Annotated in this window: 40 protein-coding genes and 3 pseudogenes; 18 read left to right on the top strand and 25 right to left on the bottom strand. The window is 58.1% G+C overall.

The genetic code is table 11. The annotated features are described in order from the left end of the window. From LDH66_RS22820 to LDH66_RS22775, 10 genes are all read right to left on the bottom strand, one after another. On the bottom strand, positions 1-521 hold a 521-nt coding region (locus tag LDH66_RS22820; RefSeq protein WP_226483374.1), incomplete at its 3' end, for an aldehyde dehydrogenase family protein. An 18-nt stretch (positions 522-539) separates the two neighbouring features. Next, positions 540-1,394 carry a class 1 fructose-bisphosphatase gene (locus LDH66_RS22815; protein ID WP_226483373.1) on the bottom strand — a complete coding sequence of 285 codons (855 nt, stop codon included), beginning with the start codon at positions 1,392-1,394 and terminating at the stop codon, positions 540-542. A gap of 58 nt (positions 1,395-1,452) precedes the next feature. Continuing rightward, the gene (locus tag LDH66_RS22810) at positions 1,453-1,926 is read right to left on the bottom strand and encodes a PTS fructose transporter subunit IIB (protein ID WP_226483372.1); all 474 of its coding nucleotides are present in this window, start codon (positions 1,924-1,926) and stop codon (positions 1,453-1,455) included. Between the two features lie 4 nt (positions 1,927-1,930). Continuing rightward, positions 1,931-3,625, bottom strand: a complete 1,695-nt coding sequence (gene ptsP / locus LDH66_RS22805; RefSeq protein WP_226483371.1) for a phosphoenolpyruvate--protein phosphotransferase — start codon at positions 3,623-3,625, stop codon at positions 1,931-1,933. A gap of 12 nt (positions 3,626-3,637) precedes the next feature. Then, positions 3,638-3,928, bottom strand: coding sequence for an HPr family phosphocarrier protein (locus LDH66_RS22800; RefSeq protein WP_226483370.1), 291 nt, complete (start codon positions 3,926-3,928; stop codon positions 3,638-3,640). Further along, entirely contained in the window at positions 3,925-4,401 is a 477-nt protein-coding gene (locus LDH66_RS22795) for a PTS sugar transporter subunit IIA (protein ID WP_226483369.1), read from the bottom strand. Before LDH66_RS22795 ends, LDH66_RS22800 begins: the two co-directional genes overlap by 4 nt. 55 nt (positions 4,402-4,456) lie before the next feature. After that, positions 4,457-5,632: a PTS fructose transporter subunit IIC gene (locus tag LDH66_RS22790; protein ID WP_226483368.1), complete on the bottom strand. Its 1,176-nt coding sequence runs from the start codon at positions 5,630-5,632 to the stop codon at positions 4,457-4,459. Between the two features lie 242 nt (positions 5,633-5,874). Continuing rightward, entirely contained in the window at positions 5,875-6,783 is a 909-nt protein-coding gene (pfkB, locus tag LDH66_RS22785) for a 1-phosphofructokinase (protein WP_226483367.1), read from the bottom strand. A gap of 2 nt (positions 6,784-6,785) precedes the next feature. Beyond that, on the bottom strand, positions 6,786-7,547 hold the full coding sequence (gene glpR / locus LDH66_RS22780) for an HTH-type transcriptional regulator GlpR (protein WP_226483375.1): 762 nt from the start codon (positions 7,545-7,547) through the stop codon (positions 6,786-6,788). A 172-nt stretch (positions 7,548-7,719) separates the two neighbouring features. Next, the gene (locus tag LDH66_RS22775) at positions 7,720-8,508 is read right to left on the bottom strand and encodes a class I fructose-bisphosphate aldolase (protein WP_226483366.1); all 789 of its coding nucleotides are present in this window, start codon (positions 8,506-8,508) and stop codon (positions 7,720-7,722) included. Positions 8,509-8,896: 388 nt separating this feature from the next. On the opposite strand from LDH66_RS22775, the pseudogene LDH66_RS23170 reads away from it, so the two are divergent. Continuing rightward, positions 8,897-9,252: pseudogene (locus tag LDH66_RS23170) on the top strand (DUF234 domain-containing protein); the annotation flags it as partial. 53 nt (positions 9,253-9,305) lie between these two features. On the opposite strand, the gene LDH66_RS22765 reads toward LDH66_RS23170, so the two are convergent. Together LDH66_RS22765 and LDH66_RS22760 are read right to left on the bottom strand one after the other, a co-directional pair. Further along, positions 9,306-10,493, bottom strand: coding sequence for a right-handed parallel beta-helix repeat-containing protein (locus LDH66_RS22765; RefSeq protein WP_226483364.1), 1,188 nt, complete (start codon positions 10,491-10,493; stop codon positions 9,306-9,308). A gap of 65 nt (positions 10,494-10,558) precedes the next feature. Then, entirely contained in the window at positions 10,559-10,924 is a 366-nt protein-coding gene (locus tag LDH66_RS22760; RefSeq protein ID WP_226483363.1) for a hypothetical protein, read from the bottom strand. 730 nt (positions 10,925-11,654) lie between these two features. On the opposite strand from LDH66_RS22760, the pseudogene LDH66_RS22755 reads away from it, so the two are divergent. Further along, a pseudogene (locus LDH66_RS22755) lies at positions 11,655-12,053 on the top strand (transposase); the annotation flags it as partial. A 357-nt stretch (positions 12,054-12,410) separates the two neighbouring features. On the opposite strand, the gene LDH66_RS22750 reads toward LDH66_RS22755, so the two are convergent. The 4 genes and pseudogenes from LDH66_RS22750 to LDH66_RS22735 all read right to left on the bottom strand — a co-directional run bounded on the left by LDH66_RS22750 (position 12,411) and on the right by LDH66_RS22735 (position 16,712). Then, on the bottom strand, positions 12,411-13,418 hold the full coding sequence (locus tag LDH66_RS22750) for a DMT family transporter (protein ID WP_226483362.1): 1,008 nt from the start codon (positions 13,416-13,418) through the stop codon (positions 12,411-12,413). 542 nt (positions 13,419-13,960) lie between these two features. Beyond that, positions 13,961-15,208, bottom strand: a complete 1,248-nt coding sequence (locus LDH66_RS22745) for an alpha/beta fold hydrolase (RefSeq protein WP_226483361.1) — start codon at positions 15,206-15,208, stop codon at positions 13,961-13,963. Positions 15,209-15,639: 431 nt separating this feature from the next. Next, positions 15,640-15,837 (bottom strand): annotated as a pseudogene (locus LDH66_RS22740) (RNA-guided endonuclease TnpB family protein); the annotation flags it as partial. 128 nt (positions 15,838-15,965) lie between these two features. Then, a complete protein-coding gene (locus tag LDH66_RS22735; RefSeq protein WP_226483360.1) occupies positions 15,966-16,712 on the bottom strand; it encodes a DUF8170 family protein in 747 nt (248 codons plus the stop codon). 100 nt (positions 16,713-16,812) lie between these two features. On the opposite strand from LDH66_RS22735, the gene LDH66_RS22730 reads away from it, so the two are divergent. Further along, positions 16,813-17,286, top strand: a complete 474-nt coding sequence (locus tag LDH66_RS22730; protein ID WP_226483359.1) for an ArsR family transcriptional regulator — start codon at positions 16,813-16,815, stop codon at positions 17,284-17,286. A 355-nt stretch (positions 17,287-17,641) separates the two neighbouring features. Here the strand turns inward: LDH66_RS22730 and LDH66_RS22725 are convergent, their stop codons facing one another. Together LDH66_RS22725 and LDH66_RS22720 are read right to left on the bottom strand one after the other, a co-directional pair. Further along, positions 17,642-18,223, bottom strand: a complete 582-nt coding sequence (locus tag LDH66_RS22725; RefSeq protein ID WP_226483358.1) for an ArsR family transcriptional regulator — start codon at positions 18,221-18,223, stop codon at positions 17,642-17,644. Beyond that, the gene (locus LDH66_RS22720; RefSeq protein WP_226483357.1) at positions 18,211-18,531 is read right to left on the bottom strand and encodes a hypothetical protein; all 321 of its coding nucleotides are present in this window, start codon (positions 18,529-18,531) and stop codon (positions 18,211-18,213) included. The genes LDH66_RS22725 and LDH66_RS22720 overlap by 13 nt, the downstream gene beginning before the upstream one ends. A 277-nt stretch (positions 18,532-18,808) precedes the next feature. Here LDH66_RS22720 and LDH66_RS22715 point away from each other — a divergent pair, with 277 nt between their 5' ends. The 10 genes from LDH66_RS22715 (at position 18,809) to LDH66_RS22670 (ending at position 29,536) form a co-directional block, all read left to right on the top strand. Continuing rightward, positions 18,809-19,162: a four-helix bundle copper-binding protein gene (locus LDH66_RS22715; protein WP_226483356.1), complete on the top strand. Its 354-nt coding sequence runs from the start codon at positions 18,809-18,811 to the stop codon at positions 19,160-19,162. Between the two features lie 72 nt (positions 19,163-19,234). Beyond that, complete coding sequence (locus LDH66_RS22710) at positions 19,235-19,600, top strand: SPW repeat domain-containing protein (protein ID WP_226483355.1); 366 nt, start codon at positions 19,235-19,237, stop codon at positions 19,598-19,600. Between the two features lie 102 nt (positions 19,601-19,702). Further along, positions 19,703-21,604 carry a glycoside hydrolase family 15 protein gene (locus tag LDH66_RS22705; protein ID WP_226483354.1) on the top strand — a complete coding sequence of 634 codons (1,902 nt, stop codon included), beginning with the start codon at positions 19,703-19,705 and terminating at the stop codon, positions 21,602-21,604. Positions 21,605-21,614: 10 nt separating this feature from the next. Then, positions 21,615-23,120, top strand: coding sequence for a vitamin K epoxide reductase family protein (locus tag LDH66_RS22700; RefSeq protein WP_226483353.1), 1,506 nt, complete (start codon positions 21,615-21,617; stop codon positions 23,118-23,120). A 2-nt stretch (positions 23,121-23,122) separates the two neighbouring features. Continuing rightward, on the top strand, positions 23,123-24,142 hold the full coding sequence (locus LDH66_RS22695) for an SDR family oxidoreductase (RefSeq protein WP_226483352.1): 1,020 nt from the start codon (positions 23,123-23,125) through the stop codon (positions 24,140-24,142). A gap of 1,059 nt (positions 24,143-25,201) precedes the next feature. Next, positions 25,202-25,789, top strand: a complete 588-nt coding sequence (locus LDH66_RS22690) for a hypothetical protein (protein WP_226483351.1) — start codon at positions 25,202-25,204, stop codon at positions 25,787-25,789. Next, on the top strand, positions 25,786-26,403 hold the full coding sequence (locus tag LDH66_RS22685) for a DUF2238 domain-containing protein (RefSeq protein ID WP_226483350.1): 618 nt from the start codon (positions 25,786-25,788) through the stop codon (positions 26,401-26,403). Before LDH66_RS22690 ends, LDH66_RS22685 begins: the two co-directional genes overlap by 4 nt. 214 nt (positions 26,404-26,617) lie before the next feature. Next, on the top strand, positions 26,618-27,334 hold the full coding sequence (locus tag LDH66_RS22680; RefSeq protein ID WP_226483349.1) for a hypothetical protein: 717 nt from the start codon (positions 26,618-26,620) through the stop codon (positions 27,332-27,334). Positions 27,335-27,733: 399 nt separating this feature from the next. Beyond that, the gene (locus tag LDH66_RS22675) at positions 27,734-28,513 is read left to right on the top strand and encodes a formate/nitrite transporter family protein (protein ID WP_226483348.1); all 780 of its coding nucleotides are present in this window, start codon (positions 27,734-27,736) and stop codon (positions 28,511-28,513) included. A 72-nt stretch (positions 28,514-28,585) separates the two neighbouring features. After that, a complete protein-coding gene (locus LDH66_RS22670) occupies positions 28,586-29,536 on the top strand; it encodes a diacylglycerol/lipid kinase family protein (protein ID WP_226483347.1) in 951 nt (316 codons plus the stop codon). A 96-nt stretch (positions 29,537-29,632) separates the two neighbouring features. Here LDH66_RS22670 and LDH66_RS22665 read toward each other — a convergent pair whose 3' ends face one another. Beyond that, a complete protein-coding gene (locus LDH66_RS22665; protein ID WP_226483346.1) occupies positions 29,633-30,487 on the bottom strand; it encodes a universal stress protein in 855 nt (284 codons plus the stop codon). Positions 30,488-31,254: 767 nt separating this feature from the next. Next, positions 31,255-31,959: a hypothetical protein gene (locus tag LDH66_RS22660; protein ID WP_226483345.1), complete on the bottom strand. Its 705-nt coding sequence runs from the start codon at positions 31,957-31,959 to the stop codon at positions 31,255-31,257. Between the two features lie 401 nt (positions 31,960-32,360). Between LDH66_RS22660 and LDH66_RS22655 the strand changes: the two genes are divergently transcribed. Together LDH66_RS22655 and LDH66_RS22650 are read left to right on the top strand one after the other, a co-directional pair. Further along, entirely contained in the window at positions 32,361-33,182 is an 822-nt protein-coding gene (locus LDH66_RS22655) for a helix-turn-helix transcriptional regulator (protein ID WP_226483344.1), read from the top strand. A gap of 639 nt (positions 33,183-33,821) precedes the next feature. Continuing rightward, positions 33,822-35,468 carry an MBL fold metallo-hydrolase gene (locus LDH66_RS22650; RefSeq protein WP_226483343.1) on the top strand — a complete coding sequence of 549 codons (1,647 nt, stop codon included), beginning with the start codon at positions 33,822-33,824 and terminating at the stop codon, positions 35,466-35,468. On the opposite strand, the gene LDH66_RS22645 is transcribed toward LDH66_RS22650, so the two are convergent. Then, positions 35,465-35,752 carry a hypothetical protein gene (locus LDH66_RS22645; RefSeq protein WP_319004381.1) on the bottom strand — a complete coding sequence of 96 codons (288 nt, stop codon included), beginning with the start codon at positions 35,750-35,752 and terminating at the stop codon, positions 35,465-35,467. The genes LDH66_RS22650 and LDH66_RS22645 overlap by 4 nt on opposite strands. Positions 35,753-35,836: 84 nt before the next feature. On the opposite strand from LDH66_RS22645, the gene LDH66_RS22640 reads away from it, so the two are divergent. Then, a complete protein-coding gene (locus tag LDH66_RS22640) occupies positions 35,837-36,274 on the top strand; it encodes a hypothetical protein (RefSeq protein WP_226483342.1) in 438 nt (145 codons plus the stop codon). 129 nt (positions 36,275-36,403) lie between these two features. On the opposite strand, the gene LDH66_RS22635 is transcribed toward LDH66_RS22640, so the two are convergent. Both LDH66_RS22635 and LDH66_RS22630 read right to left on the bottom strand, forming a co-directional pair. Then, the gene (locus LDH66_RS22635) at positions 36,404-36,628 is read right to left on the bottom strand and encodes a hypothetical protein (RefSeq protein WP_226483341.1); all 225 of its coding nucleotides are present in this window, start codon (positions 36,626-36,628) and stop codon (positions 36,404-36,406) included. A gap of 58 nt (positions 36,629-36,686) precedes the next feature. After that, positions 36,687-37,202, bottom strand: coding sequence for a hypothetical protein (locus LDH66_RS22630; protein WP_226483340.1), 516 nt, complete (start codon positions 37,200-37,202; stop codon positions 36,687-36,689). A 321-nt stretch (positions 37,203-37,523) separates the two neighbouring features. Here LDH66_RS22630 and LDH66_RS22625 point away from each other — a divergent pair, with 321 nt between their 5' ends. Beyond that, a complete protein-coding gene (locus LDH66_RS22625; RefSeq protein WP_226483339.1) occupies positions 37,524-38,273 on the top strand; it encodes a proteasome assembly chaperone family protein in 750 nt (249 codons plus the stop codon). Positions 38,274-39,400: 1,127 nt separating this feature from the next. On the opposite strand, the gene LDH66_RS22620 is transcribed toward LDH66_RS22625, so the two are convergent. Together LDH66_RS22620 and LDH66_RS22615 are read right to left on the bottom strand one after the other, a co-directional pair. Continuing rightward, the gene (locus LDH66_RS22620; protein WP_226483338.1) at positions 39,401-39,793 is read right to left on the bottom strand and encodes a toxin-antitoxin system TumE family protein; all 393 of its coding nucleotides are present in this window, start codon (positions 39,791-39,793) and stop codon (positions 39,401-39,403) included. Between the two features lie 83 nt (positions 39,794-39,876). Continuing rightward, entirely contained in the window at positions 39,877-40,401 is a 525-nt protein-coding gene (locus LDH66_RS22615; protein ID WP_226483337.1) for a winged helix-turn-helix domain-containing protein, read from the bottom strand. Positions 40,402-40,548: 147 nt separating this feature from the next. On the opposite strand from LDH66_RS22615, the gene LDH66_RS22610 reads away from it, so the two are divergent. After that, positions 40,549-41,184, top strand: coding sequence for an IS6 family transposase (locus tag LDH66_RS22610; protein WP_226483336.1), 636 nt, complete (start codon positions 40,549-40,551; stop codon positions 41,182-41,184). The last annotated feature ends 8 nt before the right edge of the window (positions 41,185-41,192 follow it).

Below are 41,192 nucleotides of genomic sequence, written 5' to 3'. Positions count from 1 at the left end.
GCGGGCGCGACCTGCAGCGCCGTCGTGGCAAGCGGGTAGTTGTACGGCGTGATACACAGTACCGCGCCGATCGGCTCGTGTTTGACGATCGCCTGCCACCCCTCGTGGCCGGCCGTCGATCCCTCGCAGTACTCGCCCTTGCTGACGATATTGCGCGCCTCCTCGGCCGCTCGATCGAAGCGCTCGGCCGCCTGACCGATCTCGCCGCGGGCCGACGAGATCGGTTTGCCGGCCTCCCGGACGATGACCTCCGCGATCTCCTCTTCGCGGTCGCGGAGTCGGTCAGCGATCGTTTCACACCACTCGGCGCGCTCGACGACTGTCGTCTCGCGCAGTTCCGGTTTGATTTCGTGGGCAGCACGCAGTGCAGTTCTGGCCTCCTCCGGTCCCGCTACAGCTATCTCACCGACGGCACCACCGTCTGCGAGATCGTCGACTCGAAGCGTCTGACTTGTATTGATCCACTCTCCGGCGACGTAGATCTGTCTGGTAGCTAATTCCGATCTTGTTTCGATATTCATAATCATCGTATTATGTTTCTATTCAGGTGTCTGTTCTATGACGTCCTCGAGCCTACCGATTAGGTCAGTGCTTCCGAAATAGGCGGGGACGTGCTGATGGAGTTCCTCAGGGTCGACGTCGAGGGACGACCCTAAGCCAGTCGTGGAGCGGCCGCCGGCGGTCTCGACGAGGTGTGCCATCGGATTCGCCTCGTATTGGAGCCGAAGATTACCGTTCGGACTGGACTCCCGCTCGGGATATCCGAGTAGTCCACCCTCGACGAGAAGGTGGTCGATATCGCCGACCATCGCGCCAGTGTACCGGAGTTTATACTCGTAGTTCAGGTTTCCCCAGAACTCCCTTATGAGGTTCGGCCACTCGCTTGTCGCCCCTGCGAATCCGCAAATTCCGTCCTCGTCGGGAAAGACCACAGGGGTGGTGTCGACTATTTCACCGCCATCGATCGTGTATCGAGTTACTTCGCCGTCTACGGCGGCTGTCATCGTTGTCAGCGGTCCGTACAGGAGGAAGGCGCTGGCGATCAGGTCGCGGCCGCTAGCCGGGAGCGAGGCATCGTATACTCCAACTACCGTTCCGACGATGTTGTTCGATCGTAGATTCGACGACCCGTCGAGCGGGTCGATAGCAACACTGAACCCTTCGCCGACGTCTTCGACGGTTTCACGCTCCTCGCTGGCGAACGCACCGACAGCGTCGAGTGAGGTCAGTCGGTCATGAAACCGACGATCAATCACTACGTCGGCGGCCGATTGGGCGTCGCCGCTGGGGTTCTCCGTTTCGGTCTCTCCCTCCCTGGAGGCCGTTCGCAGCTCCTCGCGGACGGTTGGCGTCACCTCTACGAGGGCGTCTAAGATGGGACGTACGTCGGTCATCGATCCCACCCGCTCTCCGATTCGGCTCCAGTTTTCGTCCTGAATCGGTCCACCTGTGTCATGATAGCAACCTCTTCAAACGGGCGAAGAGGCCCTTCGATGGATCTCCGCCGAGCTGCTCAGTCGGCTCTTCGTTTCCCGAGTCCGTAGTAGCCTCGGCTTCCTTTGCGTCCGCAGTCTCGGTTTCGGTGTCAGTGCCGCCGATCTCGACGACGCCGGTTTCGCCGGCTTCGGCGCGTTGCACTGCTCGATCGATAAGCCCTTCCGGGTCATTGACAGCGTCTTTCACAGTTCCTTTAACGAGCGGCTTGTCCTCGAAGCGATCGCGGCTGACCGATGTATCTGCGGCGATGATAACGGCGTCAGCGGCCGCGATCTCGTTGTCCGTTAATTCGTTCTCGGCACCCATCGCGCCTTGGACCTCGACCTTGATGTCGTGGCCTCGTTCTTCGGCTGTCGTCTCGAGGTTCTCTGCTGCCATCTGGCTGTGTGCGATACCGGTCGGACATGACGTGACTGCAACGAGTTTCATTGTTCTATGAGTCGTTGTTCTGAATTCGTTCGAGTACCTGGTCTCTGGTGGCCGCTTCGAGCGCTCGAGTGGCCTGCTCGGCCGCCTCGTCGGTGTCGACCGACTCGACGGTCGCTTTCACCTCTGGCACGGTGACTGCGCTCATACTCAGTTCGTCGAGCCCCAGGCCGACGAGCAGCTCGGTCAGCTCGGGATCGCCAGCCATCTCTCCGCACATACCGATCCACGTGTCGTTCTCGTGGGCTGCCTCGACGGCCTGTGCGACGGCCCGTAACACGCTGGGCTGGCATGGGTCCCTGATGTCGGCAACATTTTCATTTTCGCGCGCTGCGGCCATAATATACTGAGTGAGGTCGTTGGTGCCCACACTGAAGAAATCCACCCGCTCGGCGAGTTCCGGAGCAGCGAACACGGCAGCGGGCGTCTCGATCATCACGCCGAGCTCGGGAACGGCGTAGTCGATGCCCTCCTCGTCGAGGGCAGCCGCGACCGCATCGACGGTTTCGAGCGCGGCGTCGAGTTCCTCGACCGTTGCGACGAGCGGGAACATGACGGACAGCCGACCGTCACTGTCGGCGGCGGCCCGGAGCAACGCACGGAGCTGCGCCTCGAAGAGGTCCGTGTCCGGACCGAGCGATCGGCGGATTCCCCGCTCGCCCAAGAACGGATTCTCCTCATCGGGCAGGTCGAGGTAGGGGATCGGCTTATCGCCGCCGACGTCGAGCGTCCGAACGACGATGCGACCGTCCGGGAACATATCGAGCGCCTCTACGTACGTCTCGTACTGCTCGTCCTCGTCCGGCGGTGCCTCGCGATCGAGGAACAGAAACTCCGTACGATAGAGACCGATACCGTCGGCCCCCTGCGCCTTGGCACCCTCGAGTTCGACGGGTTGACCGACGTTCGCGGCGATCTCGATCTCAGTACCATCGGCGGTTGCTACCGGCTCCTCTCGAATCTCCACCTCGTGGGTAGCCGACGCTGCCTCACGGCGTTCATCGGTGGGGTCGACGGCAATTTCTCCGTTTTCGCCGTCGACGACGACGGTCGCACCCTCGTCGATGTCGTGTAGTTCGTCACCGACACCGACCACGGCTGGGAGCGCCAGCGACCGAGCGAAGATCGCAGCGTGCGACGTGCGTCCGCCGGTGACGGTGGCAAATCCCGCGACGCGATCGGGGTCGAGTTGGGCAGTGTCACTCGGCGTGAGCCGCTCGGCGAGGACCACTGCCCCCTCAGGAAGGTCGCCGAGGTCGACTCGCTCGCCGCCGGCGATCAGTCGAATCAGACGGTCGCGGACGTCGCGAAGGTCGTCCGCTCGCTCGGCCATCCGTCCCTCCATGCCCTCGAATTGCTCGATCGGATCGGCGAACGCCTGCTGGACGGCGTATTCGGCGGGAAGACCGTCCTCGATCGCGCTCTCGACGCCGTCTTCGATCTGGGGATCGTCGAGGAACTGCAGGTGAGCGTCGAATATTTCGGCCTCCTGTTCCCCGACGCGCTCGGCGGTCCGCTCGCGTTCGGACTCTAACTCCGAGCGGGCGGCCTCGCGAGCGTCTTCGAAGCGATCGCGCTCGGTCGCCGGGTCGACATCTACGTTGTCGGGGTCAGGAAGGTCGACGTCCGGACTGTACCAGACGACCGTCCCGATGTTCGAGCGGGGTGTGGCGCCGGTGCCGGTGAGAGTTCGTCGGGACATCTGATCAGGTGTTTAGGTGTTTGCGTCGGCGAGTTCGTCCTCAGGGGTTGTCAGAACCCGTTCGAGAGCGTCCAACGTTGCCTCTTCGTCGGGACCGTCTACAACGATTCGGATATCCTCGCCGCTCTCAACGCCGAGGCTCGTAACGGCGATCATGCTACCTGCAGGGGTGAGATCGTCCTCGTCGACGCGACCGATCTCCACGTCCGATTGATGATCGTTAACCGCCTCGACGAACTTGGCGGCCGGACGGGCGTGGAGGCCGGCCTCGGGGACGACCGTGACGGTGCGTTCGGTACTCATGCTACCGCCTCCTTCAGAACGTCTTGTACCTCCTCGGGCGTTTCCGCGTCGTAGAGATCCTCGCGGACCTCGTCGTGCATGAGTGCCCGCGAGAGAGTGCTCAGGATGGCGAGGTGATCGTCCGCCCCTGATTCGGGGACGAGTATCATGAAGATTAGCTGTGCGGGCTCGTCGTCCATCGCCCCGAAGTCGACGCCCTCGTCCGAACGAGTGAACGCCACCGACGGTTGCGTGACGGCGTCCGTTTGGGCGTGAGGAATCCCGATTCCCATACCGACGCCGGTCGTCGTTTCCTCCTCACGAGCGAGTAGTGCCTCTAAGGCAGCCTCCCGATTCTCAACCCGCCCTGCATCGACGAGTAGGTCTAGCAGGTACTCGATGCAAGCCTGCTTGTCGGCGGGCGGCGGGTCGAGCGTGATGTGTTCGGTCGGGGCGAGCGTATCGATTCGGTCTTGTGAGAGTGTATCTGCCATGATAAACGTATGATCTGTGGGCTTAATAGTTACGGGGAAGTTAGCTTGCGATGTCTCAGTCGTCGGTTTGTGTTGCTGCCTGGGCACTCGTCCCTGCTTCGGTGTCGACATCGGCGACCGTCTTCTCGAAGTCGGGCTTGATGACCGTTGCAACTGCTGCGGTCACGCCCGTTCCGAGTACGATACAACCGAGGAAGGCCAGCGGGCTGTTCGACAGCAGGAACACGAAGATACCTCCGTGGGGCGCCGGCATGGTAACACCGATCCACATCGCGGTGGCGGCAGCGGTCGCGCTGCCGATCATGATGCTGGGAATTACCCTTAGCGGGTCGGCCGCTGCATAGGGGATCGCACCTTCAGTGATGAACGACAGGCCCAGTGGCACTGCTGCCTTCGCGTTTTCGTACATCTCGGCCGAGTACTTCTGGGGTGCGATGAAATTCGAAAGTGCCAGCCCGAGCGGCGGGGTCATACCGGCGATCATCACCGCTGCCATCGGCCCATAGATCTGATCTCCCACGAGCGCGACGGCGAAGACGTAGGCGACCTTATTGACTGGGCCACCCATGTCGAACGCCATCATCGCGCCGAGGATCGCGCCAAGCAGGAGGGCATTTGCGCCCTCCATGTTCTCGAGGAACGTCGTCAACGCGTCGTCGGCGATCGCAATCGGAACTCCCAGTCCAACGATCACGAGCGGGGCCAGCAGTGCTGTCGTAACCACAGGGATGATCAGCACCGGCATCATCGGCTCGATGAAGGATGGGACTGTCCACCCTTTCATCCAGCGGGCGACATAGCCGGCGAGGAGACCGGCCACCAGTGCGCCGAGGAAGCCGGCGACGGCACCGTCGGCCTGGAAGCCGACGATCTCACCGGCGGCTTCGATGATGTTCTCTTGCTGAATCGCCCACGAGAGGATGAACCCCGGCGCGAGTCCGGGCCTATCTGCGATGGCGTAGGCGATGTACGCCCCCAGGATAGGGATCATGATCGTCAGACCGAGGACGCCGATCTCGGCCATGTACCACGCGAGCGATCCGGTTTCTTCGAAAACCGTCTCGGTGGTACCAGCGGTGAACGGCAGCTCGGCGACCATGAACGCCACCGCTAAGAAGATACCCCCGATGGTGACGAACGGAATCATGAACGACACGCCAGTCATCACGTCCTCTTTGACGGAGGTGACGTGGGACCGAAGCGCGCGTTCTGCTCTGTCTTGCCTTGCCATACTTCGGATAGGAATCCCACCCATTGTTCAAAAGAATTTTCGAATCCGATTGTTTCTGACCGAATATTATCGAATTAATTCCTGCGCGTTCAGAGGGTATCTGCGTATTTAAGCACTATCGACCGTCGATTGCCACTAAAACCGCCGTTCATAGAATGGACAAAATACACATCAGTTGTGAAAACTAGGGGCGGGTAATCGAGAGAACGATCACAACCAAACACCCGGAAAGGAGATGTGACTTATCGGGTCGATACGGACACGCGATCGATCGCTTCTGCCACGTTGTCGAGCGGTGGGACATCTGTACCCGGTACGGAGACGACACGCGATGCGACGGCCACGCCCGTCCGGAGTGCCTCCTCGTCCGTCGCGCCCCGATTACGTGCAGAGAGAATGCCCGCAAGCATCGAGTCGCCGGCACCGACCGTGTCGACGATATCGGCATCCAGCGCTGCCGCATGCAGGCACTCGTCCGGCGTCGCCATGATGGCACCGTCGGCGCCCAACGATGCAATAACCCGATCGTAGCCACTCTGGCGGAGCTGTTCGATCGCTTTCTGACACTCCTCTAGCGAACTGACCGACTGTCCCGTCGCTGTGGCGAGCTCTTCGCGGTTGGGTTTGCAGAGCGCGTAGGACGCGTCTAAATCGTTGAGTACATCTCCGCCAACGTCAACGACGGTTTGCCAGTCGCCCGCTCGGGCGATCTGGTCGATGGCCTCGGGACCGAGACCCGGCGGGAGACTACCACCGACGACGACTGTATCGGGGTCGTAGCGCTCGATAATCTCGAGGAGATCGTCGATCGCGCTCGTGTCGACCGTCGGTCCATTGTGGTTGATCTTGTACTCGGCATCGTCGGTCAGAATCGTGGTGTTGAGTCGCGTCCGACCTTCGATCTCGACAAAGTCGCCGGTGATCCCCTCGTCGACCAAGCTGTCGCGAACGAATTGGCCCAAGAAGTCACCGACGACACCGGTCGCGACCGTTTCCGTATCGAGTTCAACGAGATACTTCGAGACGTTGATCCCCTTTCCGCCGGGGTCGACGCGCGCGCTATCGGTCCGTGCGACCGCAGAGGGTTCGGGGAGATCCTCAACCTTGAGCGTGTGATCGACTGCAGGGTTGAGCGTGACTGTCAAAATCACTGTTAAGTTCCCTCAATGAGATCCACGTTGGCGGTTTTCAACGGTTCACGCTGCTCGTCCGAGAGCGTCGTATCGGTAATAAATGCGTCCAAGTCTTCGAAGTCGGCGAATTTCACGAAACTTTGTTTACCCAGCTTGGATCCGTCGGAGACGAGTACGATACGTCCCGAGTTCTCGATCATGAGCGATTTCAGCCGGGCTTCGTCCTCGTTCGGAGTCATCAGTCCCTCCGACGGTTCAATCGCGTTTGTGCCGAGAAACAGGAGATCGAAGTTGGTCCGCTCCATGAATCGCTCCGCACTCGGTCCGGTGAGCGCGCGAGTCTCATGACGGAGCGATCCGCCAGTGAGTTTCACTTCGTCGTTCCGGTTGCCCAGCTCCATCGCTAGAACCGGCGAGTTAGTGACGGCGAGGAACGAACGATCCTTCGGGATGTTTTTGGCGACCTGCATTGTCGTCGATCCCGAGTCGAAAAACACGACCTGATTATCAGTGATCTCCTCGACTGCTCGCTCGGCGATCGCCATCTTGCCGTCGAGGTTCTGTACCTCCTTCTGGCCGTAGGTCTGTTCCTCCCCAACGGTCGTTGCCGGCACTGCACCGCCGTGAGATCGCTCGATCAACTGCCTCTCTTCGAGATCGTTGAGATCGCGACGGATCGTCGCCTTCGAACAGTCCATCTCTTCGGCGAGTTCGGCGACGGAACACTCGCCTCGCTCGGAGACCAGCTCGACGATCTCGCGTTTTCGCATTGCCGGTAACATAGGTGTTTGCTTACGAACGGATAACACGGTGGCGTTCATATTCCTATCTGATTGTGATCGCTTTTGATTGCCTACTGTCCAACAGCCGTCAGAGACGGCTTCGGCGATGACGCGGCCGACATGATCCTTCGACCAATCCCGCTGTTCACCAATCCCGTCCACTGACGTGGTCTCAACCGTCAAGTACCTCGTCCGCAGCCGCACCCTCGAAGACGATTGCTTCGAGGGCGTCGAGGATCTGCTCAGGATCATCACGCTGCCAGACATTACGACCGACCGCTAAACCACTAGCGCCAGCGTTCATCGCCGTCTCAACCAATGACAGGAATTCGCTATCGTCGGTCTTGGAGCCGCCACTCAGGACGACGTTCACGTCACCTGCTGCGTCCACTGCGTTAGCCATTGCTTCGCCGCTTCGCGGGTACTTTACCTTCGCAATATCCGCACCAAGCTCGAGCGCGATCCGAGTCGCATAGGAAATTATTTCGGGCTTGCGGTGCTCTTTTACAGCCTGCCCACGCGGGTACGACCACATCGCCACTGGAGTATCGTGCTCGCGGGCCGATTCCTGTATCTTCTGGAACTCCTCGAACATCTCCGGCTCGCGATTGGTCCCTGGATATACCGTATATCCCACGGCGTCAGCGCCGAGTTCCAGCGCGTACTCCACCGAGCACGTCTGCGGCGAATACGGTTCGCCCATCCAGAGACTACTGGTGCCGTTGAGTTTCGCCAGCAGGTTCACATCGTCATTGTAGGAGGGGTAATACGTCTCTGCAAGCCCCTTCTGGACTGCGAACCCAGTCACTGCATCGTGAGTTGCCATTTCGAAGACCGTCTCCGGATCAAGCCGCTCAGGGACATCCGCGAAGGCAGCCGGCCCGTGTTCTAGTCCGTGATCGTGGGCGAGGATGATTGACTTCCCGTCCTGTACAATCGGAGTATTATCAAGTGATCGCATCCAATCTCAATCAGAACCGAACACGTGTAGGGACTAAATACTACTGTGTATGATTTATCTCTACCAAAATTGTGTGGAACATATGTTAGCCAAACAGTGGTATGTGGATTGGACGAGAAACATCCGGTACTAATTCGCTCAAACACGATCGGAGTCTCGAGGTTGACCACCATGATCAGAAGGGAAAAGGGTATTCAAAAATAACTTAGATATATGACAATTCCATATGCCTAAACTGAGTGAAGTTTCCTCCATATTGCGTTGGCTACCGGGTCATTCTGCCTCCGCTAATTCGCTACGAACAACAGACCGGATCCGGTTCTCTAGGTCGCCACTCTCCTCAATATCTAGTTTTGGAAGTAGACAGCCGGCAACGGCTGGGGAAGTGTTCACCGAGGACAGAGGGACAATGTTCGAAGAGAGCTGTCAGAATGCACTTCCATCACTGGTCCCCGAGACGGACAAGAGGATTGGCTACTGGTGGCACCACTATCACGAACTCAACGTCGTTGATCTCGCAAGTGATGGAACGATCGTCGCTGGCGAATGGAAGTATACGTTCAGTCAGATGACGAAGGTGACCTCATCGATCTCGAGTGCAGTGCTGCACAGAGACAGTGGACGCCACCGGATGGGTCCGAACTCGAGTATCACTACTGCTGTTTCCGTCGATCGGGGTTTTCCGACGACTTACAGGAGATAGCCACGGACCGCGACGATATATCGTTCATTTTTCATGACGATCCCGCTCTCTCGGTGCTTCTCTTGCTCAACGGCTGCGATAGAACGGTGACCGTTCACTGTCCCCATGAGATGGATTTGCTGGCGGGCCGAGGTGGCGCTTCCGGATCACGCATTGTCGGCTGATCTCGTGGTTCAGGCTGGTCGCGCCAGTTGCCCGACGGATAGTTCTCGTCCTCGGCGCGGCGCTGCTGTTCCTGGAAGACCTCGGTGACGTGATCGTCGCCCTCGCTCGCATCGTCTTGGATGGCCGACGGCAGGCTGGTACGAAACTCATTTGCTTCAAATTGGTTGTCCTCGCCGGCAGGCGCGCCCAGCGCTAGGTCTGCCCGTCCTGATCCTCGGACGATGTTCTCTCGGATCACGTTCTCCGATGGCTCGTCAACGGTAGGATAGGCTGCAATCCCAAAATTTGGGTGACTATCGACGATGTTGTCCTCGACGAGATTATCGTTTCCACCCCAGAGGAGGATGCCAGTGCCAAACATCGGATACGTGTGTTGCTCAGTGGGGGCGTTCTCGTTGCCATTGTCGTAGACGACGTTGTTCACGATGTGTGAGGAATGCTGGGGTGGGTCAATCGTATCTAACGTGTTCGGAACGATACCGGCCATGTTATGCCGCCAGATCGAATCTTTGATCGTTAGATCCTCACCCGTGCTGGTCCCCGAGTACCCCAGACCGTTATACTCAGCGACAACGTCGGAGATCACCGCCTCAAACGGTTGGTTACGGCCGAGATAGAACCCAGCATCGGGATGACTCGACGCGTAGCTGTACTCAAATCGGCCGTCACGTGAGCGATAGGCGTAAATCCCGTAGTAGCCGTTGTTGTACGCTGTCAGGAAACTCCCCCGGAATCCGTCGACGTCGTTCCAGTAGACGGCGTTATTTCGAAAGTGCCGTACAGTAAGGTTCTCGACAGCGACCTCATCGGCTTCGACGAGTATCCCGTCTTCTTGCTCGAACCCACCGTCGAGGATAACCCTGTTTCGGTTGTGACCGCGCAGTGTTATCCTGGGTGTCCCGATCTCGATTGCCTCCTCGTATGTGTCTTCTTCGAGAAGTACGAGGTCGCTCTCCTCGGCAACATCGACGGCGTCCTGTATGGTAGGTTCGTCGGTAGGGACCCGAATCGTGTCGTGGTCGTCCGCGCTGTTCCCGTCGGTCTGTCCGGCGACTTTCTCGGGTATTCCGGCTAGTCCGACCAGACCTGCCGTTCGAACGAACTCTCTGCGATTCATATCTCGACGTTCGCGGTCTGAACGTTTCGTGCTTGGGGGCTATTTGATTGGGACTAGAGTCGGCGCTAGTTGCGAAATAACTGCCCAATCTGACATATGCCGCACTCACAACCTTCAGGAGAGAATGAAGAGGATGCCGGTGAGAGCATTGCGAAAAAGCGGGATATCTCGTTGATCTCCTCGAGACCCTCATCAGTCGGCAGCCCGTCACCGGAAATGAAAAACCTGCACAGGAAACCATCGCCTCTCCGTTGGAATCCTCCGGACTTGCCGTAGAAATAGGGGAATCTAACGCAGATGAGCTTCGGGACCAGCCGGGTAGTTGGCATCGACTTTCGCCTGAATTTCCATTTCGACTGCGCTTTGACCGTCGGTGTCTCGTTGACGACGTCTCTGTTCTCGTCCTGTGCTCTCTCCTGTTCGTTGTTCATCGACCGTAACGACCTTACCGCTAGCGTTGCTACCTGCTATTGGTATCACTAGGATCGTGATACCTCGAAGGCGCTCATTCAGCGTCTTCTTCCGACACTAAAATTCCTCCAGCCGCAGCTGTACACACCCAAATGTTCGCCGTGAATATCACCTGGAATCCATATCAAACATACATTATCTATATCAAATTTCACCTGCCAGCGAGAAGGCTGGCAGTGTCTCGGGTACGGAAACGAGTAAGGAGCTATCCTATTTATCTATCTATACAACTATTCCCGATATTATACTAACATATTTATTACCTTATCTGAGGGAGGGATGTGTGGTGCTAGACCAAGGAAGGAGAACGACTTCCGGGTAGCACCAAGCGGTAAGGGGGACAAGAATGTCAAACGTAACAGAGTTACTGATCCGTCATCAGCGCATCGTACTCGCTTTGGTAGCGCTTGCGGTGCTAGCAGTCATCGCCACGGGAGGCGTAGCCGCCGAGGGATTGGAGACAGGTATTGGAGCAGCGTGCGAGAACGCTGGAGATCACGCTGCACAGCACGACCGTGCGGCTGATCCGGCACACTCGCCTTGGGATGCTTGTCCCGAACCCTAACAACTGACTTTCCCAATCTTTCTAATTTATATAGAATGATAATCTGACTTGTTCCAGTTACTGAATCGAAACCGAAGTCAGAGATAGAGCGTCGAATAGCTCAATAGTGGATCCGGGTTCACTTCCGCCTTCACTCGTGGGCGTTCGCTCGACTACAAGGGCGCATCGAGGACAAGGCGACCGAGGAAGCCATCCTTGTCGAGTACGTGAATCCAGCGTACACCAGTCAGACGTGCCACTCGTGCCACCGTATCGGTCGGCGAGATTCCCAAGCCGAGTTCCAGTGTCCGAACGGCAACTGCCACGTATCGACGTTTCAGGCCGATATCAACGCTTCCGCGAACATCGCACGACGGGTTGACCCGTGGGGAGAGAGCGTCCCGCTTGACAAGGCAGAACGCAATGACTCGTCACGAGATGGGAGCGGTAGTGACACCGCCACGACTCACCGTGAGACGAGCGCACCAGCGCAGATGACGCTCACGGCGTTCCAAGAGTCGGAACCCTCTACCAGTGACGACTGACTGGTATTCCCCATGCGAGGGAAGCCTTGCCATTTACGGCGAGGAGGATGTCACTCCAGTAGTAGCCACCACTATCAGAACATTTGCCGCCTCAAAACCAATCTGCCACATTGTCTAGCCGTCGACGTCTAGCTGCCCAAGATCTGGATCTGGCGTGGTGATTGACTCGTCGATCACAGCTTGCTCATCGATATCGATCTCCCGTCTTTTCAGAGAATAGTATTCACAGGCGGTCAAGGCAAATGCTCCGGGGTCGTTCGGAAGACCGTTGGTCTTCCGTAATGACGAGACACCGAAGGCGTCTCGAACCACTTGACCCCGAGGCGATTCATCAGCACGACGACCAGCGAGGGGCAGTTAATCACTTGGCTGCAGGTAGTTCTGTGAATCGGTCTTTGTAGTGTAGACGTTACCTTGGATGCGGACTTCATCGCGTTCAAGCACCTGATCACTGACGCCCACGTTCCTGATGGACCGGGTAAGCCGCCAGAGCGGCCGGATATTGCAAAGCACGAATCCGACAACGATGAGCGCAAATCCGGCGATGGTCGCTATGGTGATTTGCTCACCGAGGAGGGTTGCACCGAAGATCGTCGCTACAACGGGTGATGCGTAGTTGATGAGGCTGACGTTCGTTGCACCGATTCGATTCAGCAAGGTGAAGTAGAGGAGGAACCCGCCTGCTGTTGCGAAGATGCCGAGGTACGTGAGGGCGGCTGCTGCTGACGGCGTCCACGTCACGGTCCGGAACGATGCACCTGAATAGGTGTAGGCAGTGACATGGAGGAATACCGCGCCAGTAATCATCGACCACGCGTGGAGGGACAGTGCTGGGAGAATCGCTGTCCAGCGTTCCGTCAGTACGGAGCCAAGCGCGAAGACGATTGCGGATGCCAAGAGAAGTCCAACACCGAGGAGTTGTCCATCAAAGGACCCACCAGCAGTTGCGATAGCGACCACACCGACAAGCCCGGTACAGAGACCGAGGACGTCTGTGCTGTAGATGCGTTCTGCTGGGAGGATTCGGATAGCGATGACGGGTGTGATGATCGGTGTGAAACTGAGGACGATCGCAGCGACTCCACTTGTGACGTAGCTCTGGCCGATGAAGGAGAACGCAAAGTGCGCTCCGATGACGAGAATTCCGTTCGAGAGGATGAGAGCGATGTCTGCTTTAGTGCGGGGAAGCCATTGAATCCGGCTGAGTAGGACCGCTCCCACGAAGATGAACGCAGCGATATCTAATCGGGCCGCTGCGAAGAGGAGTGGAGGAATGGTTTCTAGCCCGATTTCGATCGCGGTGAAGGCTGTTCCCCAGACGAATGCGAGCGCGCCAAACAACAACACGTCTTCTGCCTTTGTCATGTTATCATTGTGTAATATGTGGCTGGTTCAAAGTCAGTGTCTTGTCTATACGGGGCTCAACTAAACGGTTTACGGGAACCCTGATAACACGACCCAATAGCTATATGTCCATGTGAGTCATTCCTCAAACATAGGCGACCAGGCAAGAGTGACAGACAGGTGATATCATCCCCGCCGTAAACAGCGAGGCTTCCCCTACGAGGGGAATCCAATCTGGCAGCGCCCATAGATTTCCGGTGGAATAATCGCAAGACAGCGATGGGATTATCAATCGAACGACCGGGGAGGGGTGCTTTCGTTCGATAATCGAACGTCAGGTGGTCCATCGGTGAGATTCATGTACAACTAAACTGGTGGCGATTAAGAAAATCAATCGCCAATTGATACGACCCCTTTATGTTCTGTGAGGATACGCGTGCTGAATATGGAGGGTGCATACAGCACAAGGGGTGGGTTGTTTGGAACGTCAGTTCTGAACCGACTACTCCGTGATCGTCAATAGCCAATGCCACCTAATTGAGTGACAATTGATTGCCGGTCAGTCAGGACGATTCCTCGATGAACGTGATCACCTCGGTGATGAACCGGTCCGGTGCGGTGTGCATCGCCATGTGTTGTTCTCCCTCGAAAACGGCGATCCGGCTGTTGGGAAGCGATTCGTTGACCGCTTTCGTCGCGTCTTTGTATAGTGGGGGGCTCTCGCTGCCGGACAACAGCAACGTCGGTATAATCATATCTGCGAACCGGGCTGGCTCGAACTCATACTCGCTAATCGCCTCTAACTCACGGGGGAGTGTATGAGCCGCGGCGACCATCTCCTGCCAGACCGGTGCCGAACGAAGCGCGTCAATCTTGTCCGGCGGAAGACCTGCGATGTCATGCATGAACTGGACGAGCGCTTGCTCACTCTCATCGCGCTCCACCAGCGCTCTCATTTCAGTGAGCTCCTCGGCGATGTCGAGTTCGTTGTCGACGACCTGAATCGGTGGTTCGTACAAGAGGAGGGAACGGAGGTTGTCGGTTCGCAGGGCCGCCTCCAGCGAATAGAGGGCGCCACCGGAGTGGCCGAGCAGCGTCACCGGTTCGTCGATGGTCTCGACGACTGCCGCCACATCCTCAGCCTCGCGTTCCAGTTTGTACTCGGCGGCGTCGCCGCTCTCGCCGCGTCCTCGGCGTTCGATGGTGTAGACTGTGTACTGGTTGGCGAACGCAGAACGGACTCCCCCTTCTTCCCAGAACTGGAGGATGTCGCCGTTCCCGTATACGAGTACGATCGGTGGCCCGCTCCCGGTTCGCTCATACGCAATCGGCGTGCCATCTGCCGACGTGACCGTTTCCATCGTTCTTCGGCTCGACGGGTCTCCGGGCAGTTCGACGACGCCGAGTTGCTGCATAAGGCCGAACAAGTCGGGCTGAACCCACCGCTCGACGATTTTCCCATCTTCCATCCGGAAGAACGCCGTCGCCGAGTATTCAACCTCCCGTCCCGTCGGTTCGATGCCCAGAAACTCGCCATCGTGCGTTCCTCGATCAATCGCCCACAGTGCCACAGTATCGTCCTCAGCGACCAGCTTCTCAGCGGTCGCTGAGAAGCCCGAAAACGCGCCGTGCAGGGATTTGGCTCGTTCTTTGATTGGTTCACGGCCTCGGGTCTCGCCCATCAGAGTGTGGTCAAGTACGTCCTCAGCGAAGAGGTCATCAATGAGGTTGATGTTTCCCTCGGTCACCACTTCGTCTAATAGCCGGCGGACAATCTGTTTGTTTGACTCGGTTTCGGGTGTTGCTGCCATAGTTTCCTCCTTCTGATACACCCACCTCGACAGGTCCCGACCTCAACGTGGCCTCGTAGTGGGCGTAAGTTACAGCTACGTCGCGCATCACGTTAGCTGTTACCGAACACTACAGACAGTAGGGAGAACACCGGTAGATCGACACAAGCATACGGCTACATCATCCCGGGACTTACAGTCCTGTTGCACCCGCTGGCGGACTTTGTTCGGCAACAATAGCCAGCCGAGGTCATACTCCCACGATCACGCTACGGCGATTTCTACGTCCAGGGTTACGTCCTGCTACAGTGCGAGATTCGCGCGCTGTATTCAGCACGGGCCTACAAATTCATCAAAAACTATCAGATGAGGCCGTATTCAAACCCTCGAATTCGGCCGTCTCACGCCTCAAAGGTCGATTCGTTCGACGGTCGAACGAGAGCCTGCAGGTTTCAGTCCGAGTAGGCCTCGAGTGTCATCTGCAAGGATTTCTCGCTCGTCTCGTGGTGGGCTGTGGCGCTGTCACAGGCGCTCCCGTTCCGTGGCGAGTCATTGCGTTCCGGTTCCCAAGGAACGCTCTCTCCCCACGGATCAACGCGACCAGCGATGTTCGCTGCTGTGTTGATATCTGCTTGGAACTTAGTTACGTGGGAGAATGATCGGTGGAGAGCGTAGTCGAGTGACGCAATTCCCCACCCGGTCTAAAGGCCGGGGTTCCATCGCTGTTTAAGATGGATTGAGGTTAGTCCTGCAGTTGAGTATGTGTCTTTGAGACGGATTACGGAACGTTCGATAATCGTTCTTCGAGCTCTTCCGTCGTCGTCCACGAAAAGCACTGGTTCAGTGATTCGAGGTGGACGAGGGAATCGGTTATCACACCACTGTACGACGGCGTGCGACCGCCGAGCTCGGACTCTAGATACGACTCGAGGTCCCACGTCGAGATATCCAGTCCGTGGTCACGAGCCCGTTCAGCCAGTGCTGTAAGTTCCTCGTCGAGATTAGCAGCATGATATGCTAGTTCGACGGCCCGAGCGAGTATCGCATCTCGTGTTGTGAGCAGGGAATCATCATCGTACTGTTCGTCCTGCGCCCGAGGGAAGAGATATGTGCGGGTGAGCAACGCCGGGCGCTCAACGCGTCCAAACTCGGCGACTGCCCCACCAGTATCGTGTTCGAGAATCAGTGGAATCGAATCCGCGTAAAGGGCGTGCAGAAAGAACTTCACTTTGAGGTCCGGGATGTCATCAGACACATCAAGGTCGGGTTGCGTGGCGAGCAGGTACGCATAGGCATCGTGCCGGTGGTTCAGCACGTCAAGTGCCTCATCGAGACGATACTTGAACGGTGACTCGTAACTCCCCAACACGAAATACGTCGAATGCGGGCCAAAGAGATGCTCGTGTCGATCCCTCATATAGGAGAGGAGTCGTTCGCTCTCTACTGGATCGAGGTCTAAGCCGTAGAGGATGTCGTTCAGAATGACGTCCGTGAGTTCATCCGTGTTCTCCGGTATCTTCGTCATACTAACTAATGTGGTTATATTGCCTAATAACCATACTGGTCTAACGTAGGGAAGTTAACCCTCCATGCTTATGTGACCCGGCACCGTACGTCCAGTCACCATGGCCGACATCTCTACGAATTCCAAACCCGACAACGAGGAAAATCCCTTAGAGCGGCAGCGTGAGCTGATGGAGCTGCTGTCACAGGAAACTCGACACAGCATCATTCAGGTACTCGTGGGGCACCCGAAAATCCTCGCGTCGGCGGCTGAAATCAACCATTTCGTTCCGAGTAAATCGAAAAAGACCGTCGAGGAGCAGTTAGATGTGCTCGTTGACGCGGAGATTCTCGCAATCTACGAGTATCCCCCAAACAAGGAAAAGCGCGGCTTGCCGTGGAAATTCTACGGCTTCACCGAATATGGTGCCGGCGTCCTCGGGGATTTCAACTATCTCAAGGGCGTCCCGATGGCGCGAGCCGTTCACCAGCAAACGCGAAAGCCCGAGAAGATTGAGCGACACGAAATGGCCCCACGACCGCCCCTCCCAGAATCGATCCGCGCGACGTTCCGACTCGACGAAGAGACTGAATAACAGAGCTAGTCTGGAACTGGTAGGTACCTCAGCAGGCAGTTCGCAGTCGTACTGATCGCTGAGGTGGCGAGATCCATTATCTCCACAACAAGACGGCCGCTTACAACGAAAGCGTATGCCGTTTCGCACTCCTCGTATGGGCTCTCGTGAACCGCCTCGGGGTCAAGCCCCGAGGCACTCGCCTTGCTTATCTGTAGAACCGGCGAACCGGGCGTGCGACCCGATCGTTCTCCGTGTGATGAAAATGAACGTACGCTGGAGGCCGGTCCGGAATCTCGTCACGAGTAACGTTCTTGTCTCGTTTCCTGTAAATACCGAGTACAGCCTATGGGGCTGTTCCACGATGCTGAATTGACTAACTTTTGACTTCAGTTTCGTCGTTCGTCGCTGGAACCGTATGGAGCTGTCCGCGAAGGTATTGCTCGCCCCGGTAGGTCATCTGATACTTTCCCCGCTCGATCTTTTCGACGAGCCCGTGTTCGTCTAGCTTGATCAGGCGACGGTTTACTTCTTTTCGACTGAATCCAGTGTTGTAGGCGATGATCGACGGCGTCAGGATCAGCTCTGCGTTGTGAAACACGCTGAGGATCTCATCGTCCATCGGCGTCATCCAGTCGGCTGGCTGCCGAATCTGGGCCGGTTCGCTCAGCAACACCTGCGCCCACTCTGCAGTCCGTAGATCGTTCGCTACGGGGTCGTAGAGACCGAGGACAACCAGAAGTGCAGCGGCCCCGTGGATCCAGTGAACGAGCGACGGCGCGAACAATTCAGCGACTGGTCCGCCGATCACAGCGAGGACTAATCCGCCGACCGTTACGAGCACGAACCGACGGTACGCTGTCACCGATGACTCGAGGGAGAGGAAGTAGAGGAGTTCGAGAGCGACAACGATCCCGACCACCAGATTGTATTCGACGAACGGAGTTAATCCTTCCACGATGCCTCACCTACTGGCCGATTCTGCCGAAGTTGGTGGTGGCGAACTATGAGCAGTCCGAGGAATATCGCGACGATTGTGTTCGCCGCGCTTCGGAGCACGTGGAGGATCAGCAGATCCGGTCCAGTGATGAGCAACAGTGTGTGATATACTGTCAGCGCGACCATTATGAGAGAAAGGAGAGCGATTGCCGTCCCGAAGGGGGAGTTTCGGAAAATACCCCACGATAGGAGCGCGAACACTCCTGCCCCGGTACCAGCGATAATCGCGAAGGGAACCTCGAGGAGGTGAACGATAGAGTGTTCCACACCGTGGGCTTGGGTACCAGTATTGGTTAAACTGTGGCCTGGGATTTCACCGGTGAATCAAATGTATATTATCTGCTATCATTGGCAGGATAGGGTGGAAGGAGTCTCGGCTACTCGACAGCGACCCTCTCTCTTCGTCGGTGGTAATGATTCGTGAAGCCGTCCTCACCGATTGGACAGACCGCGCTATCCGCTACGGATGTCGCTCCTCACCATTCGGTCGGTTCGTCGTGGGGTGTGGATAACAAAACCGATCGCCGTCGACCGACCAACTGCAATGGCACTAACGCAGATTGACCACGTGAGCGAGAACGAGGAGATGCAGGAGTGTATCGACAGTTGCTTCGAATGCGCTCAGGCCTGCGAATGGTGTGCCGACGAGTGCGCCGGTGAGGGCGAAGAGATGGCCGAGTGTCTGCGGCTCTGCCGGGACGTTGCCGACCTAGCGACCATGCATGCACGGTTTATGGTCCGCAATTCCGGATACAGCTCGGACCTCGCTGCGGTCACCGCCGACGCCTGCGAGGAGTGCGCCGACGAGTGCGAGCAACACGACGCCGAGCACTGTCAGGTCTGTGCGGACGTTCTCCGCGAGTGTGCGGAGACCTGCCGGAATATGGCTTCAGCCTGAATTGGCCTCCATCTCGATTCGTGGCACCGAACGCGACTCGCTCCCGATTGAAACAAACACGAGCGTCGGATCATGGACGCAACGACTAAATTGACAGCAGGCGGCAACGGCGTGCTCGGCTGCTGGTTGATCGCGGCTCCGTTCGTCCTTGGTACACCAGCGATCGGTCGCTGGAACGACGTAATTGTCGGTACTGCGGTCGTCCTCGTCACCGGCTACAACTACGCCAGGGCCGTCAGACAACGACCTGAAAGTGTGACCGGCGCGGGTATCGTCGCGGTCCTCGGCCTCTGGCTCGTCGTTGCGCCGTTCGCACTCGGCTTCGGGGGACTAGCGCTGTGGAACGACGTCGTCTCGGGGACCGTCGTGGCGAGTTTCGGGAGCTATAATGCGTATATCGCCGGCAGTGCGACGCCCCTTCGAGCGACGGCCCAATAGAAAAAATGATCCGGTGACTAGAGACGAACCGATTATCGACGATCAGCGATCGATCCGTGTGCGCGACGACGTGGACGCGACGATCCGAGCTTCAGAGTGATTATGGAGTACAAACGCCTCGAGGAGTACGGTGCGATCGGTGACGGGAACACGGTCGCGTTAGTCGGTCGCGACGGCTCGATTGACTGGTGTCCGTTCCCGCACGTCGAGTCGCCGAGTGTCTTCGCCGCGCTGCTCGATTCCGACCGCGGCGGCCACTTTTCCGTCCGACCGACGCAGTCGTTCGAATCCGTCCAGCGGTATCGCGACCGTACCAACGTCCTCGAGACGACGTTCCGGACCGCCAGTGGAGATGTAACGGTGACGGATTTCATGCCTGTCGCCGAGGTGATGGGGGCGGACGACCCACCGCCTGCCGTCTACCGGAAACTGGAATGCGAGGACGGTCCTCTCGAGGTCGATATCACGTTCGAGCCGCGGTTCGACTACGCACGAGACGTGCCCGAGGTCGAAGCAGCGGCTGACGGTGTCGTTGCGGTCGGCACTGACGAACGAGCCGTTCTTTCGAGCGACCTGCCGCTCGAGCCGTCCACCGACGGGCATGAGGCGAGTACCAGGGTCATGCTCGAAACTGGTGAGACGCGCTGGCTGGTGCTCGGATACGGTGAGGCGATTCCCCTCGAGCCGTCGCAGCATCAGGGGACGCTTGAAGGGGTCGTCGACTACTGGCGGAGCTGGGTCCACGATTGTGACGAGGCAGACTGTCCGCTCGGTGGCCAATGGCACGACCTCGCCGTCCGGTCGTCGCTCGTTCTCAAACTCCTCATTCACCGGGAGACGGGCGCAGTGTGTGCGGCCCCGACGACGTCACTCCCCGAAGATATCGGCGGCGTCCGCAACTGGGACTACCGATTCAACTGGATCCGTGATTCGGCCTTTACGGTCCGGGCGTTCTCCGAACTGGGCCACCTCGAGGAGGCGCGATCGTACTTCCAGCTGTGTCTCGATCACTGCCGCGATCACGACCCCGCGAACATTCAGCCGGTCTATAGCCTCCACGGGGAGAACGACCTCGAGGAGCGCGTCCTCGATCACCTCGGTGGCTACCGCGGATCGGCTCCCGTCCGCATCGGTAATGCGGCCGAGAACCAGCACCAGCTCGACATCTATGGCGAGTTGATCCTCGCGATCTACGAGAGCGTCCGCTACGGCGAGCGGGTGACGGTCGACGACTGGGCAGTGATGCGAAAACTCGTCGACTACGTCTGCGAGGGCTGGGACGAACCCGACGCCGGCATCTGGGAGGTTCGGAGCGATCCACAGCAGTTCGTCTACTCGAAAGTCATGTGCTGGACGGCGCTCGACCGAGGAATCAAGCTTGCCGCGACGGCCGGCGACGACGTGTCGGCCCCGCTCGAGCGCTGGCGGACGTGCCGCGAGGACGTTCGTGAGGCGATCCTCGACCGAGGATACAGCGACCACGCTAACAGTTTCGTACGGGTGTTTGGCGACGAAGACACGCTCGATGCGTCGAATCTGCTGATCCCGGCCGTCGGCTTCCTCTCGCCCGACGACGATCGCGTTCAAGGGACGATCGACGCGACGATCGATCGACTGGCGACCGACGATGGTCTCGTCCGGCGCTACGAAGGCGACGACGGGCTTCCTGGTACCGACAACCCGTTCGTCGTCACCGCTTTCTGGCTCGTCACTGCGCTGGCGCTCGCCGGACGGACCGACGAGGCGACCGATCGCTTTGAGTCCGTCATCGAGTACGCCAGCCCGCTCGGGCTGCTGGCCGAAGCGGTCGATCCTGAGGCCGGCGAGCAACGCGGCAACTTCCCGCAGGCGTACAGTCATATCGGCCTCATCAACAGCGCGCTCTCCCTCACCGACGTAAACGGCTCGAGCGCTAGATCGTCCGCACCACTCGGGCGCGACGAACCGCTCGACGACGCCATCCCGAGTGGGGGGATCGTCCAGCAATCGAGTGAAAACGAATGAGAGACTGACAATGAGCGACGACAGCGATCACGACTCGAACGGGGAATCGACCGCCGTGACGACCGACGCGCGAGAGCGACGCTCGAGGGTCGGCAACGGCGATATACGTGGAGACGGCGACGGTCACAACGGTAATAACGGCGGCGGACAGGGCGATAACGGAGGATCGATGCGACCGGGCGACATGATGCTCGCTCATCCAACAGAGGAGGTGTGGCCCCAATACGCCGTCATCTCGCTCGGGGTCTGGCTCATCGCGAGCACGCCGGCACTGGACTACGGGAGTACGCTGATGATCGCGAACAGCGTCGTCAGCGGACTCCTTTTGATCGCGCTGGCCGGACTCACGATCTACCGCGAGAGCGGCTACGCCAACTACGCAAACGGCTTCGTGGGTCTCTGGCTGGTGTTCGCGCCGATCGCGTTCTGGGCACCGACGGCCGCAGCATACGCCAACAACGCGCTCGTGGGGACCATGGTGATCACGTTCTCGGTGCTGATCGTGATGCGCTCGGAGATGGACGGGCCGACCGTCCCGCCGGGCTGGTCGTACAATCCTTCGACGGGAGCCCAGCGCGCGCCGCTGATCGCGCTCGGGATCTTCGGCTTCTTCGCCTCGTGGTACATGGCCGCGTTTCAGTTGGGCTACATCGAGAGCGTCTGGGACCCGCTGTACGACCCGGGAACCGAGGCGATACTGACGTCGCAGGTCTCGGAGGCGTTCCCGGTCTCGGACGCCGGTCTCGGCGCGGTCGCCTACTCGGTCGAGGCCCTGATGGGGTTCATGGGTGACCGCCGCCGGTGGCGGACGATGCCGTGGATGGTCGCGTTCTTCGGCGTCGTCGTCATCCCGCTCGGCTTCGTCCAGGTACTGCTAGTCATCATGCAGCCGATCATGGTCGGGACGTGGTGTACTCTCTGTCTCCTGTCGGCCTTTGGCATGCTGTGGATGATCTCACTGACGGTCGACGAGGTGGTTGCGATGGGTCAGTATGTCGTCCGACTAATGCGCCAAGGCGACAGCCTCTGGACCGCCTTCTGGATGGGTGGTACGATCCCCGAAGACGAGGCCGGCGTCGACGAAACCGGGACGCGACCGATCGGTGACTCTCCGGTCAGCGAACCGTTCTGGGGCGTCTCGATCCCGTGGACGCTGTTCGCCGCGATGGTGCTCGGGGCTTGGCTCATGCTCTCGCCGACCCTCTTCGGGACGACGGGGTTCATGGCCGACAGCAGCCACTTGGTCGGCTCGCTGGTCGTCTCCTTTACCGTGATCGCGACCGGTGAACCCGCTCGTCCGGTTCGGTTCCTCAACGTTCCGCTCGCTGGGTGGGTTCTCGTAGCGCCGTGGCTGATCACGGGAGTCCCAACGATCGCTGCGATCAACGCCACCGTCGCCGGCGTCCTGATCGTGCTCCTCAGCGTTCCCCGCGGGCCAATCACCGACCGCTACGGCGGCTGGGAGAGCTATGCCACCCTCGAGACGGTCGACCGACTGAACCCCCTCAGTAGCTAACCATGTCCGGAACTACCGACTCTGAAGTCGTCGTCGTGACGGGTGCATCAGCCGGCGTCGGGCGAGCGACCGCTCGCGCGTTCGCCGAACGCGGCGCGAAGGTCGGGCTCCTCGCGCGGGGCGAGGACGGGCTCAAAGGCGCACGCGAGGAGGTCGAACGGGCCGGTGGCGAGGCGATTATCGTCCCGACGGACGTCGCCGATCCCGACGAGGTCGAGGCCGCGGCCGAAACCGTCGAGGATACGTTCGGACCGATCGATGTCTGGGTGAATAATGCGATGGTATCGGTCTTTTCACCCGCCGCGGAGATGACCGACGACGACTATCGTCGGGTCACCGAGGTCACGTATTTGGGGTACGTCTACGGCACGCAAGCTGCCCTCGATCGAATGCGGCCCCGCGACGAGGGGACGATCGTTCAGGTCGGCTCTGCGTTAGCATACCGAGGTATTCCGCTTCAGTCGGCCTACTGTGGTGCGAAACACGCGATACAGGGATATACGGAGTCCGTGCGAACGGAGTTGCTCCACGACGACTGTGATGTGCAGCTGTCGATGGTACAGATGCCCGCGATGAATACCCCTCAATTCGAGTGGACGAAAACCCGGCTCCCGAGAAAGCCGCAGCCGGTACCGCCGATCTACCAGCCCGAGGTCGCTGCTCGAGCGATCATCTGGGCCGTCGACCACAGCAGGGACGAACTGTGGGTCGGGCGATCGACGGTGAAAGCGATCCTCGGGAACCGTCTGATCCCGCGGCGACTCGATAACTATCTCGCACAAAGCGGCTACGACTCCCAGCAAACTGACGAGCCGGTCGATCCCGACCGGGAACACAACCTGTACGGACCAGTGTCGGGTGATTTCGGTGCTCACGGCCCATTCGACGATCAGGCGCGCGATCTGAGCTATCAGCTCCAGGCATCGATGCACCGACGAGTGCTCGCCCTGATCATTGGTCTCGTAGTTGCGATTGTGAGCGCCGTTCTTGGTCAGCGCATCGTATCAACCGATTCCAGCTAATTTACTGAGATTTGTGAGCACCAAATCATGGTCGTAGAACCAATCGTGGTCCGTCTGGTTGCTGGGTCCTTCCGGAAGTGCGAGGAGAAAGCCCCGTCGGTTACGCCAGGGATGAATCCGATAACAGGAATTCACGGCTATTACGTAGTCCGACAGCATATCGTGGATTGACATCCTCCTCCACGTAAACGCAGAGGAATCCCGAGCGGTGGGAGTTTCAGGTTCGCAATCCAGTCATCGATCTACCACATCTTTCGGGCGCGGGTAGTCCCACAGTATCGATGTAGTGGACTGCTGGCAGTGCCAAACTGCCGTTACCCCTATCCTCGACCGTGTACGGCGTCCGGGTGTTGTTTTTGCCACAGGGACGCCAGCCGGCGTCAGTAGAGTCGGGGGTATCGTGTCGCGTGCTTTGAGCAGTCGGCACGTCGGCACACCCTTCGAAGATGTGGCGTTCACCGCCTGTTCTTTCGGATACTGCCTCGTTCTGCGGGCGGACAGGCCGCCTCCGAAGGATGGTTCGGAATCCGCTCCGTTCCGACCGATTCCTCCCTGCTAATAGGCCTGCCTGTCACTTAAGCGCCGGTATTTCGAAACGCAAGCGGGTCATCGAACGGGACGTCTCTCCTCAGTGACGGCGCGTATCCACGGCCTGAAGGCCGTGGTATTGCGCCTGTTCAGCCTATAAGCCGTACTCCTGACGAAAACTGGAGTTGAATGTGGATATCCACTATCAAAAACCGATCCCGCACCAGAGCGGCTCGCTCACTCGGTTTGAACCGAGTCGGGTCGATGGCACGGCCCGTGGGTGCAAGCGGATACTCAAGTACACCCCGCCACCGTTGGTGGCCCGACGCACAAACCACAGCCGAGACCTCGTGGTCTGGTCAGGATGCCTTCGAGGACGCAGGAACGACCTGCTGTCCCACGAAGGAATCCTCGCGCTTCAGCGCGGGAGGATGTCAAATACATCAGTTCGTTGACTACGGACGTTCATCTCCGTTGGGCGGTTGAAATTTGGCTGCGGATTTTAGTGTCCCCGGACCGAGTTGGTACGTTGTGGCGCTCGAGGAACTCGTCCGCGACGAGCGGATGAACGCCGTCATCGGATGGTCATTGACGGGCATCGTGGCGCTGGGTGCCATCGAGAGTATTCTTACAGGCGTTCTGCTCTGGGGTGGGTTCGAGCTAGTCATCGTCGCTACGGTATCAGTACCAGCGCTGATCACCAACGACTGGACGGCGATGGTTTCCTGGCCGCTCTTGGCAGTCGCTACGCTCTCAGCCGTTGCTGGTCTGGTCGGATTTCCGTCCGAGACCGTGGTGTATCTCGCTATTGCGACGCTCGCACTCGTCATCGTCGTCGAGCTTGAGACGTTCGCATCGGTCGAACTAAGCCGTCGATTCGCTGTTATCTTTGCGGTACTGACGACGATGGCACTCCAAGCGCTCTGGACCATCATGCAGTTCTACTCGGATCAATGGCTCGGGACCGAGTACCTGCACTCACAGACCGAACTCCAGTGGGATTTCGTCATCGTCACCGTTGTGGGACTCGTGTTCGGCGGACTCTTCCAGTGGTTTGCCGGCCGATTCGAACCAGCGGGTGCTGTCGCTCGAGCCGCGAACGGAGCGGAATCACCATGACGCTCGGCGACGCGCTGGGGCTGACGGATGCTCAGGAGCGCCGTATCGTTCGAGGCCTGCAACTCGGGCTCGTCGCGCTCCTCGGTTACGGGGTAGTGACGTTTCAGTTCGGGATCTCCGGAACGGCAGGATTGGCCCTCGGAATAACGCTCCTGCCGGCGTGGTTGCGTTGGGAGTACGGATACTCGATGGATGCCGGGCTCGTCCTCTGGATTACCACCGCCGTGATCCTCCATACGGTGGGATCGCTTTGGCTCTACGAAGCGTACCAGTGGTACGACGAGATCGCCCACACCGTCTCAGCGTCAATCATTGCGGGGCTGGGGTATGCGGCCTTCCGTGCGTTCGAACTCCACTCCGACGAGATGAACGTCCCGTCGACCTTTCGCTCCGTGTTCATCGTCGTCTTCGTCCTCGCGGTCGGCGTTATCTGGGAGGTACTGGAGTTCGCCCTCGGCGGCGCGGTGGTCACTGTCTATGGAATCGACGACATCGTTACCGACTTCGTGTTCAACGCAGTCGGCGCAGTAATCGTCGCGATTTGGGGAACCGGCTACGTCAGTGAACTCGTCGGGTTCTTCGGGCGACGATTCCGGTCTACTTCTGATAATTAACTTTCAGGATTCTTGTAATACCGCTCGATCAATGGTGCTGCCAACGGCTGCAAAAGCCGGCATGGTGACTATTGAAAGATGGGGTGAACGACCGATCGTCCGAGAGGGACACTGATTTCGCATGAATGAGCAGCGTAACCGGAGATCACGACGGTGGTTCGTGAAGGCAGGCTCACTCACCTCGGCCGCACTAGGACTCGGTGTGACCGGAAATGTGGGTGCACAGGAGGCGCCGGCCGAAAACGACGATGACGAGCAATTTCGAGAGGCGATTACGACTGGCGAAGTGTATTTTTCGGGCGCGGTCTTCCAGGTCGTCTCGCCGCCACTGGAAGACGCCCCTGTCGTGGACAATCCGGACGTCCTGCAGAACCACAGCGTACGTGTTATTGAACACTTCAACACGAACGAAGAGGGGTATCTCTTCGTACCCCAAGATGCACAGATCGAAGAGGGAGAGCAGTACGTATTCGACGACCGACTATCGTCACCGATCGAAGACGAGTTAGCAATTTCCGGTCTCGTTCGCGTCCAGTACCGACCGCTCACTGGAGAGGACCTCCCCTTCGAACTCGAGACCGAGGAGGACTTCGAGATTCTGGACGAGGGTGGCGGCGAAGCTGCTGTCCGTCCGGATAACTTCTTCTCGAGCGCGCCGTTCGAGATCACGTCAGGACCGCAAGGATGGGTTCCACAGGATATCGAGCAAAGCGGCCTGTTCACGGGTTACAATACCGTCCATGCCGAATACTTCGGCACGAACAATCAGTTCCTCTTCTTCCCACAAGAGGGAGCAGAAACGGAGGAGGGAGAACTCTACGTGATGCGTGACGAGTCCGAAATATTCGATCCGGCGGGCAATCTCGTCGCCGCCGAGTTCAATGTCGTCGACGAAGAAACCCTTACTATCGACGATGAGTCGCTTCGGTGATATGATCCCACGACGTTAGTCGTGGGTTTTCTCGCCTAATTCGGAATAACTAGACATCCCTACCGGTCCGATATCTGGTCTCTCCCTTCGACGTCGCCGACAAGAACAGACTGACCGGATGCATGTCGTGAGAAGAGGTGATTCGACTCCGGTGAGCGAAATCATTCGAAACGCGGTGCAGTCCGTCTATGCGGATCAACCGCTTTCCGACGTCTGGCGGAGCGGTCCGCCTCGCGCTCCCCGCCGGATGAGACGAGTCGACGCCCACTCTGATCGCGATCGGCCGAACCGGATATCGGATCGGCGACCGTCTGCCGAAGCGGTACCGACTCGCGCGGTATCAGGTTCGTTGAATATCCATGGATATGTGTTATCCCGCTAGTACGTGTTAACTCCGACGTGCCAATCGCTCCAGATCCAGCAGAGATATTCGATCGGGCGGTCGCGGAAGGTGAACGACGGCTCGACCAGTCACTGCTCGAGCTCACGGCGACCAGCTTCATTGCGGGGTTCACCATCGTCTTCGGCATCGCCACGCTCGGAGTCGTCGACGGACTGGTCGAACCGCGCTTCGGTGACGTCGCACATATCGCAGGCGCGCTCACCTTCGGAGTCGGCGTCGTCTTCCTGGTCGTCGGCCGATCGGAGCTGTTCAACGAGAACTTCTTCGATCCGGCCGCGAAGGCGGTCGACCAGGACGGCTCGTGGCTGCTCGGGCCGCTCCTTCGGCTGTGGATCGTCACCCTCGTCGTCAACCTCATCGGCGGGTTCCTCTTCGCACTCGTCTTTGCCGTCGATGGCGTCCTTCCGTCCGGGTCAGCACATGCACTGTCGCGGACGGCTGAAGAGATCGTCCATCGGCCGCTGAGAGGGATGTTCGCAAGTGCCATTATCGGCGGTGCCCTCGTGAGCTTACTGTCGTTCCTCCTACAGGGCGTCAACAGCGTTCGGAGCCGCATCACGATGGCCTATATCGTCGGGTTCCTGTTGGCCCTCGGGCCGTTCGATCACGTGATCGTCACTGCGATCCACGTCTTTTTCGGGCTTCTCTTCGACGCTCCGATCGGGTACGGAGCACTGGCCGAAACGGTTGTCGTCGCGACCGTAGGGAACTTCGTCGGTGGAATCGGCCTCGTTACGTTCACTCACGTTGCCCAGGTGATGGGATCGGAAGAATAACCGCCACGAAAAGCGATCTCCCGGCCGCATCCGGCCCAGAGCACTTGGGTACTCGTCCCATCCGATTCCGTCATGACCAGTGGAGACGCGGGTTCGACCGACGGGTCGACCGAAGAAACGCGTCGTCTCATCCTCAATCCGACGAGCGGGGACGGGGATCACGTCGAACAAGTCCGTCGACTCGCCGCTGACCACGGATTTCGAATCGTTGAGACCGAACGCGCTGGACACGCGGTCGACATCGCGACGCAGGCCGCGGCCGACGATGTCGACCTCCTCGCGATCTGCGGCGGCGATGGAACCGTTCACGAAGCCGTTCAGGGGCTCGTCGCGGCCGACGCACTCGAGGATATGGTGCTCTCTATCATCCCGGCAGGAACGGCGAACATCGCCGCGTCGGCGCTGGGGATCGACCAGATACGAGACGGGTTCGCGGCCGCGGACCGAGGTGAGACGAAGCGACTCGACCTGGGAATGGCCGACGGCGAACCGTTCGTACTGTCGGCTATCGCGGGGCTTCCCGCAGCGGCGAGTACGGCAGCCTCGGAGGAACTCAAAGAACGGATCGGCACGCTCGCGTTCGTTATCGAAGGCCTGCGGACCGCTCGAGAATTCGACGGACTCGAGGTTGCGGTTGACGCCGCCGCAGGCGACGGAGAGTACGTCTGGCAGGGCGAGGCGCTGTGTCTGGGGATCGGTACCCTTCGGCGGTTCACCGGCGAAAACGAACCGTCGAACGCCCGCACCGGACGCCTCGAGGTGACGATCGTCGATCGGATGCCGCCGACGGACGCGATCGCTGAGGCCGTCGAACGACGGTTCCTCAGTCGGGAAACGCCCCACGTCACGACGATCGAAGCGTCCGCCCTCGAGGTCGTCGCCCTGAAGGACGAGCCGGTGCAGTTCAGTCTCGACGGGGAGCGTCAGGAGTACGAGACGGTCGAGATCGGTGTTCGGCCGCGAGCGCTCCGTGTTTGCGTGGGAGAGGAGTACGGTGACCGAGGCCGTTCCATGCCGGTATGACGGTTACGCCCGCAACCGTCGAGACCCGCGGGGGAACCCCGACGGCGGCCGGTTCCCCGACGAGTCGTAGGGGGCCTCGACATCGGGTTCATCAGCTCACGATTCATCGCGTTGATTCGCCGTCAGGACGGGAACTGACGCGGTGCGGAGGACCCGTTCGGTGATACTGCCGAGGAGCCGGTCGTCCAGACCCGTCCGACCGTGTGTTCCCATTACTACCAGATCAACTCCCGCGGCCTCGGCGTAAGAGATAATCTCTGTCGGAACCGATCCGGATTCAACGGCGGTCACGACGTCGTCGACGCCTCCGTTGGTCGCCGTCGACTTAGCGTCCTCGAGCAGGTCCATCGCCTGTCTCTCGCGGTCCAATTCGCCGCCCAATCCGAGGAGTCCGTCCTCGAGGACGGCGAGGATATGGAGCGTCGCGCCGTGGCGCTTCGCGACATCCGTGCCCATCTGTAGTGCGGTCGTCGCGTGCTCGCTTCCATCGGTCGAGACAAGAACGGACTCGTACGGATAGGTCGGTTCGTCAATCGCATGAACTGTCAGTACCGGCATCGGCGCCGTATTGACGACGCGTTCGGCAACACTCCCGACGACGTATCGCTTGAGGCCGTCTCGCCCGTGGGTCCCTATCACCACGAGATCGACATCCTTCGTCTTGGCGTAATCAATGATCACGTCGTGGGGCGTCCCCTGCAAGACGTCCGTAGTCACGGCAACGTCGCTGTCCGCTGCCCGTTCCCGCGCGTCCGAGACGATCTCGTCGCCTTTGCGTTCGAGGACGTCCACGACGTCGGTGCCAGCACGGGTCTGACTCGGCTTGTTCGTGTCCGCGACGTAGAGGAGCGTGACGGTCGTGTCGTGATCGGTCGCGATCTCGAGCCCGTGGTCCAGTGCTGCCGTCGCCGAATCGCTCCCGTCGACGGGAACGAGAATACGGTCGTACATGCCTATCACTGACCACGTTCTGGATCGGTATACATATTTGACCTGCCAGCAGAGGGGTACTTCCCTTCCGCATATTCGGCAGCTGGCGGAACAGGAGTATGTTGCGATCCGAGTGTCATCGTCAACGGCATCTCTTCGCTGACGTTCGTCTCGTTTCCGCAGTACTTTGAACGAGGATACGATGTTCGATTCTGTCCGTAGCAGTGAGAGTAGATTTCGACGACGGCGTTGGTCCACACGTTCGGAATGCTTGGCCCCTACGATCGTGTCTGGTAGACCTAATTCGCACAGACTCTCTCGGGACTCGTCGGTGGCGCCGTCAACGTGACGTACCGATCATATCGACTGGAACGCCATCCCTCGAGCCGATCTTGATCGGTATTCGTCGACAGAATCACGTTCGGACGCGGCTTCGTCTGGGACGTATTCGAGTACGTCGGTCACGTGCGGTTGCCGGTCCTTATTGGTGATCTATCGGTATCGGTGTTCGGCATTCGGTACCCTTAGCTTCGTATCTTCCCTGCCAGTCCGACGCGATGATCGGTTTTCAGTTGGTATAGTATGTCATCACCTTGTCCTTTATTTGAGGCACTCACCAGATCCTCCACCAAAATCATTATTATACAATACCTTTATGGACATATATCTCAACAAGTAGCAGATAATATACTACTAATTTTCACATCCAGTCGAAATGGTAGAAATTCCAGGAAAACAGGTATAACGACCGTCTGGTCGCATGGCGACTACAGCCATATGTGATTTCATTACATGCTCGGGCCTGGGAATGATTCGAAATCGGTGAGAGAAACGAAGAAACCACCATCTTCGCCTGGTTGTAGCAGGTACGAGGTGGGATACTCGCCGGCAGCGAAATACTCCTCCGGTGTCTTCAACTCAGTGTCCACCACCGTATCTAGTTGGTCGGCGAAGTCGACTGTGATCATCGGCTCAATTAGGGAAATCTGCCCCCTCCCATCACTGTCCGGATCAGACGCTCCATAGATACATGTGTGAGTGAATTCACCGTCTTCCTGGTGCTCCGATGAGCTTGGATCGGCAATCGGCTCTCCCCGTCCTGCCTCAACGATTGGCGTATCGGGTTCACCATCGTCGTTGGTGTCGACCACTGGCGGCCGGATGTGATCCTCGGGCATCTGGGCTTCTGGAATCGAATAGGTCGCTGGCCGTTCTTCGATCCCCTCGACGGTCGACTGATCGAGCATGAAGAACTGGGTATCTAAGTGGGGTACGTCGTACACTCCCTCCGGCCAGTGTCCCTCTGGAAGGTAATTGAACCGTAGGAAGGTGAATTGATGGAGATTGAGGGCGTCACCACCGGTCGTTTCTGATGGAAAAGTAAGCGGTATTGCAACCTCCTCATCGCCTAACGCATCTATTGCAGCGCTATCAAAGTAAACACCGAGCGAGAAGACACTGTCGGCTGACATCGTTGTTGCGTATGCCGTCACTGTCCCCTCTCCGATGTCATGTGATCCGCCTGCGTGGAGGTGCCGTGTCTCTGACTTTGAGGGCGCGCTGGCAGTTGTGGTGCCAGTCATCACCGCTCCCCCGACAGCGCTTCCCCCAATTGTTTTCAGTACTGTACGCCGAGTTGTCTCTTTCAGGTTGGTCATACGTTTGCCCCGTGTGTTTCGCTGAATCGTGTGTTTTCTCGACCGATTGCCGCTCAACTAACTCGGAATTGAGACTCTCGCATTCGATAGTTCCCTCTCTCAGCCCGTTCTTGGGCCTTGATATCATATAGCGTGCTCCAGTCCATAATTCTATTCGATAAGTATCTTCCAAGGCCCTGCAAACATTCCTACCCTCTTGGAAAATTATTAGCAACTGCGTGAGCGTAGACTTCCGCATGGCCCCAGACCAATCCGCCAGAGCCTCTACGCTGGACGCGATTCAGGTCTTCGCCAATTCGGAACACAGCGTAGAGGTGTTCAAGGCGCTCACAGAAGGGGCGACGACGAGCAAGGCTCTCACAGAGCAGACGGAGGCCTCCCGGTCGACAGTTGCGCGGGTGCTCGCTGAGGGTGAATCACGGGGATGGATCGACTCTGTGGGGAGTCAGTATAAACTCACGGATAGAGGGGAGATTATGATCGACGAATTTTGCGAGTATCTGCAGACTATCGAAGGCGTCCAGCAACTCGGGGCCGCCATCAATTGGCTTCCGTCTCCTGTTTACTCGATTGATTTTCGTCATCTGAGCGATGCTAACATCATAACGCCGACTTCCTCTCATCCGGCTGGCCCATATGATCACGTGGCAGAGATGATTCGTGATGCGAATGAGATGCGCTCTCTTGTGGAAGTTGCTCTTCGTCGATTTGTGAAACTTATCCATAACCAGTCTGTGGGCGGGAAATTGGATGCTGAAATCGTGATTAAAGCTAGTTGGTTCGACACCCTTCCTGCAAAACCAGAACAGGTGCCTCTGTGGCGTACAAGGGCAGAAAAGAATGGTGTCTGGATGTATGAGGGGGAAGTCCCAATTAATATTCATATCTTCGATGAGTCAGTAGCTATCTGGTTGGGTGAAGAACAAGGAGAGGAACGGGAAGTTCGAGGATTGTTAGTTACTGGAAATCCAACTGTTGTGTCGTGGGCCGAATCACTTTATCAAGATTACCGGACCGAGGCTAAGCAGGTTGGTCCGGCAATATTACCGAAGGTCTAGTGACTCTACGCTTTTGGGTAGCCACACGCAGCATTCCGTTGGTCCAGAGATATGGTTTCCCGGACCCGGATCGGAGAACCTGAGGTATTTTCCGGCCTTTGGCCTGGTGTCAGCAGTATCCGCAGGGAACGGACATCCGAACGTTCAGCGGAGGTTTGACCGTTTATTTAAATATCGTTATATAAGTTAGACAGAGGGATACGCGATGTCAGCAGTCATACGCACCACTTTCTTGCGCTCCTCGTTAATCGCTTCTCACCTGTCGAAGTCAAGTCTCGTCGTCGACAGCGTGTGGTGCCCACTCATCGATATCCTCTCCGCCGAACCGGTCGTTCGCTGTCCGCGTGCTTTCGCGGAATTCCGCCATCTTCACACCGTCTGGAGTCCCGATATCGGGAACTTTCTTCTTTCTGCCAAGCGGTGACCAACAATCTTCCTCTCCCGATCATTATGTTGGTGAAGACTGCGATGGAAGTTGCTGGAGTTCGTGTGCTGATTTCGCCGTGAAGATGTCTGGTTCAGTTGTCCTACTCGCCGGTCGGGTCAGATGTTACCGACGGTGACCGCGTGATCTGGATGACTCTTCTGGGAATATCTCCTGGTTTTATGCAGAGCTACAATCAATGGTAGATAAAACGCATGCGTGTATCCTATCAACATACAAATATTAACAGCGGCAATGAATCGACGCTACTGCGGTTTACAGCTGCGGATGGCACGCGTGCCTGTATTCTCGTCGACGCAGGAGATGGCGTCAATCTCGACACGCTGCTTGCAGACGATGAGTATCTGAACGCAATCTTACTCACACACCCGCATATCGATCACTATCGCACGCTCGCAACGAACGTCCGACACAGTGCACCAGTCTATACCGCAGACACAACTGCCGCTATCCTCGAGCAGGCTCTGCCGGAGGCCACAAAGGATAACGACCTCGGGGATGTCTCCGCCGCTCTCGACGCCCTCGAACCGATCGACGAATGGACGTCGATCCTCAACGGACTCGAGGTCCGGCCGATCGCCGCTGGCCACACGCCTGGCGGGGCTGGGTTCCTAGTCCGGTTTCGCGATGAGACTGCGACTGACGACCCCCTAGACGGCGAGCAACACGTTCTCATCTCGGGAGACTTCACGACGCGACCGTGTGCGGGATTTCCGGGTCTGGCAACATCGTACCCGTTCGATATCGACTGTCTGTTGCTAAACGTCGCGAGTAACGATTCCTACACGACGTCGCTGAATGAGTCACTTCAACTGACCCTCGAGCACGCGTATGCTGGCTCACGAGTGGTCGTCGCAGCGAGTTCGTTGACTGGCGTTCACTACGCGACACTGCTGGGTCACTGTATAGAAGTGCTCGAGCGCGAGGTTCCGATCACGCTCGTCGGTCAGGCTGCGAAACTCTACGACAGCCTCGAGTACGATGTGTCCGGGGTCGAACCGACAGCGGTCTTCGACCGGACGAGCGAGGTACTGGCAGATGGCGGGATCACGATTGCAGGACCGGAAATGCCGACGACCGGCAGTACACAGCGACTCCGGCAAGCGATCGATGACGATCCTGCTGCTGCGTTCGTTCAACTGACGACGGGAGACGAGGTCGACCCAGCAGACACGCGCTGTACCACACAGGTGTTTCCACTGTCAAATCATCCCAGTAGCGAGACGATCACCGACATTGTTCGCGATATCGCTCCGAAAGAGGTCGTCATCAAGCACGCGAGCGGACGCACGCTCAAGGAATTTCAGCGGCGCTTCGATCGCTGTTTTACGTGGGGAACGAACGATACAGGGATCCATTGTCTCTACGAGAACGGCGAGTGGCAGGTCCCCGACTGGATCACCGACTCGACTGCAAGTCGAATTCAAAGCCGACAGTGGGAAGCGATCCAAGAGCAACCACTCGAGATCGACGCCTCGCTGCCTCGCTGTCGACATAGATCGATCGATCTCGAGGCGGAAGGTGTCGATCTCGATGCCCTCGAAGAGACGTTTTCACGGGCTATCGAGGACCCGTATGCCGGTACCGATCCTGAGAACGACGGTTCGAAAGTAGCTGAAAGTAATGAGGACGACCGACAGACCGATCGATCGTTCGAAGAAGACGTTCTCGCCCGTCTCGAGGCGATTGAAACGACACTCGAACGATCCGAGGAAACGGTTTCAGCCCGTGTGTTGAGCGATGGTGCGGACAAGCAGGTCTTGCAACTCCTAGAGACCGCTGATGTCGAAGCTGGTGACGTAGTCGACGTAACTATCAAAACGGAACCCAGTGACGACTAAACTCTCTGCTCAACGACATCATTAACAGGAGAGATCAAGTCTTCCGCCGTGTAGCCTCGGAACCGTTTCATCAGGAGTCGGGCGTTGTCGATCGCCGCGTACAGCGACGGCGGGTACCGGGACGGAAAGACTGGCCAGCCGTCGGCGGGTAGATCGAGTAGTATCTCGAGCCGTCGGAGTGGTTCGATTGCCTGTTCAGGAAGTGCCGGCTCCTCTTTCTGTTGGCTCTTTTCGAGACCAGTTATCACGCCGTTCTCAAGGTTGACGTTGCCGCGTCCGATCAATACTCGAGTTCGGCGGTGCCCGCGGAGTTGAACGGGCAATGGAGAGCGGGCACCTATACCGCGTGATGACCAAGGTGTGAACGAATGAGTAACGATATAATCGAATTTGAGCTACTCGGCAACGCCACAGTGATCCAAACCGACGGCGAGCCACCGGTGGTCGTTCCACAGACCGTGACGCTGCCGGCCCCAACGGGGGACGACAAAGTTGCGGTGCTTCAACTCCCGCGCGAGGTCTCGCTCATCGACGTGCTCCCGCGTGACAACGACGACCTCGAGTACTACGATCGGGACATGGCAACACAGGCTATCGTCGACGGGGAGTCCAAAAGCGAGGCCTGGCTCTCGGCGGACGCACTCGCGAACGCCGATCAGCTCATGATCGAAACTCGAAACGGCCAGGATCTCGAGAGCGTGTCGGTCGACGGTGAATATCGTGGATGGACAGCGCAATTCAGGAAACGAATTCGGGAGTTCAAACAGAGCCGACGGACGAACAAGGCACCCGTTCGAGGGCGATAGCATGACCGACACGAAAACCTACGAGTGTCCGTCGCCCGACTGTTCGCCCACGGCCGACGGTATCGCCGAGTTCGACGGGCTGGCCATCGTCGACATCTTGATATAGACCAGCGGGACACGTCTCTCGAGTCACTCGAGCAGCGCGATCGGATCGTACCCCGCCGCGTTCGCCCAGCCCGCGTCGATTTCGACGTGAACGCCGGCGGCTTCGAGGCCGATCGTCTCGAGGACGGTCGCCGCTTCGTCCGGTGACGTCTCCCCGAATCCTGCGAACTCGGCCCCGTCGAAGTCGGTCTCGCCGATGCACCGGAGCAGCGCCGGAAGTCCGCCTTCTAGCTCCCGCAGTGTGTACACGACTGGATCCCGGTTCGGACCATGTCGTCGACGGTAGCATGCGGGGAGTGAAAGAACGTCACCTTGCGTCATCGACCGTGTACTCGGGAATCCACGGCGGCATCGATCGGTCCTTCGACCAGCCGAACAGGTGCCGCTTCTCGTTGGCGTAGTAGTACCGATAGGCGTCGACGTAGTCGTCGGCCGTCCACTCTCCAGTCAGTTGCGGCGGAGCATCGCGGCCCTCAGTGGGCCACTCAAGACCGCGAACGCGTTCCTCCTCGAGCAATCGAACGGTCGCCCACGAGCCGTGGCGATCCGTCGATTCGTGATCCCACCGATAGCGCCACTCGTCGTAGGCACGGTCGGTGTAGTCACGCAGATACTGCCAATTGGCGAGCGACCGCGCCGCCCAGCGCGTCAGCGCGTTATCGGGATGAGTGAAATAGAGCGAGTCGGACTCCGGGTAGCCGTTCAACTGGACCGCCGTCGTCAGCACCATCGAACACTCGAAGACGCTACTGGTGACGTGCCGGTCGACGAGCCACGCCGCGGTCCGCTCGAGGTCGCGGTCGAGCCAGAAGGCGTTGACCATCGACCGCCGGTACGCGGTGCGAGCAGTTAGTACTCCCTCTGACACTGCTACTATCATTGCTCGCTGTTTGCAGACTGGTTCGGTCCAGTCCGGATCGCGGTGCTGGTCTACGCGATGGTCTTCCATCGAATATCGGGCACCGAGATTATCCGGAGACGGCTAGTCTCGTCATCGCGAGGTCGGTACTCATCTCCGGGGCACGGCTGTGCCGTTCACGAACCGTATGGCCGCATGATCGATCGCGCCCAGCGATAGCGGGCCGATGGACTGCCGACCACACCCCCGCATGCATATCTGGTTGGTCGGTGTAGGTCGCCAGGCATGACTCCAGAGACGCCTGACGTGACGTTTCACCGGTCGGCCGACCTCGATGCAGCGGCACCGACGCTGATCGAGGGGCTACCGGGCCACGGATTGGTGGCCTCGATTGCTGTCGATCAGATCACCGACCAGCTTGGTCTCGAGCAGTATGGGGCGATCCGGTCTGAGACATTGCCGCCCGTTGCATCGTTTACCGATGGTCTGGTTCAGGATACGGTACGCGTCTATGGCGGTTCAGACCCTGATATCATGACGCTGCAGAGCGATGTTCCGATACCTGAGGACGCGTTCTCGGGCCTCAGCCAGTGCGTACTGGAGGACCTAGTAGAGGACTTCAGCCGAGCGATCTTCCTCGCTGGTGCACCGGCCCAGTCTGAGGAACAGCAGGGAGACGTCGTCGGTGTGGCAACGACCGAGGAACTAAAGATAGAACTCGAAGAGGCGGACATCGCACTCGCAGAGGAGAACGGCGCTGTCAGTGGCGTGACCGGCGCACTCATCAATGCGTGCTACCAGGCGGATGTTCCAGCAGCCTTACTGCTCGTCCGGGCAGACCCACGGCTCCCGGATCCGGCCGCGGCTCGGTCCGTGATCGAGAACGCACTCGAACCGCTCGTCGAGTTCGAGATCGACACCAGTGAACTCCAGGAGAAAGCTGAGGAGATCCAGCGCCAGAAACAGCAGGTTGTACAGCAGTTACAGCAGGCGCAGGGCCAGCAGGAAGAACCTGTCCGAGGGATGTTCCGGTAGGAGAGCGTCTCGATTCTGGGAGATCACGCTGTGCCCAGTGTTTTGGTTATTATCCCAACTGCGGCCGGGATTCCTCCGCCTTTAGGCGGAAGTGGATGTCAATCAGCCTATTGGTATGGGCTTGACATAGAATCGTTTAGCTGGAGTAAGGCGCTAAACCTCCTTCCTTAGCGAGCGCCGGAGGAGCGAGCATCAAGGGCATACAGCGCCGCTCGTGTTTCTTACACAGTTCTGTTGCAGGCCTATATACTCGAAGTGTTTTTGTATTAAGGTATGTTCGTTGCGGCGAAACGTGAACCTCGAACCGGCTCGAGAACCAGTTCGTGTCCCGAGTGTAACGGACGGGTTGCCATCAACGCAGTCGAAACCATTTCGGAGAGATCTAGAACATATTACTCAAATTACTAAATTGTGAAATATGTTCTGAGTCGCTTAGATATATCAGATAGACAGAGTCTGTTCGCGGGCCCGTACGTCACTAGCCTCCTACAGGAGTGGATGGTCGCTCTGCTGCTCCGACCCGGATACCTCGAAATAGTACGGGTCTAGGCCCGTAGGCACTCATCCTTTAATGAATCAGCAGGTGAACAGTTGGAAGCCGTTCAACGAGGACGATCCCGTGTTCGTGATACTGGCCGTTCTCGGGTTCGTTCTGATCCTTTCTGGATTAGCCTATATTGGGTGATCTCTTCGAGGTGGCGAGCCTGAGTCGGTTGTTTATTCAGATGTTCCTCAGATACTCCCTCCGCTGCTCCATCTTCTCCTTCTCGGTCCGTTGATCGTAGTGCATCTCGAGCACCTTCTGGCTCACGCTCGCCCGATCTCCGACGGCCGCCTCCGGCACGTCACTGTTCAGGTAGTGCGTGATGCTCCCCCGCTGAACCGCGTGCGGGCTGACGTTCGACGGACACTTTGAAAACTTGCCGCTGTTGGTCGCTTTACGCGGAGGAGGATATCAATTTAGTGGATAAACAGATATGTTCATACTCCAAATCCGGCCCGAATCCTGACTTGTATACCTGCAGAAGCGATCATCCCACAACCAGAAGCATCTCAGAGTAGATAGATTCCTCTCTCGAGAAAACGAACTACCAATACTCAACAAACCAGAGAACCATTCGCACGGATCAGGGAGGATCGATCAGGTCGTTCGAATCTGCAAGTGATCCATCCGGATACACATCTCTCCACAGTCGAACAGTCGCTCGAGCAACGAGCTCGACTGTGGAGACCGTAATGCACGAATCCTCGACGTCGTCGTCATCATTGGACGCATCTGGTGGGGGATGGAAGTGGGGATCATCGTCCGGATCGGTGTAATCATGCGGGTGGACGTCCCATCGAAGATCATTCCCGAGATCGTCCGTGTAGTGGATATTATAATCACCCTGCGTTGACCACTCAACATCGAATCTCCCCTCTCTAGCCTTACTAACACCGTCGGAGAGGAAAATATGCAATTCGTTCGGATTGAAGAAATCGTCCAGCTCTGCATCAGCTAACGGCTCTTCGTCCTCCACGATATCGCGAAAGTCGATCAGTGCGTCTCGATCAGTCGGACCGCAGAGAGAATGAGATTCAGTCTTCGAATTCTTACCGTCCATCACACCGCAGTTCGCTTATTGACGACATCTTCCGCCTGATCTAGTGCGAGTGCCACCTTCGCGAACCCAAGGTTTCGACGCGTCGTCTGCCACGACCTGAGTTCCTCTCGATCGAGGTCGGCATTATCCCACGCAATATCCTCAGGCTCCTCAACTCCAGTCCGATCGCGATACTCATTGATCTCTGCCTGCATATCATTGACCCTGTTGAGTATGGTACCCGTGTCAGCATTCTCGAGAATATCATGTGCATTCTCGAGGATCAACGATTCCATCGATCGCTGATAGAGTGTTGCCCCTCTATTAGGGTCCGACGTCTTCTTTACATAGCCACTATCAGCGAGTTCCTCCAGGTGGCCCCGAGCAGTCCCCTCTGCAACCAGCGCTTTGTCAGCGATTTCACTGGCTGTCATCCCATCGTACGTTGTTTTGATCACAGTCCGAACACGCTCGAACGTGGATGTATTTTCTTTCCACTTCTCTCTGACTGCATCGTTTACGTCCACCTTTTCTGGATCAGCCATGCCTACGTGAAGAACTACCCACTGGAGAGATAATTAATTTGGGGGTCAGTATATTGAGTTCATAGGGAAAATAAACTTCATATGACACTACTCAGGGCGCTGTTTCGTTAAGCGTGAAAAGTGAGGCGGCACGATTTTGTGGTGTCCATGCCAAAAATCCGCCGCCTCAGTGGGTGTAGCGACTGGATCGATTTGAGTTTTGTGGAGCGAGAGCGGACACCGCGCCAGCTAATGGAACTCGGTATTCGACTCCATCTTGCTGGTCTCTCGCTTTCGAATACCGTTCGAGAATTAGAGAAGTTCGGTGTCGAACGCAGTCGCAAGGCAGTCCACGATTGGGTCCACAAGTGCAATCTACAGCTAGCGGATGACGAGAAGCCGAATCACGTCGCGCTCGACGAGACAGTGATTCAACTCAACGAACATCGGTATTGGCTGTACACTGCTGTCGATCCGGAAACGAACAAAATTCTCCATATGAGGCTATATTCAACGACTACGACCGCGTTGACAGAACGGTTCCTGCAGGAACTCACTGAGAAACATGATATCGATGATGCCGTGTTTCTCGTCGATGGAGCAAAACATCTCCAGACTGCACTCCGTCGATCTGGGCTTCGATTTCGATACGAAAAACATGGAAATCGGAACGCTGCTGAACGTATCTTCCGTGAGATAAAACGACGTACTTCTTCGTTCTCAAACTGTTTCAGTCACGCACAACCGTCAACAGCTGAATCGTGGCTCCAAGCCTTCGCCGTCTGGCACAATGCTACAAACTAAACACGACC

Source organism: Natrinema amylolyticum (assembly GCF_020515625.1).
Classification (GTDB): Archaea; Halobacteriota; Halobacteria; order Halobacteriales; family Natrialbaceae; genus Natrinema; species Natrinema amylolyticum.
Note: the sequence above shows the minus strand (reverse complement) of the source record. Positions and strands in the feature narration are given on the sequence as shown.

Bases quoted from the DNA above. Each gene is read 5' to 3' on its own strand.
- LDH66_RS22815 (WP_226483373.1), bottom strand. From the start codon at position 1,394: ATGACCGACGTACGTCCCATCTTAGACGCCCTCGTAGAGGTGACGCCA.
- LDH66_RS22810 (WP_226483372.1), bottom strand. From the start codon at position 1,926: ATGAAACTCGTTGCAGTCACGTCATGTCCGACCGGTATCGCACACAGC.
- ptsP (WP_226483371.1), bottom strand. From the start codon at position 3,625: ATGTCCCGACGAACTCTCACCGGCACCGGCGCCACACCCCGCTCGAAC.
- LDH66_RS22800 (WP_226483370.1), bottom strand. From the start codon at position 3,928: ATGAGTACCGAACGCACCGTCACGGTCGTCCCCGAGGCCGGCCTCCAC.
- LDH66_RS22795 (WP_226483369.1), bottom strand. From the start codon at position 4,401: ATGGCAGATACACTCTCACAAGACCGAATCGATACGCTCGCCCCGACC.
- LDH66_RS22790 (WP_226483368.1), bottom strand. From the start codon at position 5,632: ATGGCAAGGCAAGACAGAGCAGAACGCGCGCTTCGGTCCCACGTCACC.
- glpR (WP_226483375.1), bottom strand. From the start codon at position 7,547: ATGTTACCGGCAATGCGAAAACGCGAGATCGTCGAGCTGGTCTCCGAG.
- LDH66_RS22775 (WP_226483366.1), bottom strand. From the start codon at position 8,508: ATGCGATCACTTGATAATACTCCGATTGTACAGGACGGGAAGTCAATC.
- LDH66_RS22765 (WP_226483364.1), bottom strand. From the start codon at position 10,493: ATGAATCGCAGAGAGTTCGTTCGAACGGCAGGTCTGGTCGGACTAGCC.
- LDH66_RS22760 (WP_226483363.1), bottom strand. From the start codon at position 10,924: ATGAACAACGAACAGGAGAGAGCACAGGACGAGAACAGAGACGTCGTC.
- LDH66_RS22750 (WP_226483362.1), bottom strand. From the start codon at position 13,418: ATGACAAAGGCAGAAGACGTGTTGTTGTTTGGCGCGCTCGCATTCGTC.
- LDH66_RS22745 (WP_226483361.1), bottom strand. From the start codon at position 15,208: ATGGCAGCAACACCCGAAACCGAGTCAAACAAACAGATTGTCCGCCGG.
- LDH66_RS22735 (WP_226483360.1), bottom strand. From the start codon at position 16,712: ATGACGAAGATACCGGAGAACACGGATGAACTCACGGACGTCATTCTG.
- LDH66_RS22730 (WP_226483359.1), top strand. From the start codon at position 16,813: ATGGCCGACATCTCTACGAATTCCAAACCCGACAACGAGGAAAATCCC.
- LDH66_RS22715 (WP_226483356.1), top strand. From the start codon at position 18,809: ATGGCACTAACGCAGATTGACCACGTGAGCGAGAACGAGGAGATGCAG.
- LDH66_RS22710 (WP_226483355.1), top strand. From the start codon at position 19,235: ATGGACGCAACGACTAAATTGACAGCAGGCGGCAACGGCGTGCTCGGC.
- LDH66_RS22705 (WP_226483354.1), top strand. From the start codon at position 19,703: ATGGAGTACAAACGCCTCGAGGAGTACGGTGCGATCGGTGACGGGAAC.
- LDH66_RS22700 (WP_226483353.1), top strand. From the start codon at position 21,615: ATGAGCGACGACAGCGATCACGACTCGAACGGGGAATCGACCGCCGTG.
- LDH66_RS22695 (WP_226483352.1), top strand. From the start codon at position 23,123: ATGTCCGGAACTACCGACTCTGAAGTCGTCGTCGTGACGGGTGCATCA.
- LDH66_RS22685 (WP_226483350.1), top strand. From the start codon at position 25,786: ATGACGCTCGGCGACGCGCTGGGGCTGACGGATGCTCAGGAGCGCCGT.
- LDH66_RS22670 (WP_226483347.1), top strand. From the start codon at position 28,586: ATGACCAGTGGAGACGCGGGTTCGACCGACGGGTCGACCGAAGAAACG.
- LDH66_RS22665 (WP_226483346.1), bottom strand. From the start codon at position 30,487: ATGTACGACCGTATTCTCGTTCCCGTCGACGGGAGCGATTCGGCGACG.
- LDH66_RS22655 (WP_226483344.1), top strand. From the start codon at position 32,361: ATGGCCCCAGACCAATCCGCCAGAGCCTCTACGCTGGACGCGATTCAG.
- LDH66_RS22650 (WP_226483343.1), top strand. From the start codon at position 33,822: ATGCGTGTATCCTATCAACATACAAATATTAACAGCGGCAATGAATCG.
- LDH66_RS22640 (WP_226483342.1), top strand. From the start codon at position 35,837: ATGAGTAACGATATAATCGAATTTGAGCTACTCGGCAACGCCACAGTG.
- LDH66_RS22630 (WP_226483340.1), bottom strand. From the start codon at position 37,202: ATGGTCAACGCCTTCTGGCTCGACCGCGACCTCGAGCGGACCGCGGCG.
- LDH66_RS22625 (WP_226483339.1), top strand. From the start codon at position 37,524: ATGACTCCAGAGACGCCTGACGTGACGTTTCACCGGTCGGCCGACCTC.
- LDH66_RS22615 (WP_226483337.1), bottom strand. From the start codon at position 40,401: ATGGCTGATCCAGAAAAGGTGGACGTAAACGATGCAGTCAGAGAGAAG.
- LDH66_RS22610 (WP_226483336.1), top strand. From the start codon at position 40,549: ATGCCAAAAATCCGCCGCCTCAGTGGGTGTAGCGACTGGATCGATTTG.